Raw genomic sequence first — 56,334 nt, forward strand, 5'->3', positions numbered from 1 at the left:
GACGGCTCTTCAAGTCACGTATGATGAAGAACTTGGCCGTATTCTTGAATTAACGATATGTGATAACTTTTCTTTTTCACAACCGTTAAAAAATAAAATTGTGATTCCTCGTGAAGTCAAGTATGTCTATTTAAAAGTGAATATTGAAAACGAAAAATATTATTATTTCTATTCATTTAACAAAGAAGATTGGCACAAAATCGACATTGCATTAGAATCGAAAAAATTATCAGATGATTACATCCGCGGCGGGGGATTCTTTACAGGAGCTTTTGTTGGGATGCAGTGCCAAGATACGAGCGGAAATCATATTCCGGCCGACTTCAGATATTTTCGTTATAAAGAAAAATAATTAGCACATGAAAAAGGAGATTTCTATTTTAGAACTCCTTTTTCATATTAGAAGGTGCCTATGTCAGTATTGATTCAGAAATACGCCTAGAATAAAAAAACCCATCTTTAAAGATGAGCGTAAAACATAGAAGTATGTACATTTCAGTTATGAACCATGTCGAGAAAATGATCAATAACAATAGAGGACATTCCTAGAGCAGGGGCAGTTTTTCCTAAGATAGATGGTAATAATTCATAGCTATTGTCTAGTTGGGAATAAACCCTGGATGACACTTCACTTTTAATTGAATGTAAAACCATAGGATGCGATTCAATGATGCTGTTTCTTAAAATGATGGCTTGCGGATTAAATGTATTTAAAATATTGGTCAGGCCTATTCCTAAATAGAAACCAAAATTCTGTAATGCCTGTAAAGTTCCAACATCATTCAGATGGGCGAGGTCTATGATATCTTGGCTGGACACTTTTTTCTCTTTCGTCTGAAGAGATGTTACTAAAGCTTTCTCTGAAGCATACAATTCCCAGCATCCTCGGTTTCCGCAGCTGCATTTAGGACCCTTAAAGTCTATTGTCATATGTCCCATTTCTCCAGAGAATCCGCCAACCCCTCTATATAAATGATTGTTGATCATAACACCGATCCCTATTCCTGTACCGATACTTGCATAAATAATGTTATCGTGATTTTTTGCCGCACCAAATACTTTTTCTCCATATGCGCCGGCATTTGCCTCATTTTCAATAAAAACGGGCACATTGAACTTCTTTTGGATGAAAGATTTTAGGTCAATATCTCTCCAGTTGGCGTTCGGAGCGAAAACAATTTTTTGATTTTTGTCAATCAGCCCGGGCGCGCATATCCCTATACCAATAAGACCGTATGGAGATTGCGGCATAATTGCAATAAAGTGATGAATCATCTCAATTAAAATATCTTTAGTGATTTCTGGAGAATTGCATTCCAAATGGTGGTGTTGATCAAGGACGATCGTCCCTTCAAGATCTGTTAAAATGCCATTAACATAATCCACGCCAACATCTATTCCTACGGAGTATCCTGCTTTTTTATTAAAAACAAGCATGACAGGTCTTCTGCCGCCGCTTGATTGTCCCTGTCCTATTTCAAATACGAGGTTTTCTTTCATTAATGTGTTTACCTGTGACGAAACAGTTGATTTATTTAATCCGGTCATTTCAGATAATTTTGCTCTTGAAATAGGTGAATTTTTAAGTATTTCGTTTAGTAATAACTTTTGGTTAACTTTTTTGACAAAGGCTTGATCAGCGATATCCACTTCATCCACTCCATTTGTATAATCTTTAAATTAAGTTGAACGTTCTGTGTTATCGTGCGAAACGCAGTACATAGCGAATCCAACCTTTATTATATCTAATGTGTTCGTAAAAAACTAAAAAAAATATTGAAAATACTGATGAGGTTATATAAGATGAAAATAAATTAGTTTGTTTAGGCAACAAACTAATGTGCAACATGACATAAAAGCATTTGTATTTGAATGATCATGTTTACAATTTATTTTTAAGGGGGAAATCACACATGGCTCACTCTCATTCCGGTTCAGTTAACTATTTTGAAAGCGTAAACAAAGTGATTTACGAAGGGAAAGAATCCACGAATCCTTTAGCATTTAAATACTATAATTCTCAAGAAGTAATTGGCGGAAAAACGATGAAAGAGCATTTGCGATTTTCTATTGCCTATTGGCATACATTTACCGCTGACGGCACAGACATGTTTGGTGCAGCTACGATGCAGAGACCGTGGGATCACTATAAAGGCATGGATCTGGCGAGAGCGAGGGTAGATGCAGCGTTTGAGCTGTTTGAAAAACTGGATGCGCCATTTTTTGCTTTTCATGACCGGGATATCGCACCGGAAGGAAGTACGTTAAAAGAGACAAATCAAAATCTGGATATAATCGTGGACATGATAAAAGACTACATGAGAACCAGCGGCGTTAAGCTATTATGGAATACTGCAAACATGTTTACGAATCCCCGTTTCGTCCATGGTGCGGCGACTTCTTGTAATGCAGATGTATTTGCGTATGCCGCAGCCCAAGTAAAAAAAGGATTAGAAACAGCAAAAGAGCTTGGCGCCGAGAACTATGTATTTTGGGGCGGACGTGAAGGGTACGAAACTTTGTTAAATACCGATTTAAAATTTGAGCTTGATAATATGGCCAGATTTATGCATATGGCAGTGGATTATGCGAAGGAAATCGGGTATACAGGGCAGTTTTTGATTGAACCAAAACCAAAAGAACCGGCCACCCATCAATATGATACGGACGCAGCAACAACCATTGCCTTTTTAAAGCAATATGGGTTAGACAATCATTTTAAATTAAATCTCGAAGCCAATCATGCCACATTAGCCGGGCATACATTCGAACATGAATTACGCATGGCGAGAGTGCATGGCTTGCTTGGCTCTGTTGACGCGAATCAGGGTGATCCGCTTTTAGGCTGGGACACAGATGAATTTCCGACAGATTTATATTCTGCGACATTAGCAATGTACGAAATCCTGCAAAATGGCGGTCTTGGAAGCGGAGGATTAAACTTTGACGCAAAGGTCAGGAGATCTTCTTTTGAGCCTGATGATTTACTATATGCCCATGTTGCAGGGATGGATACATTTGCAAGAGGGTTGAAAGCCGCCCACAAATTAATCGAAGATCGTGTGTTTGAAGATGTGATTCAACACCGTTACCGCAGCTTTACTGAAGGGATTGGTCTTGAAATTGCAGAAGGAAGAGCTAATTTTAAGACACTTGAGCAATATGCGCTGAACAATCAGCCAATTAAAAATGAATCAGGGAGACAGGAGCGGTTAAAAGCGATATTAAATCAATACATTTTAGAGGTATAACAAATGAAAAAAGAAGCTCCAGATCCCGCTGTAAAAATATGCAGGCAGCCAAGTTCCCGGAATTGCCCGTCATGAAGTTACTGTTATGGCGGGCCATTCCAATGGGGATCTATTTAGAGAGGAAGGAGTGAAAAAATGAAGTATGTCATTGGAATAGACCTTGGAACAAGTGCCGTTAAAACCATTTTAGTCAATCAAAACGGCAAGGTTTGTGCAGAAACGTCCAAATGTTACCCGCTCATCCAAGAGAAGGCGGGATATAGTGAGCAAAATCCTGAAGACTGGGTGCAGCAAACAATTGAAGCATTGGCTGAATTGATTTCGATATCCAACGTTCAAGCCGGGGATATTGACGGGATTAGCTATTCAGGACAAATGCATGGGTTAGTACTGCTTGATCAAGATCGGCAGGTGCTGCGTCATGCGATTCTTTGGAATGATACCAGAACGACGCCTCAATGTAGCAGGATAACCGAGACATTTGGCGATCGTCTGCTTGATATCACAAAAAACCGTGTCCTTGAAGGGTTTACATTACCTAAAATGTTATGGGTGAAGGAACATGAGCCTGAACTTTTTCACAAAACCGCTGTTTTTTTGCTCCCGAAAGACTACGTGAGATTCCGCATGACTGGCGCCATTCACACTGAATACTCCGATGCGGCGGGAACGTTACTTTTACATATGACCCGCAAAGAGTGGAGCGATGAGATTTGCAATCAATTTGGTATTTCAGCGGAAGTTTGTCCTCCGCTTGTTGAATCCCATGACTGTGTAGGATCGCTGCTTCCGAGCGTTGCGGCGAAGACTGGGCTGTTGGAAAAAACAAAAGTGTACGCCGGGGGAGCAGATAATGCTTGCGGTGCTGTCGGAGCCGGTATTCTTTCTTCCGGAAAAACATTATGCAGTATCGGGACGTCAGGAGTCATACTTTCCTGTGAAGAAGACAAAGAAAGGGACTTTAAAGGGAAAGTGCACTTTTTTAATCATGGAAAGAAGGATTCTTTTTATACGATGGGAGTCACGCTCGCTGCAGGGTACAGCTTGGACTGGTTTAAAAGAACGTTTGCGCCAAACGAATCGTTTGAACAATTATTACGGGGGGTGGAATCTGTTCCGATAGGAGCAAATGGACTGCTGTACACTCCTTACTTAGTCGGTGAAAGAACCCCGCATGCTGATTCATCTATTCGGGGAAGCTTGATCGGAATGGACGGAGCCCATAAAAGAGAGCACTTTTTGAGGGCGATAATGGAAGGCATCACATTCTCTTTATATGAATCAATTGAGCTATTCCGCGAAGCGGGAAAATCAGTTGATACGGTTGTCTCTATTGGCGGGGGAGCTAAAAATGAAACGTGGCTTCAAATGCAGGCTGATATTTTCAATACGAGGGTTGTTAAGTTAGAGAATGAACAAGGTCCCGCCATGGGGGCTGCGATGTTAGCTGCCTTCGGAAGCGGGTGGTTTGACTCTCTTGAAGAATGTGCAGAGCAGTTCATTCATGAAGCAGCTGCATTTTATCCAAAAGAACAAAATGTTCAAAAATATAAAAAACTATTCGAGTTGTATAAGAACATTTACGTTCACACAAAAGATCTCAATACAGCTTTAAAGAGCTTTCGACAAAAATGAAGAAAGAACCTCGCCAAATTGGCCAGGTTCTTTTTATATTGCACAAAAACAGACACGGTGATATAATCAGAACACGCGCGTTTTTTGTGTGAAAAGTCATAGTTATCCATCTTATATTATGATTATATCATGCTGGAAAGCTCTTGTCAAATTTTTTTGAAGGGGAGATATAGAATGAGTTCTTTGGTTCTCGGCATTCACGAAATTGAAAAAACACAGCCTTTGCTCGTTGGAGGAAAAGGGTTACATTTAGGGGAATTATCAAAAATTCAAGGAATACAAGTACCGGAAGGATTTTGTGTCACAACCGCAGGATATCAAAAAGCCATTGAACAAAACGAAACGTTACAAGCGCTGTTGGATCAACTGACCATGCTGAAAGTGGAGAATCGGGATCAAATTGGTGAAGTCAGCAAAAAAATCCGGCAAACCATTATGGAAACAGAAATTCCTTCAGATGTAGTCAAAGCAGTTGCTTATCAACTCTCCCGGTTCGGCGAAGAACATGCCTATGCCGTACGTTCCAGTGCGACAGCTGAGGATTTACCGCATGCCTCTTTTGCCGGTCAACAAGACACCTATTTAAATATTACCGGCGTCGATGCGATCTTGCAGCATATCAGTAAATGTTGGGCGTCCCTATTTACGGATCGCGCGGTCATTTACCGTATGCAAAATGGATTTGATCACAGCCAAGTTTATTTATCCGTTATCATCCAAAGGATGGTGTTCCCACAGGCTTCGGGAATTTTATTTACCGCTGATCCGATGACCGGAAACCGAAAGCTGCTATCCATCGATGCCGGTTTTGGACTTGGTGAAGCACTGGTCTCCGGCTTAGTCTCTGCCGATTGTTATAAAGTACAGGACGGGCAAATCGTCGATAAGAGAATAGAAACTAAAAAATTGGCTATCTATGGACGAAAAGAAGGCGGAACAGAAACACAGGAGATCGCTCTTGATCAGCAAAAGATTCAAACACTGACTGATGAACAAATTTTACAGCTGGCACGTATCGGGAGACAGATCGAAGCTCATTTCGGCCAGCCGCAAGATATCGAATGGTGTTTGGACCGCGATACTTTTTATATTGTCCAAAGCCGGCCGATCACAACGTTATACCCCGTTCCTGAAGCGAACGATCAAGAAAATCACGTCTATATCTCTGTTGGTCATCAGCAAATGATGACGGATCCCATAAAACCCCTTGGATTGTCTTTTTTTCTGTTGACGACTGCTGCACCTATGCGTAAAGCCGGCGGAAGGCTATTCGTTGATGTCACACATCAACTGGCATCCCCTACTGTCAGAGAAGTTTTCTTAAAAGGCATGGGGCAGCACGATCCGCTCTTAAAAGACGCACTTATGACCATAATAGAGCGAGATGATTTCATTAAGCCGATACCTGATAAAACGGCACCGATTCCCGGCAAAGGCAATGCAGATATGCCGGAACAAGCTGAAAACGATCCGGCAATTGTTTCTGATTTGATTAAGAGCAGTCAAGCATCGATAGAAGAGTTAAAACAAAACATCCAGACGAAATCAGGATATGATTTATTTCGTTTTATTTTGGAAGATATCCAGGAATTAAAGAAGATTCTATTTAACCCAAAAAGTTCGGTGTTGATTCGAACTGCAATGGATGCTTCATCATGGATTAACGAAAAAATGAACGAGTGGTTAGGTGAAAAAAACGCAGCAGATACGCTTTCTCAATCTGTACCCCATAATATTACTTCAGAAATGGGGCTTGCGCTATTGGACGTCGCCGATGTGATCCGCCCTTACCCAGAAGTCATTGCCTATTTAGAGAATGTAAAAGATGATCACTTTTTGGATGGGCTGGTGACGTTTGAAGGCGGGCAGGAAACCCGTGACGCTATCTATGCTTATCTCAACAAGTACGGAATGCGATGTGCCGGAGAAATTGATATGACAAGAACTCGATGGAGCGAAAAACCAACTGCACTTGTCCCTATGATTCTTAATAATCTCAAAAACTTTGAGCCAAATGCCAGCCAGCGGAAATTTGAGCAAGGGCGGCAGGAGGCATTGAAGAAAGAACAAGAGTTATTAGACCGATTGAAGCAATTACCGGATGGTGAACAAAAAGCCAAAGAAACTAAACGAATGATCCGCATCATCCGGAACTTCAGCGGGTTCAGGGAATATCCAAAATACGGCATGATCAGCCGCTACTTCGTTTATAAGCAGGCTTTACTGAAAGAAGCCGAACAACTCGCAGAAGCGGGCGTTATTCATGAAAAAGAAGACATATACTATCTCACTTTTGAAGAACTTCAGGAAGTCGTACGCACACATAAATTGGATTACCAAATCATCAGCACACGAAAAGGCGAGTATAAAGTATATGAAAAACTAGCTCCGCCGCGTGTTATCACGTCTGACGGTGAAATCGTTACAGGCGAGTACAAACGAGAAAATCTCCCGGCCGGAGCGATTGCAGGGCTGCCTGTTTCCTCGGGAGTCATAGAGGGGCGGGCACGGGTTATTTTAAACATGGAAGATGCCGATTTGGAAGATGGGGATATATTAGTTACCTCCTATACTGATCCCAGCTGGACACCATTGTTTGTATCCATAAAAGGCCTGGTCACTGAAGTTGGCGGACTGATGACCCACGGAGCGGTTATCGCGCGTGAATACGGCTTACCTGCAGTTGTCGGAGTTGAAAATGCAACCCAATTGATAAAAGATGGGCAGCGAATACGCGTTCATGGAACAGAAGGCTCTGTTGAAATATTATAATAGCGGGTGTGTGCAGCACGTCACCAGATATTTCCCGCATTTTAACTAAAAAAGACCGGAACCTCTTAAAGGAGGAATTCGGTTTTTTTATGTGAAAATGACTTAATGTGTGAACACCGTATTTTGTGGGCGGACCCTTTTTAAATGAGTGTGGAAGGCCGCTAAGATACCAAACAACAAAAAAGATTCAGTGACTAAATCTAACGAATGACAATTTTATAAAGGAGGTGAGTAATATCCTTTTTAAGTTCACAACATCTGTAATCCTGATGAATTAATAACAACTATTTAGGGGCTATGTTCATGAACAAGTCTTTATTCAAAACAAAATGACATTTTGGGTTGGCGTTAAAGATGAAGATAAGTCTGGTGTCTTTGAAAGAGAAAAGTCTGCAGAAGATACAACGGGCTCATCATCAAACATGCTGAGTGCTAAGTGTTGGACTGGATATGTATCAGATTGTTTAGGCGATAAGAATATTAGCCAATGGGCAATCACTGGTGTAGCTATTTTATATAGAACTGCTTGCGAATTGTTGATTTTCGGAATCGATTTTAAAGAATGGGTCACAACACCTTTTGGATTGTTCGCCTCATTCTTCATAGCGGCAATATTTGCGCAGGCAGGGGTGGAAACTCTCCCGCTTACCAGATTACCAGAGTGAAAATAAAAAATGTTTATCTCAGATTGGTTTTTTTAAAAAGTAAAAACGCCATAAAACTTCTTATGGCGTCTGTCCGAACTAAGGGATGCAATGTTTGGGAGACGAATATAAATCGTCAATGTGCTAGAAAAGGAATGCAGCACCTACAATGATTAACAAAATGAACAGCACAACGATCAATACGAAAGAGTTTCCGCCATAATTTCCACCGTAGTTCCCCATATTATTGCCACCTCCTGTTGTTAGGATAGTACATAATATGCCGGACGATAAAATTCGACATAGATTTAAGTCTAAATAAGAAAAAATGGATGTTATGTCTAAAATGAAGAGCTTCTAAAACAATAAAATAATGGGAGGTTAACTGAAAGAGAGAAATGGATGGGACGGTTTGCTGTTTAAAGAGGAGGGATATGGCTAAACATGCAATAAAACTGTGTATGAAAGTGGTGAGCATGAAGTTACTTCATCATGCAAAGTCACATACGTGAGGTACAGGGAAATTATAGTTAACGAAAATATTCATCATTTCCCGGGCAAGCGCAGTATACGACAAATCAAAACAAATCACAAAGGGACGGAAGGTACGATACAAGGAGGCTGCTTGCGGGTTTGTGGTGCAGATAAAGTTTCCGTTTCAAAAAGGTCGTATGTTTATTCGGAACTTTACGTTTATTCCTGCAGAATGCTTGTAAAAGAAAGTCGGCAAAACTGCCGACTTTCCTAACGGAATTTAGATCTTAACAGATCTCTAAAGAAACCATCGACACTATCACCGGTGCCGCTATCATATTTCAGGATGTATTCTCCTTTTTGGTTAACGCTGAATTCCTGAATGAACGTTTTCCCCGCATTTAATGTCGTGGAGGATATAAGGAAGAAGCTTCCTGATTGAGCGAGGGTATAACGATGCCGGGGCGGCTGCGGATCAACTGAAACGAAGTATATTCCCAGGCAAGGAGTATTTCTTTAACCTGAAACTTTTATAAAGCATTAACGTATTACTTTATAAAGGTAAATAAGGAGGCTTCTGAATGGGATTAAAAAATTTCTTTAATAATGAGTTAAAATGCTCTATCTGCGGAAAAACATTAAAATCAGGGGATGAGATAACAGCTTATCTTACACTTCCGAGTGAGAAGAAGATGCCTGTGGGGAGAATGGATAAAGTGTTAAGCAAACACTCTGATAAGGTCTGCTGTAAAAAGTGCAGTGAGTAGGTTTTTAGTGTTATGAGGAACCTCTGGCGGGTTTCCTCATAACAAATATCAACCAATTAAATTAGAAAAAAGCGAAATTGTGATGATTAAAGTAGATAAAGAACTGAGGGATACCAAAGGGATCATTTTTCGTTTACTTTGTTTTTTTGAAGGTTTGTTTAGCTCGTGGATCACTGCACCCCATAAAAGCATGGATGCTAAAATGATAAGACTCATATGTAACAACACTCCTTTGTTTCTATAAATTTTACCATATTTATCACAAGGATGTCGATAGAACGAACATCTCTATAAAAAGAAGATGTTTATCTAAAATTGTTGAGAGATTCAGTGAACTATTATGTAGATTAAATTGGGCCTCAAATTACTAGTGAAGATGAAGCTGTATACATAAGAAAAGGTTCAACAGCCGTTTTATTGAATATCAGATGAAGCAATAGAAGGGCTTATCGGTGTCGCAAAGTAAAAAGCATATGGTAATTCGACGGTTAGGTGGAAAAATTAAGCTTTCTGCGTGGTGTCTTGAAGTGACAGGAGGTGAGCGGCATAAATGTGTCAGAGCCAAAAGAGCACTTCCAACCCTAATAAGGAAAGGAATTGAGAATTGAAATTAGAACGTTTGTTATCAATCATATTCAAGCTCTTACATAATGAAATTTTATCTGCTTCCAGTTTAGCTGATGAATTTCAAGTATCAACGCGGACAATTTATAGAGACATCGAAGCGATTTGTGCAGCTGGAATACCAGTCGTTTCATATCAAGGGGCTAACGGCGGTTTTGGGATAATGAGAGGATACAAATTTGATAAAAGTTTAATCGGTTCTCATGATGTATTGAATTTAATTACAGTATTAAGCAGTTTGTCGAGTGTTTTTGAAGATAAGGAAGTTGAACACACGATAGATAGATTAAAATCTCTGGATACAAGCGAAAACAGCAGGACTTTGTATGTTAACTTGGAAAGCCTTAGAACAGAACCGAATTCATTAATCCGGCTGCGAAAAGCTATACAGGAAAAAAAGGTAGTACGCTTTGATTATGTCAGTAATAAAAATGAATTTACATCACGTGAAGCAGAACCTATCCACCTTCATTATAAGTTTCGTAATTGGTATGTATATGGCTTCTGCAGAGAACGTCAAGATGATAGAGAATTTAGAGTATCACGTATGATGAATATAACGCTTTCTCAAGAAGAGTTTTTGCGCAGTCACAAAGTGAAAGATGAACCATCTTATTCAGAATCCGACCTGGAAGGGTTTGCGAATGTAGTCATTTGGGTTAATCCTAATTCCATAGCTAAAGTATTAGATCAATTTCAGAACGCTTCAAAAGTCATGAACAGAGATGGAAGTATGACGTTTACAATCTCTGTGTATCGGCCTCAGCATGCCGGATGGCTTAAATCAATTCTTTTGAGCTTTGGCAGTGGCGCTAAAATTATAAAACCGGTGGAACTGCAATCAATTTTAATGGATGAAGCCGAAAAAATAATGAAAATTTATAAAGATGTATGACAATGTGCTGTCATATATCTTTTTTTATAATCACAAGTATCAACTTTAAAGGAGAGATGTTAAATGAACCATGCGAAAAACATGTATCAGTACCATGTTTGGGCGAATAAAGCGTTATTAGAAAGAATAAAGGAATTACCAAGTAATGTCCTTTATGAAGAGGTTCACAGTTCATATCCTACAATTGCTCAAACGTTCAGTCACATCTGCGCGGTGGATGTTATGTGGCTGCAAGTACTTAAAGGAATAGACATGCAGGAAGCATTGGAAGGTTCTATGGCTTATGCGGAAAGGGCTCATTTATATTCTGCAGATGAATTTGCGGCGTCTTATGAAGAACTGGCTTCACAGTTTGAAGAATGGATGAATAGCCAAACAGATGTAGAACAAAAAATGAACTTAAATAATCCTTGGTTAGGTTACAGAGAAACTGCTTACTCAGAAATTTTATTCCATGTTGCCAATCACGGAACTTATCATCGGGGCAGCATAACAACTATGTTAAGACAGCAGGGCTACGCTTCGGCAATGAATGACCTTGCATTATATTGGTTTCAGGATTAGTTCAGAGAATACTTGCAAAATGAATAACCGCCGAATGATCTGTAGAGCTTCTTTTCTGAACTAAATGACAAAGTCTCATTCAGTCTGGGTGGGGCGCCGAGCAAGAATCGAGATCAAAGGCTGCCGTATCATTCCCGGCAGCCTTAATGATTAGGAAGTAAAATCGATAACCATGCGGCCGGTCACTTTACCTTGCTCCATTTCTTCAAAAATATCATTCACATCTTCGATCGAGCGTTTTGTCACTTTAGGTACAACTTTACCGTCTGCAGCAAATTGAAAAGCTTCCTTCAGGTCTTCTCTGGTACCTACTAATGAACCTACTACCTGAATTCCATCTAACACGAGACGGGGAATATCTAAATCCATTTTGTCCACCGGTAAACCGACAGCGACTACGCGGGCTCCTGCTTTTACAACATCAATCGCTTGATTGAAAGGGGTTTTAGAGACAGCCGTGATGACCACAGCATCAAGCCCTAAATCGTTAGTCACTTCTTTTGCTTTAGCGACGGGGTCTTCGTTTAAACTGTTTACAACCGCATCAGCGCCTAAGCTCTTAGCAAAATTCAATTTTTCATCGCTAATGTCGAAAGCAATTACTTTAGCGTTAAAGACATTTTTTGCATATTGAACAGCCAAGTTGCCTAAACCGCCGACTCCAAATACACCGATCCATTGACCTGGCTTAATTTCACTGACTTTAACGGCTTTATAAGTTGTTACACCTGCACAAGTAATGCTGCTTGCTGCTGCAGGATCTAAATTTTCCGGCACCTTTATTGCATAATCAACCGCTACGATTGCTTCTTCAGCCATTGCGCCGTCAACTGTATAGCCGGCATTTTTTACATCGCGGCACAAGGTTTCACGGCCAGTTAGGCAATATTCACAGCAGCCGCAGCTTTCAAACATCCAGGCAATAGAGACGCGGTCGCCCTTTTTCAGACTTGTTACACCTTCACCGATCTCAGTTACAATGCCTATTCCCTCATGACCTAGAGTGACGCCAGTAACATCCCCGAAATCAGCATTTTTAACATGTAAGTCAGTATGACATACACCACAGTATTCCATCTTAACTTTGGCTTCACCATGTCGCAAAGGACGTAATTCTTTTTGTACGATCGCTATACTTTTGTCTTTTGTTGCTACTACTGCTTTCAAATCATGCACCCCTTTCGAATATTAGCAGAAATTTTTTACTTATCTTACAATTTATCACACTGCTCTCCTTTTGAAAACCCTTACATTTTTTTGCGGACAAGTGTCTCTACAAAAGTTGAGGGAGCCATGCAGGGAGGAATCTATGGATGATTTGTCATCCGAATGGTGTTTAAATGGGGGTTTGTCGTCTCCAAATGCACAGAATGCTTTGAATTTGTGGTCGTAATCTTTCTGCCGATATTTGAGCTTAAACTGCAGAGAATTACACTGGCAGGATATGATTTTACCCTTAGTGAAAAGAATTTCACGGGTAATCATTTGAACTTGAGCCCGGCTGATAAGGTGAATGGTGATGCAAACAGAAATCATTACTTATTGATCACAAAAGGAGCCGGCTGCGGAGATGTGTGGATTAAAGGCTTTTACGGATTCGAACACGATGAGCCGGATGCAGATTGGTGAGCGATACACAGTCAAGGTATTTCCTTGACCTTTTTTAATGGCAATTAAAATTTCTGGATATTAAGATAGTGAATTGATGATCTGTCAAAAAAACATAGATCTTTTAAAGTGATGGATATATACTGATTTTAAACAATAGGAAAAGTATGAGAAATGTATTCTTATAAAAAGCAGGTGAAATATATGGGAGCGGCGACTTGGAGAAAAAGGCAAAGCTATACCTACACATTGGTTTTTTCAAGTTTGTCGTATGGTTTGATCTTCGGACTATATATGTTTGTATACTCGGGTTTTGTGCCATTTGCATTGGTTACTGTAGTTATCATTGCTTTTTATGCATTTATTACTTACTTTTTGTTTGCTGTTCCTGTTCAACTATGGCTAAGAAAGAAGCCTAAAAAGTTTAGTTTGGTTCATCTTTTCATTTATACAGCAGTCGCTTTTTTAGCTGTGTTCTTGTTCTGGCACATAGATAATCCGTCAATTGATTTCACAGTTTTCAGAAGTTTCATTTATTACATAATGAGCATTGTTGCTGCGTTCATATATTGGTTCTGGGACTCTATATTTCTGAGAAATTACAATGTTCACTGCAAGTAAAGCTGATGTTTCCAAAAGAAAGCGGGTGAGGAAAAATGGAGTACATTGAGTTGACTAGGGACAATATTGATGACAATCATATTTGCTGTGCATTAGGTACGAAACAATATGAGGATGCGGTAAATGAAAAGAAGAGCTGGCTCAAAGATCGGATGATTGATGGCTTTGTGTTCTATCGCCTAAACGAACGGGCAAAAGTTTTTATTGAATATTTACCTGCAGAAGAAGCGTGGGTTCCGATAAGAGCACCTCATTTTATGTTTATTAATTGTCTTTGGGTCTCAGGTAAATATAAGAATAACGGACATGCGAAACACTTGTTAGAAAAATGTGTGTCAGATGCAAAATCCCGCGGTATGGATGGGATAGTTCATATAGTGGGGAAGAAAAAGCTCCCTTATTTAAGTGATAAGCATTTCTTTGAACATATGGGATTTGCTGTGCAAGATGAAGCAGAACCCTATTTTCAGTTGATGTCACTGACGTGGAATGAACATGCACATCCTCCTGTATTTAAAAAACAGGTGAAAAGTAATTTCGTTAATGATGAGGGAATCACAATATTTTATACAGCCCAATGCCCATTTGCAGTCGGATTGTTAAAGGATTTAAAGGAACTGACTGAAAAGAAAGGACTTCATTTTCAGGCCCGGCGAATAACGTCAAAAGATATGGCGCAAAAATCCCCGGCAGTTTGGACGACTTTCAGCGTGTTTTATAATGGGACATTTCTCACTCATGAGATGATGAGCGTGAATAAGTTTGAAAAAAAACTCAATAAGCTTGTAATGGCTTAACTTTGTTTTATTACTATTCCTCGTTTCTATATTCGATACTGAGGGTTTTTCACGAAAATTGTTCAGTACTTTACATCGCGGGCGGCAAATGAATGATTATTGTTTTTGACAAAGATGATAACGTCCATCATTATAGTAAAAATAGATTGAGATAAGTTCTTCAACAAACGAAGAAGTTCTTTTCAAAGATCGATAACAATGAAACAGGAGACTGCAAATGCAAAAAATTGAAACCCTTCGCTTAATTTTAAGAAATTTTACCGAGAGAGATGCGCAAGGTCTGTTGGAATATTCGGCACATCCGAGAGTGAATTGCTTTCTTGATGACAGAATATCTACGTTAGAAGAAGCTGCAGCAAACGTTCAAAAAAGAAGCCGAGATGACTCTTATATTGCAGTTTGTTTAAAAGACAGTAATGATCTAGTCGGAGAACTATTTTATTTAAAAGAAGAGCCAGATACCTATTCCGTTTGTTGGAATTTCAATGCCCGTTTTGAAGGGAAGGGATACGCAAGTGAAAGTGCGAAGGCTTTCCTTGAGTATCTCTTTATGCTAAAAGAAGCAAGAAGGCTTTATGCATATGTTGAAGATGATAACTGCAGGTCACAAAAATTATGTGAAAGATTAGGAATGCGTAAAGAAGGTTATTTTCTTGAATTTATTTCATTTACAGCACACGAGGATGGAACACCTAAATATGAAAACACCTACCAATACGCATTGCTAAAGAAAGAATGGTTAAAACAAAAACATAGTTAATAGAATTTGTGGGGAAATAATTTCCCCTTTGTCGAAAAAACCTTGCTGAAAGCAGGTTTTTTTGTATTTAAGTAAAATACTTCATTAGGTTACCGATCATACCAATGGATTATGGAATTGAAAAAAGTACTTAGATTAGTAACGATCAAAAAGATTAAGCTTGAAGGCTGGGAAAATCATGAAATTCATTATAGCAACGTTGTAAAATTGGAGAGAGGATGAATGTGATGGACATTTTGCAGTTTAACGACAGAAGGAGCGGGAAGTAATCGAATCAGCAATGATGCGCTCGAGAATGGAAAAGTGGTTGATAATCAAAATGTTAAAAGCTGTTCAGAATGAAATCACCAGTTTGATTATTGGAAATCCAGAATAACTGGTGGACGAGCTGTAACTGAAACCGATAATCAAGTGCTGGATATCATCAAACAAGCATACAATCTTGGAATGGTTGCGAAAGATAATATGCTTTTGAGAAATCAAGCAATTAACGCTTATAAAACATCTATTTAATTTTAAATCGGCGTTTCAGGTGAACTTTATATGATTTCTTTTTTCGTAAACATATTTAAAAACGAAATAAGAATTAAAATATGCAGACAAAGCGGCGAAGCATATCGCATAAAAGGTGTTATCAGATGTATGACCGTTCCTAAAAATAAAACTTATGAAGAAAGGAACTCTAACGTGAAATCAAATTTAGTTTCGTTTCTATTAGCATTGTCAGGATTTATATTCAGTATTTATATGCAGTCAATGGCTTACTGGAGCAATGACTCTATGCTGTGGTATTGGGTCGGTGCGGTTTTGTCGTATCTATTTGCTGCAGGATCAATGGTTACTCTGATTCTTCACAAAAACAAAGACTCAATTCTAACAATAAAGTTGTCTCATTTTAATGATTGTAACCGTTATGCTTATTTTAGTCACAACTTTTTGGACGACTTTTATCATTATTGCATGGCAGTCTGGGATGTGAAGCTAAGGGGAATATGATCTTCTTAGTATTTTTTTTATTCCTGGAATTAGAATCCCTTTTTATTATTCTTTCAAATTAAATGTAACAATTTTAATATTCATACGTTCTAAATGATAAAGGCGGGATGTCATGAAAAAACATAAAGTCATTAAAACATTGCTGGGTATTATCACTGTTCTCATAATAGCAGCCGGATTTGCACTGTTTTCTTTAATTTCAGGAGAAAAAGTTAAATATATCGGCTATAGCCAAAGCAAGACGTGGGAAGCGTCAATCGAAAAATCAGGCAAGACCTCTATCGGCCCTAACTATTTCTTGAATTTGTATTACAGAGGTAATAAAGTGAATGAAAAGAACACGGTGATTAAGAGATTAACATTATTTGTTGACGGCCGGAAATATGGTGAAGATAAAGACTATCATCTTTCAGAATACACCGGAGAGAAATTAGAAGGCGGCGGAACGGGAGAAGACCATATTCAGACGTTTGAATATATGCCGGAACATGAAGTAATCGGTCATGAAATCACTGTTGAAGCAGCATGGAAAACCGATCATGAGTCCTATTCAGAAAAATTCAATCTGAAAAGAACGCATTGGTATGACTGAAAGAATAAAAAGAGGGCGGTATAACCCTCTTTTTGACGCAGAGCCTTTATTTTTGTCTGTTTTTCCTCGATGTGCTGAAGTCGATAAAAGAGGCATTGGAGCCGATAAAATTACTTACTAAGACATACATAAAGAAACCATTAACAGCTCCCTGCCGGCATCCGTAAAAAAGAATGGATAATGAGATAAGCAATACAGCCGTAAGCAAGTCTGCAGCCAGACCTATTTTACGGTGAGACTGAAAATATGCTCTTAATCTTCTGATGTTGTTCAAAGCGGACACCTCTTGATGCTTATGCATGAGAAAATAATACCATTGAAATATATGTAATATCAATGAATAAGGTTGGAAACGGAGGGGTTCAAAGTTGGGTGATCTTATGTAAAAGAAAGGATCAGGATGAATGTGACCAGCATCCACCCTGATCAATGGGGTTCACAGTGTTCTATTTCATTGTATTCCAATCGGAATAATATTACAAGGGTGAAAAAGAAATAAGCGGAATGTTTTCGGCTTCTTCTGCCTCTGGAGCGGGAAAAGGAAAGTGAGATGTTTGAATGAAAATAAATGATTATCTGAAGGAAAGGTTTCCGACTTTAAAATTAGTGCCCGGCATTTATCATCAATGGGACGTGGGAATTCATTTTTCTCTCGGCGGCAATATATATCAATTTAATGAAAGCGGTGCTTTGAATCTTGAGTATTTTCAGCTTGTCCATCATCAAACCGCCGCACTTTTCAATGAGCTGTTTGAACATAGCGATGACTTATTTCTTGTTGCCAACGTGTATAAGCACAAATCTCAAGGTAATCATGCGAGAAAATTAAAGGTTTATCAGCCGTTTCTGAAGTGTAAGGATGACTTATATCGGATTCAAGTGAAGACCTGTTCATGCCCGGTCGAAGAAGAATATGAAATGCAGCAGTTTTCTTTATTATGTAAACGGAAAGATCTGCGTATCCCCCAATTACTTAAGGCAGCCGTCCACGAAGATTTTCCGCTGAAGCCAAGGTTCGGGGGCTGTTCCGTTGGGTATCCCGATGTTTTCTTTGTGAATATGACAAAAGATATTATTTTCTTTCTGTATGATGACAGAGGGTGTGAAGTCATTGCTCTTGATGCCGGAAGAATACGAAAGCTTTATGATCAATATCACGATTGGATTGAATTGGACTGAAAATGAACACATGAATTCGAATCCGCTTGTGCCGGCTTTGTTCTTGCCTAGTCCGGCTGCATGAGTATAATGGGCAGAATTGAAGGACGCCAGAAACTTTTTTTCTCTCATACCACCTTCTGCATGTTAAGCTTCTGTATTTATTTTGAACGAATTCCTATTTGTAAAACGGCTGAATAGAATAACATAAAAGCTTTTTTACACAGTGCAGGAGGAGAGAAATGTGAGGGCTGAACACCGTGATTGTATGGAAATTGGAATTTATTCATTTGCAGAATTATATCCCGATCCTCTGACAGGGAAAACAGTCAGCGCAAAGCAGCGGATAGATGAATTGATGAAGCTGGCGAAACTGGCAGACGACGCAGGGCTTGATGTATTCGGTGTAGGCGAGCATCATCGTCTTGATTATGCGGTATCTTCGCCGTCGGCCATCTTATCAGCGATTTCACAGATCACTGAAAATATTAAGCTGACCAGTGCCACGACTGTATTATCCACCGCAGATCCCGTCCGTTTATTTGAGGATTTTGCAACGCTTGATCTGATTTCAGACGGCCGGGCGGAAATCATTGCGGGACGGGGCGCATTTTTAGACTCGTTTCCTCTTTTCGGTTATGACGTAGGCCATTATAAAGAACTGTTTGAAGAACACATTGACCTTTTTTTAAAATTAAATTCCGGGGAAGAATCGGTTACCTGGAAAGGACGTTACCGGCCGCCGCTGCGCGAGGCAGAAATTTCTCCTCGGCCTTTTCGCGGAAGCATTCCGCTATGGTTAGGTGTTTCGGGGACTCCGGAAAGCGCAGAACGGGCCGGGCGTGCAGGTGCGGGGTTGGCATTAGCTGTACTGAGCGGTGATCCGGTGTCATCTAAGCCGCTTGTTGACAAATACCGGGAAGCGGCTTCTAAAGCCGGTCATCCTCCGGAAAATGTGAAGGTTGCCGTAACCGGACATATGTTCATTTCAAAAACGAATGAACAGGCAATACAAGAATTTTATCCGTATCATTCAAATTACTGGTCTCACGTTCATTCATATCACGGGATCGATGAGCCTTTAACGAAGGAAGATTTTGAGCGGGCGTCCGGAAAAGAAACAGCTTTATTTGTGGGAAGCTCACAGCAGATCATTGAAAAAATCATGCATCAATACGAGTTATTCGGACATCAGCGATTTCTCGCGCAAATCGATATAGGAGGTATGCCGTTTAAAAAAGCCGCGGAAAACATCGAACGATTAGCAGCGGAAGTAGCACCGGTTATCCGAAAAGAAACCGGCAAATCCAGCGAATGAAGTTCTGAGCAAAAGGGGCGGCCGGTCAATCGCGGATTCGACAACAGAATCGGCCCGGCTTTTTCTTTATGATTATAAAAAACAAAGGGAAAAGCGCCAACCTCATTGCTTTTTCCTATCAAGAAAAGGAAGGTCATTTCATCCTCTATCGTGAAGTGTATATACCGAAAGGTTTTTATTAACAAAAGAGGGAGGATGATGCAGTAATGAAGGGTTTAGTCAAAGCTGCAGTTTTAACTGTTACTCTTGGTATTGGAGGCGCTTTCTATTCAAGTGGTGCATCTGCGCACGGGTATATAAAAGAGCCCGTCAGCAGAGCGTACATGGGAGCATTAGAGAAACAAACATTGGGCTGGACGGCCGCTGCGCAGAAATATGGCTCCGTCATTGATAATCCTCAGTCTGTAGAAGGGCCGAAAGGATTTCCGGCTGCAGGTCCGCCGGATGGAAGAATCGCGTCTGCAAATGGGGGATCGGGACAAATTGACTTCGGTTTAGACAAGCAGACTGCAGATTATTGGGTGAAACAAAACATCCGCGGCGGTTTTAACACCTTTACTTGGTACTACACGGCCCCTCATGCGACATCAAAGTGGCACTATTATATCACCAAGAAAAACTGGAATCCGAATAAACCTTTGTCAAGAGATGAATTCGAATTAATCGGAACGGTAAACCACGACGGTTCCAAGGCAGATACGAATCTGACTCATAAGATTTTTGTGCCGACTGATCGAAGCGGGTATCATGTCATTTTAGGGGTATGGGACGTTGCGGATACTTCCAATGCCTTCTATAACGTCATCGATGTAAACCTTACACAATAATCTATGAATTACTGATCGGCTGCATGTTGATACATCGGCCGATCTTTTTAGTTTTAATGTTTGAATGAAAAGGGGAAAAACAGCAGAGCGCCATAAACATTTCATTTATGGCGCCGTACGATCATGGAGGTGCTGCTGACATGGATGCGGAGGTAAGAGGATTCTTAATAACCGCCGAGGAAAGAAGCCCCAACGATGATTAATAAAATGAATAGCACCACGATTAACGCAAAGGAGCTACCATAACCACCTGAGAATCCCATATAATCTCACCTCCTAAAGAGGATTAATACATATTATGCCGAAATGAAAAGTTTGATAGGGATGTTAGTTTACTTTTTGAAAAAAAAGTTTTTTTAGTCTGCATATATTTTATTCTCACATTTCTTTTAAAGGGGGACCGTAAATGCTTCCTGTAATAGAAACGGACAGACTTATTCTTAGAGAAGTTGAAAAGAAAGATGCAAAGCAAATATTTGCTTGTTTTTCAAATGCAAATGTAACACGCTATTATGGTTTGGAACCTTTTGATTCAATGGAACAGGCTGAAAAAATGATTGGCTGGTTTAAAGATCAGTATCATGATAAAAAGGGAATGCGATGGGGAATCGAGAGAAAAGATGCGAAGGGAATAATCGGAACTATTGGTTTTAATTCTTGGGTGCCCAAGCATAAGCGGGCGGAGGTCGGTTATGAGATTCATCCGAATTATTGGAGGAATGGCTATGCTTTTGAAGCGTTGGAGAATGTTCTTTCTTTTGGGTTTGAAAAGCTTGGGCTGCATCGTATAGGCGCTGTTGTTTTCATTGAGAATGCAGCGTCTCATCAATTACTGATAAAGGCGGGATTTCAATCTGAAGGAATTTTGAGAAGATATATGTATCAAAACGGACTGCCCCATGATACACGTGTATATTCTATACTGAATGAGATCGTTAACGAATAAATTGAAAATTCGTCGTTTTGTCAGGTGTTCTGTGGTATAAAAAGCCGGTGAAGACTTATTGCAGAACCTTAAAATTGATTCGAAGCCATAAAGCATTTTTTTGCTGCGCTTTCTGCAGACGGAGTTTGATTGTAAGAAACGATTCCGATAATCACTAACAAGATGATGAACACCAATATGCTCCACAATACTATTTTTAAAGACTTTGACATGGTATACCCTCACTTTGAAAGACTTTACCGGGGCTGCGATCGGAGCCCGCACTTCAAGTATAGTCGTTATAACGGTGAAAAATGTGCAGTCCAGTTAAAAAAACTTGCGGGCGCTGCCGCAAGTTTTCTCCGTATTAAGGTCTGTGGAATTCAATATGCTGATTATCACGATCGAACCACCCTCTGAATGCCCAATTGATCCAGCCCCCGTCTCCTTTGTTATCGAAGGACCCGTCTTCGAAGACCCAGATTCCGTAAGTAATACCGTCATAAACGGCTGATCCGTAAAATTGAACGCCGTTAAACCGGTCTTCATATTCTTGATTTAAATTGAACACCATGACGTTGTACTTCTGTCCTGATGCGTAAAATGTTGTTTCCATGACATTTTTTACCCAGCCGGTTCGGTTTTGATCTGACTTAACCGCTTCAGCAATGCGATCTGAGATTCCGAGAACATCTACGTTTACGTTCAGCCCGGCATCAACACCTGCTGCTTTTACGTTTTGGTCTGCTGTTTGGGATAATTTACTTTCTAACGGATTTGCAACGGGTGAAACGTGAGGCGCGTTTGCGTGTTTAGACTGACTGGCTGCTGAGGCACTGGCTGTGAAAGGAATTGTTAGAGATAAAGCTAAGCATGATCCGACTATCGTTCTGGCGATTTTCATGGCTATGACCTCCTGAGGAAATTTTTAAAAATTGTTGCAAATTCATGGTATCGCAGAAAAATTGAGCAAGCAAAGAGTAGATTTTCTCAAAAGTCATGTCATTCTATTTGTGTTGTTTTCTGTAAATGAAATACTTTTAATTAAGCGAAAAGGGAAGAAAATAATAGAGTCTTTTTATGTATTGTGATAGGATGACCGGATTTTGGGTGAAAATAGCCCGGAGAAACGCCATAATAAGAAAAACACCCGGAGTTTACCGGGTGTAAAAAGTGTTGATATGTCAAGTTAGCAACATTTTTTACATTTTTTGCATTTTCTTTTATAAACAACGATGTAATCATAATCAAGATGCTTTTTATCTTGTTTCTTCTTTTTTTGTTTAGGCTGTTTTGGGTGGTGATCATAATGTCCGTTCATATCCATATCCATTCCCATACCCATATCCATACTCATATTCCTCCTTTTTTCATCTGACGGTAGTATTCTATGACAGAAAGCATGGATGGCTTGGACAAATGAAACGGTATGCTGAAAAAGAGGCATCTCATTCGGTATAAAAAACAGGATCATACCCGCCCGATAGAAAAGAGAGGAGATGATCCTGATATTGAGACCCTATTTGATAACCGCAATTGCAATGCCGTACCCTTTTTCAGAACTGTATAAGGCTGTCAGTTTCAATACCTTCCAGCCTTCCGCGGCTTTAGTCCCGATTCCGTTATGAGCCGTGATATAATCTCCCGGGCTGACCGTACTGTCGACCCGTACGTAATGCCGGCCGTTGAGTCCGACAATGTGCCATTCGTCTCTGGCCGCGCGTGCTTCATAGTCAGCTTCAAGAGTCGGACTGCAGTCTGGGTTTTGTTTCGGCACGCGTACCGTTTCTCCTGTTTCCTCGTCAGTCACATTTTCGTATATGAAACCGCCGAACTCGTTTGTCAAAAAGCGGCTTTGCCATCCGAAGCTTGCGGCTCCTGAGATAAAAGCGGCTGTTTCTGAAATGACGCCGAGCATGTAATCTCCGACGTGAGCCGATTCAATTTTTTCGCCTTTCACTGTGACGATTGTCCCGGCGGGAATTGTCTGGCCGGTTACACTTTCAAAATATTCTCCGTACCCTGACAGGGAAGAGGTGACAGCTCCGGCGAACGTACCGTGGCCGCCCGCTGAATCCAATTTCCATTTGATGGACTGATGCCCTCCGGCAACCGTGTATGGTTCTTCCAATGTAATGCTTTCTGATGACAGAATCGTTCTGGAGACTTTGCTGCCCGTAATATGGGCATTGTTTGAAGCGGCGATAAATGCCCTTGAACCTTCAGAACTTGAACCTCCGGAAGAGCTGATGATCGCATTTCTGTCACCTCTGGCCGTAATATCGCCTGTTCCCGCAATAACGGCGCTTGTCGGGTTGAATGCAAAACCGGAGCTGGTCGCGAGCTGTGCGCCTCCCTTTAAATTGACGGGGATCTGCTCATAAGTCTGTCCTTTTATAGATGCGGCCGCGCTGTAACCTTCCGCTTGCACCCCGAGAATGACAGCCTGACTGTTAGGGGACGTAATTCCGACGGAACCGCCGTCTCCGATCATCGTACCGTTCATAATATTTACGTTATATTGGCCTCCGCCGATTGAGATGCCTTTAGGAGAAGACTTGTATATATCAAAATTTAAAATTTTAACATAATCGGTTTTATTTGATCCGCCGGATATATTGATGTCAACACCGGCTTGTGTAAAGCCGCGTATTTTAATGCCGTTAATCGTAATATTTTGACTGCGGTATTGAAGAGCCACGACTGGATTCCCGCCATAGTCGTATGAGGGATCACCAATAGCTGTGAATCCGTTTACATTAACGTTTTTATAGGCAGAGATGACCAGCGCCCTCGGGGTCACACCGTCATAGAGAGCATTGAATACCGGTTCAATCGCGGTGCAATCGGTTAAAGTAACATCATAAGCCGTCGTGCTTTCGGGATCTGAGGCCTGATGATGGCCGATATGACGAATATCAAATGAACGTACATCACGATACGAAACATGACCGATAATATGAACATTTTGAGAAGCCGGCCACAGGCTGTGCGCCTTTACCTCAATCCCGCGGATATTACCGCTCGTATAGTTATTTAAAAGCCAAACATGTTTAGAGCCGTCGTCAATTTCAATGCCGTTCGAGTTTGCGCTGCCCTCAGCATGCTCTGTGCCGCGGGGGTTTCCGGAATGGCAGTTGGAAATGAAAATATACTCGCTGTAATGGGTGGTAATGCCGTCGTCTCCGGCGCCGTATGCCACACAGTTATCAATCCATATATATCGGCAGCCGTCTTTCGTCCATTCTGTTTCAGGCAAATGATCGTAAGTCGGAGATGTAATATCAATACCATGGAGACCCGCGTTAACCGTTTCAACATTCTTAATCCAGCCGTATTGCACATTAGCAAACGTTAAACAGCTGGAAAACTGTCCTCCGGGGTTCCTGACTCCGCATTGACGATCAGGATTCCAGTCTAAAGTCATGTTCTGGACAAAAATATTACGGTTTCCATTTTCGTAATCATCGTTAGTAATGACCCATTCGTATGCGGGAGTGTCCTCATGAAGCTTAAGCACGGTAATCCCTTGTCCCTCACCGGAAATGGTAGTCCATGAGGGGAGTTTTATCCCTTGAACCAAAAATTCTCCTGCGGGAACATTTACTTTGACCCGGCCGTTCCCGATCGCTCTCCGAAAGGCTTCCGTATTGTCCCGGCCGTCAGGGATCGCTCCGTAGTCCTCCACATTCACTTCCCGGGTGATTTTATTCTTAAGCATTTCGTATTCGGTATCAAGCCGTTCTTTTAAAAGTGAGGTGACCATTCCTTCCGCCGTCACCCGGGCATCTGCGATCTCAAGATTATCATCCGTTGCGGAATGCTTAATAAAATTCTGCATCCTTGCTTTGAGATGCTCCAATTCAGAGGGCTGTGCAGGGTGAGACTGCAATGGGGCGTTTAAAGACGGATCAGGAAAGTTTTTAAATTGAACCATTCTAAAGACACCTCTTTCTTTTGATATAAGCGCCTGAGGCAGGGGACAGAAAAGAGTCGCGCGCCCTTTAAGCGCTTATTCTTCAAATTCTTTATTCAGAACGAAATTCCTTTTGAAACCAAGGTGAAATTTTAAAAACTCTGTTGAAAGAACGGATATAAAGCTTTGCATTATTGTAATTGAAGCTGTCATGTGAAAATGGAGGAAAAAACTGATAGGAGGGGCCCTCATTTTAGGTTTATTCTCATTGGCTTCGCAGTGCTTCCTCTTCGGCTGCATATACACCAAAATCAACATTCTTATCAGTTAAATGGTATAATGGGGCACGGATTGGTCATCAATACGACTGAAATAGGGAAGCAAAAGGAGCAGCGAAAATGACTTTACAAATCAAAATTAAATATTCAGATGATACGCAAACGAGAATCAGTAAAATTGAACAGGGCGATTGGATTGATCTGCGGGCAGCTGAAGATATAACAATCAAAAAAGGTGAATTCAAACTTATCCCGCTTGGAGTTGCGATGGAACTGCCGGAAGGATATGAGGCCCATGTCGTTCCGCGTTCAAGTACATATAAGCATTTCGGTATCATTCAGACAAATTCAATGGGAGTCATTGATGAATCATATAAAGGCGACAATGACTTCTGGTTTTTTCCTGCATTCGCGCTTCGGGATACTGACATTTCCAAGGGGGAGCGGATCTGCCAATTCAGAATCATGAAGAAAATGCCTGAAGTGGAGCTGATCGAAGTAGACAAGCTCGGGAACAATGACCGCGGCGGACTGGGATCAACAGGCACGAAATAAAACGAAAAAAGACTGCTTAACAGCAGTCTTTTTTTATGGAGACAGCAGTTACATTCAATTTGTTTCGGGATTCTTGAATTGGGAAATCATACGTCACGTTCGAATTTGACTTCGAAATAAGCGGCCGCTCCGTAACCGTCTATGCCGGGAGCAAATATTTGAGCCGGACGCCAGTCCAGCTCAGCATATTGATAAAATGATTTCCCAGCAGTCCTCACTCTCCTCCAAAACTAAGAAGAAGGTTTTCATTTTTATCATTTAAGCTTTCCGTCTCTTTGACAGAAAGACTTTTTTAGGTTAAAGGATAGAGGTTGTTTTGATGTTTTTATTCTTCAAGATGAACGGAGGTTTTGTCCAACGTATATAATATTGTGACAAAAGTGTAAACAAAAGAAAGGATGATGTTATGGCAAAAAGGGTTAGAAGAGTAGACCGTAAAGCAGCTGGCAAAGAGGCAGAGCAGAAGAAACCGTCCAAAGTCACCCTGTTCTGCCGTTCGCTTCAAAGGCTGAAGCATTTGTATTGTAACATAAACATACAAATGCCATCAATAACCAAAAAAGGAATTTTAGTTTTAATTTTACCGTTTTTGCTTCTGCCGTTCTTTCGGGCTGATGCCGCTTCAGATATTTACGGCAGTTTCGAGGAATTAAAGCTGAATGAAGATCCTTCCGATTTTTCCATTTCAACGCGAGAGCATGACCCTGCTGTCCTCATATTAGCTATACACGGAGGAGGCATAGAGCCGGGGACCAGTGAGTTAGCCAGAGAAATTGCCGAAAACCGGAGTTTATATTTATTTGAAGGGTTAAAATCAGCCGGTAATGCGGCTCTGCATTTGACAAGTTCGCATTTCGATGAACCTAAGGCCGTGCAAATGGTGAAAGAGCACTCTCATGTCATTTCATTGCACGGTTACGGCAGTGACGATAAAAAGATAAAAATCGGCGGTACAGACAGAGAACGGGCCGAACTTTTGACCGATGTGCTGAAACGACACGGGTATCCTGCCGTTCTTCTTGGCATAAATGATAAATATGCAGGCGTCAGTCCGAACAACCTTGCCAATCAATCTTCATCCGGATTGAGTATTCAAATTGAAATGAGCACCGGCTTCAGAAAATCACTGTTTGACACTTTTACGCTGAAAAGCAGAGCATCCACACAAAACGGGACCTTTTACCAATTCACAAAAACGATTTCTGATTTTATCAGTGACAAATATTAATAAGCACGCCTATTTTGTCGGCGGGGCTTTTTCTTTTGAAATTTATGAAACTTTAAGTTCTTAAGATCGTATACATAATTGACAGGATGAAAGAAAAGAGGTGGGCAAATGAAAGTGATGATCGGGTCTATCATTCTTCTTGTCATCATCGGATTCGGTTTATGGCTGATGCTTAGTCCAATCTTTAAACAAGTGGGAAGCGGAGCCAAAAAATTCAAAAAGTCATGGGAGGAAGAAGATCAGCATGAGCGAAAATAAGCGCGGAAACACAAAAAAAATTATCGGCGGTGTGATTATAGGTGCAGCCCTTTTAATTGCGGGCGTTACAGCGTCACTATTCATTGAAAAAATACCGAACGGTTATGTCGGGGTTGTATACTCACCGAATGGCGGGGTAAAATCCGACACATTGGACCAAGGCTGGCACTTAGTCGGATTATTTAATAAAGTAACGGAATATCCGGTGCGTATGCAGACAGTGAATAATGAAAATATAAAAGTGGCAACCTCAGACGGTAAAAATATAGAAATGGATATCGCTTATAACTATGTCGTGCAGCCTGATAAAGTAGTCGATCTGTTTAACAAATTCGGAGCGGTAGACGTTGAAACGATTGAAAATACATATTTAAAAACAAGGCTGTGGGATGCGGCGCGAAAATCAATCAGCAAATACTCGGTTATTGACACATACGGGCAAAAATCTGCAGAAGCCGCTGCCGATGTTCAAAAGAGATTTGCTGATGATATGAAGAGTCTTGGATTTTTAATTGATGATCTGACGCTTGGCGTACCGAAGCCGGATAAAGCCACACAGGAAGCTATCGATGCAAGGGTGAAGTCTTCACAGGAACTTGAACGGACACAAACTGAAATTAAAATAGCCGAAGCCGAAGCGAAAAAGAAAAAAATTGAAGCGGAAGGGATCGCTGATTATAACGAAATCATAAAGAAATCAATGTCCGATGAGATGATCAAATATAAATGGATTGAAAAATGGGACGGAAAAACGCCGAAAGCGACAGGCACAGACTCACTGCTGCAGCTGCCGCTGGACGATCAGAAGCAAAAATAAAATGAGAAGGAGGCGATTGCCTCCTTTTTATGTTTTTTCCTGAGGGTCTTTTTCCGGCACTAATTCTTCAGACGCCTCGGTTTGATAGCTCCATAGCGTGCTATCCGTCTCTGTTGTGTCCTGATAATCTTCGGGAAGTACATATTGCTGCAAATACCGGTGAAAAAATGCCTCAAAAACAGAAATGCAAAGTGCAGAGATAACCGATGCCGCGGCAGGAGAGACATTAAATCCGCCAATGTTCATAAGGAATATCCATAATATAATGAATGAAATCCCGAAATCAGCTGCAACGGCTGTGAAATTGCTTGTTCTCGGCAGAATCATGCAATCACCCGCAAAATAAGTGATTAAACTTAAGATCACTGTAATAAACAGAACGTTTAAAAAGGTTACTTGGTACATAAGATCCAGAACAATGTACAGTAAAGCAAGTGTGAGCGCCGTTTTAGAAGCGAAAGCAATTACGTGTTTCATTTGCACCACCTTCGTTATTTCGTTTAGTCTTCATTGTAAGCAATCCGCAAATTTTTAAACTGGTATATAGTGGTTATAAAGCATACGTTTTAATAAAATGTGAATAGACATCACAGGATTCACAAGTTAAAATATGTAAAAAGGGGGATGCAAATGAAAAAATACTGGATATGTATTGCTGTTTTTTTATTATGTTTTAGCGGCATACACTCAGCTAAAGCGGCTACCACTGAATTCGGATCAAAAACAAGCTTCACTTTAGAGGGAAATGCAAAAGAGTTTCATATTGAAAATCCGGGGGCTGTAGCTGCCGACGATTACTTTTTAGGATATAAGTTCACCATAATGAACAACTCTTCATGCGGTTTAAGCATGAAACTCCAGCGGATGGCGCTGAACGGGAATTTTTATACATTAAGTTCTAAAAACTACAGCGGCAGCTGGTTAAACCTCAGTGCCCAGGATAAAAAATCAATTGATCCGTATCACAAATACAGAATTCTGGTTGAAAGTTCTTCAAACGTCTGTGGCCCCGTCTATATTAAAGGGTTTTACGGTGTAGAGTATTATCATTTTGATTGAAAATAGATACTCGCTAAAGGCAGCGGGTTTTTTTATATTTAAATATAACTTATTGTACTATGTACTAAATATTCATATATAAATTTTAATGCACCCGTCCAAAGAAAACATAAACAAAAGTAAATTCATCACGCACAAATATACAAAGTTAAAAAATGAATGAAAAGTTTCTCTAAGGAAACATTATTAGTTGACTTCAAAAGTGTGATGTCGGATAATAAGAATGTAAGTTTTTCCTCCTTAGCAGATTCGTTTCTTAAGCCAGGGCGAATCTGCTTTTTTTATGCAAAAAAAACCCCTCTTTAAGGGGTTTTTTACAATAAATGAAGTTTAATAGAATTAATGTACGGCTCTGAATACGCCGATAACTTTCCCCAAAATGCTTACGTTTTGCAGGATAATCGGCTCCATCGTCGGATTTTCCGGTTGCAGCCGCACATAATTGTCTTCTTTATAGAAGCGCTTGACCGTCGCTTCATCATCTTCGGTCATAGCTACGACGATTTCTCCGTTATTGGCCGTGTTCTGCTGTTTGACAATGACGTAATCTTTGTCAAAAATACCGGCGTCGATCATACTTTCTCCCATGATTTCTAACATAAAGACATGTTCGCCCGGAGGAACCATCCGGTCAGGAAGCGGAAAATACTCGTCGATATTTTCAACAGCCGTAATCGGAATACCCGCCGTCACTTTCCCGATGACCGGAACGTTTACGACCTGGCTTTTCGGAATGTGGACTTCTTCTTCATCCAATACCTCAATCGCCCTCGGTTTAGTTGGGTCCCGTCTGATCAGGCCTTTTGTCTCCAGCCGCGCCAAATGGCCGTGCACGGTTGAACTGGAAGCCAGTCCTACTGCTTCTCCTATCTCTCTTACAGAAGGCGGATATCCTTTCGTTTTTACCTCTTCTTTAATAAAACGCAGGATATCAAGCTGCCTTTTTGATAGCTTCGTCATATTTCGCACCTCAAAACGTCGATTTTAAGTAGATTATAGCATGATTTTCCTGACAGTACAAACATAGGTTCGAAAAAAACGATTGACAGAAACGTTTGTTCGTATATACTGAAAGGTATAAAAAGCGAACAAACATTCTTATCGGAGGTTGTTTACATGGCGAAAGAATCTATTATATTTGTCGGGCTGTTTACTGCGATTTTAAGTGCCGCTATTTTACTTGTCTCATGTGCGGGAAATGATCAGTCCCTCAGCCAATATGTTAAAATAAAGGTTCAGGACGGGGATACACTCTGGTCACTTGCGGATCATGTAGCAGAAAAGAAACACATTAATAAAGAAGATTTCATTGAGTGGGTGACGGAGAATAATCATCTCCAAACTGCTGATATAAAGCCCGGAGACGAACTTATTCTTCCGGTTAAGAAAAAGCATCCGGCCGTATATCAGCTGGCCATTGTCAATTAGAGAGGAAAGAGAGAAATGAAGGCGCTCATTTATGCCCGAGTAAGCACAAACAAAGAACAGCAGCAAACGTCATTAAAAAGACAGGAAGAGGAGCTCAGTGAGATCGCTGCTGCAAACGGCATGGAAGTCGTGAAAGTCATTTCTGAGAAAGCCAGCGGTTACGAAATGGACCGCGACGGAGTATTTGAAATGCTTGATGAAATTAAAAAATCACATATTGACGCGATATTGGTGCAGGACGAAACGAGATTAGGAAGAGGAAACGCCAAGATTGCGCTTTTGCATTGCATTTACAGGGAGAACGTAAAAATATATACGACGGCTCATAAAGGTGAACTGGCGCTTTCCGAAGCTGATTCGATGGTACTCGAAATCGTCAGTATTGTTGAGGAATATCAAAGGAAAATTCACAATATGAAAATCCGGCGGGGAATGAAAAGAGCCGTGAAAAACGGCTACAAACCTGAACGGAATCTGAAAAACAGACATGAAAACAGCGGAAAAGAAAAAAAAGAGGTTCCGGTTTCGGAAATTATCAGGCTGAGAGCCAACAAGCTTACCTTTGCAGAAATCGCAGCGACCTTAAGGGGATTCGGCTACGATGTGTCCAAAGCCACGGTTCACCGGCGGTTTCAGGAATATACCGCAGACACAGAAGGCAGCTGACGCGCATCAGTTGTAAAAAAGACTGCGTTTTAGTAGTATATAATCAACACGCACCAAAGGAGCTTATTATGATTTCTAAAGAAAAAATCGCAAGAATTAACGAATTGGCTCAAAAAGCTAAATCAAACACGATAACGGATGAGGAAAAAGCTGAACAGCAAAAGCTTCGCCAGGAGTATTTGAAAGGATTCCGCTCCTCAATGAAAAATACGTTAAAGAGCGTAAAAGTGATTGATCCGGAAGGCAACGATGTCACCCCTGAAAAATTAAAAAGAGAACAACAGAAAAATAATCTTCATTAAACAGAAAGAATACGGCAATACGTATTCTTTTTTCGTATATACTAATATCAGGATGTGCTTTACGACAATTTTCAACAAGTTTATCTCAAATTTAAGCTGAAAGAGTTGAGAAAAAGTCAGCATCGCTTTATGATGAAAAGGTACAACAATAAGGAAGGGGATTATAATGGATACAATTGAAAAGAAATCAGTTGCCACCATTCGTACACTATCTATAGACGCAATTGAAAAAGCGAATTCAGGACATCCGGGCATGCCGATGGGAGCCGCTCCGATGGCATACACGCTGTGGACGAAATTTATGAATGTAAATCCGCAGAATCCAGGCTGGTTTAACCGCGACCGCTTTGTTTTATCAGCAGGCCACGGTTCAATGCTTTTATACAGCATGCTGCATTTAAGCGGATATGACCTCAGCATTGAAGACTTGAAACAGTTCCGTCAATGGGGAAGCAAAACACCGGGACATCCGGAGTTCGGGCACACAGCCGGAGTAGACGCAACTACCGGGCCGCTTGGACAGGGTATTGCAATGGCAGTGGGAATGGCAATTGCAGAACGCCATCTGGCTGAGACATATAACCGTGATTCATTCAACGTAGTTGATCATTATACATACAGTATTTGCGGAGACGGTGATTTAATGGAAGGCATTTCTTCCGAAGCCGCTTCTCTTGCAGGCCATCTTGAATTAGGCCGCCTGATCGTATTATACGATTCTAATGACATTTCCTTAGACGGCGATTTAGACCGTTCTTTCTCTGAAAATGTAAAGCAGCGTTTTGAAGCAATGAACTGGGAAGTTCTTTATGTTGAGGACGGAAACAACATCGCTGAATTGACGGCTGCAATTGAAAAAGCGCGCCAGAATGATAAAAAACCGACTTTGATTGAAGTGAAAACCACGATCGGTTTCGGCTCTCCAAACCGTGCGGGCACATCCGGCGTTCACGGCGCTCCGTTAGGACTAGAAGAGAGCAAGCTGACAAAAGAAGCGTATGCTTGGACGTTTGAAGAAGATTTTTATGTTCCGGAAGAAGTATACGGGCATTTCAATCAAGCGGTAAAAGAAGCCGGCTCGAAAAAAGAACAGGAATGGAATGAACTGTTCGCGGCTTATAAAGAAAAATATCCTGAGCTTGCTGAACAGCTGTCACTCGGCATGAAAGGCGAGCTTCCTAAAGACTGGGATCAGGAAGTTCCCGTTTATGAAAAAGGCAGCAGCCTTGCTTCCCGCGCATCTTCAGGTGAGGTGCTGAACGGGATCGCCAAGAAAATTCCTTTCTTTGTCGGGGGATCTGCTGACCTTGCGGGTTCAAATAAAACGACAATCAAAAATGGAGGAGACTTCACGGCCAAAGACTACGCCGGGAAAAACTTCTGGTTCGGTGTCCGTGAATTTGCGATGGGCGCTGCATTAAACGGAATGGCGCTTCACGGCGGCCTCCGCGTATTCGGCGGCACATTCTTTGTGTTCTCTGATTATTTAAGACCTGCCATTCGTCTGGCGTCATTGATGGGTCTTCCCGTCACTTATGTATTCACGCATGACAGTATTGCCGTAGGAGAGGACGGGCCGACTCACGAACCGATTGAGCAGCTTGCTTCTTTACGCGCACTTCCTAACCTTTCTGTGATCAGACCTGCTGACGGAAATGAAACCGCAGCTGCATGGAAGGTTGCCGTTCAAAGCCAAGATCATCCGACAGCTCTTGTATTGACACGCCAAAACCTGCCGACGATTGATCAGCAGGCTGAAGAAGCGTATGCGGGCGTGGAAAAAGGGGCTTATATCGTTTCCAAAGCCCAAACGGAATCACCGGCCGCTCTTCTTTTAGCGACAGGTTCTGAAGTCGGACTTGCGATCGAAGCTCAAGCGAAACTGGCTGAAGAAAACATTCACGTATCTGTAGTCAGCATGCCGAGCTGGGACCGCTTTGAAAAACAATCGGCCGAGTACAAAAACAGCGTGCTTCCTCCGAATGTGACGAAACGTCTTGCGATCGAAATGGGTTCAAGCTTCGGATGGGGCAAATTTACCGGTCTTGAAGGAGACGTTCTCGCAATTGACCGTTTCGGTGCTTCAGCTCCGGGAGAAACAATTATGAAAGAATACGGGTTTACTGCAGAAAACGTGGTTGACCGCGTGAAAAAACTTTTAAACAAATAACGAGACAAAAGAGGATGAGTCAAATCATCCTCTTTTTCCTGTTTATGCGACAAAAATAGAAGGGGCGGCGTAACAGTAATAGACAATTCTTTCTTTTCTCCTTTTGTATAATAGAAAGCAATAACGAAGCGCTGTAAAAGGGGATGAGGAAATGGAACGTCATTACTATACGTACCTGATAAAGGATGAGTTTGCGAACCACTACTTCGGGCGGGAAACGGCTATGTTTGAGTTGTTTCGAGACTATCATTGGACAGACCTGACACCTCAGGAATATCAAATGACAGAAAAGCAAGTTCAATATATAACGGAACCGATTCCGGTGATACATATGCATCAGCGTCTCCAGCTGCATTTAAACCGAATGAGTTACAGCCGTTTGGATTCCATTTACCGGCTTACACTGCCCGGAGAAAAGGGCCGCGCCACCTTCATGATGAAAGACAGTTTAATTGAGATTGCGGCTTCGGGAGATTATGAGGCGGAAACGATTTTCTTTGAGATTCTGCGTAAAATCAGCCCCTGTTTTCTTGCAATGGATTTCAAGACACGGCGCTATGGGTGGTTAAATCCGGTCAGAGAAAGAAATTTTGTCTAAAAACGAGGAAAAAGAGATGTAAATGTTGTATAATAGCCTTTGGTTTAGTACACTTTAAACTAGACAACATGAAGGAGGAAATAAAATGACTTTATGGGTTGGCATCCTAGTGGGCGTTGTCGCATTGCTCATAGGTGTTGCACTCGGGTTTTTTATTGCTCGTAAATATATGATGAGCTATTTGAAAAAGAATCCGCCTATTAATGAACAAATGCTACGCATGATGATGATGCAAATGGGAATGAAACCTTCTCAAAAGAAAATTAATCAAATGATGAAAGCCATGAATAATCAAGCGAAATAATACGTACAGATTATGATATAGAGATACATGGTTATAAAAATAAAAAACCCGGAGAGGGTTTTTTATTTTGGCGTCATGTTTCACCCCAACTGCCGGTGTGCAGTTCTTTTTGATATTGTATGAGAAGGTGGTCAAGCTCCTGGCTGAGTTCTATCGTAATGTTTGATGTCATTCCGTTTGTCATGACGATTTTAAGCAGCTCTGCCCGTTTTTTTTCAATTTCATTTAATAGATGCTCTCTAATCACAGGGATATATCCTTTCATACATAAATCTTTCACCTGAGTCGCTATTATTATATCCACATTTATACTGTTTTTCAAATAAGAAGGAGTATAATATCTCGATGTCAAATTAAATTATATAAGCTTTTTCTATAAAAAGTAATCCTTCTCGGGAAAGTGTTAAAAAAATGAAATGATTTTGTCATAACTCGAAGGGAGTGTGTCATCGTGAGTTTTAATTACTTTTTGACGTTTGGGGCCGGATTTTTGTCTTTCATTTCTCCATGCTGTCTGCCGTTGTACCCCGCCTTTTTATCTTACATAACTGGTGTCAGTATGGACGAGGTGAAAACAGAAAAGGTGATGCTGCAAAAGCGCGGCCTCGTGCATACACTTTGTTTTTTGCTTGGTTTCTCCGTGATTTTTATCGCATTGGGATATGGAACTTCGTTTATCGGCAGTTTTTTTACCCAATATCATGAAGCGATCCGCCAGTTTGGCGCTATCATGCTGATCCTTTTCGGGTTGATTACTGCCGGTGTGTTTCAGCCGAAATTCATGATGAAAGAGCGGCGCATTCACTTTAAACGCCGTCCGGAGGGGTTTATCGGTTCGGTTCTGATCGGTCTTGCATTTGCAGCCGGCTGGTCGCCGTGCAGCGGGCCTATTTTAGGAGCCGTGTTTTCGCTGGCCAATACAAATCCTTCTTCAGCAGTGCCGTATATGTTTTTATATGTTCTCGGGTTTGCGATTCCTTTTCTTGTTCTTTCATTTTTTATTACCAGAATGAATTGGATTCGCAAGCATCAGCTGCTTATCATGAAAATCGGCGGCATTCTTATGATTCTGATCGGAGTTATGCTGTTTTTTAACTGGATGAGCTACATTCTGATCGTTCTGTCAAATCTTTTCGGAGGATTTACCGGTCTGTAACGGATTAATAACTTTTGAACTATTATATACCCTTTTGTTTTTGGTACAATAAGACTAGTTAATGTTAAATATGTGGAGGGGAATATGACACGAGTTTTAGTTGTAGATGACGCCAAGTTCATGAGGGTGAAAATCAGAGAGATTCTGGAATCGGCGAATTACACAGTGGCCGGGGAAGCGGCTGACGGTGAGGAAGCCCTGTCAGTATATCAAAAAATCCGTCCCGACCTGGTGACAATGGATATTACCATGCCGGTTAAAAACGGTATACAGGCTCTGCAGGATATTTTAGCTTTTGACCCGAAAGCCCGGATCATCATGTGCACCGCCATGCGGCAGCAGCGGATCGTTCTGGAAGCGATTGAATTAGGCGCTAAAGACTTTATCGTTAAACCGTTTGAAGCATCTAAAGTGCTGGAGGCCGTTGGCCGGGTAACGGGAACGTAAACGTGTTCTCTTTTCAAATTGGTTTTTTTTATGTTTTTGGAGTATAGTATATAGTATCAAACTCCGTGCAAGCAAAGGAATGATAAAGATGATGATTATAATTTCATCCGTTATTGCAGCGGCCATGGCAATTTCCGTGATGATCGTCAGGATTAAATCCTCCGACAAGCCCGCTTCACCTAAAAAAATAATTCTCCCGCCGATTTTCATGAGTACGGGAGCGCTTATGTTCCTTTTTCCGATTTTCAGAGTGACGGGCGAAGAATTTTTGGAGGCCATTACGCTGGGTGTGATCTTCTCTATTTTTCTGATTAAAACATCTAAATTTGAGATTAAAAATAATGAAATCTATTTAAAACGGTCAAAAGCGTTTGTGTTTATCCTGATTGGTCTCTTGGTTATCAGAATCGCTATGAAATCCATTTTGAGCACGACGATTGATTACGGAGCTTTAAGCGGAATGTTTTGGATTCTGGCTTTCGGAATGATTGTCCCGTGGCGCATCGCGATGTTTTTGTCTTACCGCAAACTTTCGAATGAACTGAAGACCGCTGATATTCAGATGAATTAAAACCTTTCCGTCCGCCGGAAAGGTTTTTTATTTGAGCAGAGCTTGATAAGGAGTAAGATCAATCTGTTTTTCACGGAGATGCTTTTTTAAAAATTGATGATCACGCTTAGGAGTGGCCAGTATGTAACCCCTGATGATTAAATCACGGTTTATTTGTTCAGCTTCCTCCGCTAAGGAAAGTTCACCGATTTTTCCGGCGATTTTCGCTTTGGCTACATCCCGAAAGAGCTCCGGCACGGGGGCGACCAATTCATCCAAAAACGCCTTGTCACCCTCATTCCATAAGTGCCTGCTTTTTTCAATATAATAGTCCTGCCAATCCAGTTCTGACCGGCCGTCTTCTTTCGGTAAGCGTTTTAAAAATTTTCGAAACATAAAAAAACCGCCGATAGACAGCAATCCGATCATCACGATGACCCAAAATAAAATAAACCACATAAACCAGCCTTCCAGCATTGTTCTATCTCCTCCTTACTTTAACCATATTGTAAACGAAGACAGAATAGAAGAACACATGAAAAAAAGAATAGAAAAAAATGATAGATGTCCAGTCATTCCGGTTGCTAGAACATATTCTATCGTATAGTGATTCTGCTATTTGGCCATGGGAGATTCACTTTGAGGGTATATGACTGATATGACCGGACAAAAAAGCCGCTTCCATTGAGGGATGAAAGCGGCTTTTTTATGTTATAGAGGAAATTGAAAGGAAAAAGAGGCAGGAGTCTCATTTGGCTCCTTGTTCATGGAGACGGTCAGAATATGGTTGGTGAAATCAGTGAAAATATGTTTGTCATTCAGATAAAAAGGAAGCATCATTTGTTTGTTTAACGTCCGTTCAAGCGTTTTAACAGAGAGCATAAATTCATTCCCCGAAAGAGTGACGGTTATCGCTTGCACCTGCTTCAACGCCGTCAGGTCGGCTTCAATGATATATTGACGGCTTGTTTCATATAGATCGATCGGCAGCGTCTCGTCATACCAAGCATACGGGTCCTCGTAAAACTGCCGCAGCCATTCTTCCGTATCATCAAATTCTTCAGCGTTTTTTGAGTGATTCATGGAAGCATTCCTCCATATTAAAAAGCCTTGCTATAACGTATGCAGAAGCTTTGAATGGGTGAATGGCACAAAAAAAACAGACACGGAGTCTGTTTTACATATCGTGGCTTGTATTATGTTTTTGTCTTGTATGGTTGCGGTTTTTCACTTTTTTGCTTCCGCTCAGCGGTTCCGGCTGGCCGGGGTTATGGCCCTTCGGAGCATTTTTATGCATATCTTTACTCGTATTTTTATTTGTCATGTTAAAGCCTCCTTTTTAAGGTGTTCCGGCTATTGGTTTGTTTTTCTTTTTTTATTGTTCTGCCGTTCTTCTTCCGTCAGGACGAGCTGGTCATTTTCTATATAACCCGCGCCTTTGCCTTGGCTTTTCGCATCATTCATGCCGTTAATGACATGATTGGCTTTCCGTTTTACCATGATCATCACCTCAACATTAATATGGCTCTTTACAGCCCGTTGTATGAGGCGGAAAATCGGACAAAATTTACCGAAAATCACGCTGATAAGACGATCTTATTGTATTTAATAAAAACATTGATATTTACTTATGTATGATTTTATACTAAGATGAAATTGTGAGAAAATTGTGATGGAATGTGAACATTCATCTAAAGAACGATCTTGATCATTGAAGGGGGATTTTGGAGAATGACAAATCAGCAAAAAGTCGCAACACAAGACGTTTTCCAAGCAAGAAAAACATTTTCTTCAAATGGGAAAACATACAACTACTATTCATTAAAAGCATTGGAAGACGCAGGGGTCGGCAATGTTTCAAAACTTCCTTATTCTATTAAGGTTCTTTTGGAATCCGTTTTGCGTCAGGTAGACGGACGCGTCATTACAAAAGAACATGTTGAAAATTTAGCAAGATGGGGTACTGCTGAATTAAAAGATATCGATGTGCCGTTTAAACCGTCACGGGTTATTCTACAGGACTTTACCGGCGTTCCGGCCGTAGTTGACCTGGCATCTTTAAGAAAAGCCATGGCCTCTGTCGGCGGAGACCCTGATAAAATCAATCCTGAAATTCCGGTTGACCTGGTCATTGACCACTCCGTACAAGTCGACAAAGCCGGTACGGAAGACGCGTTAGCCATTAATATGGACTTAGAATTCGAAAGAAATGCAGAACGTTATAAATTTTTAAGCTGGGCAAAGAAAGCGTTTAACAATTATCAGGCCGTTCCGCCTGCAACAGGTATCGTTCACCAGGTAAACCTTGAGTTTTTGGCAAGTGTCGTTCATACGAAAGAGGAAGACGGAGAACTTGTGACATATCCTGATACATTGGTGGGAACAGATTCCCATACAACAATGATTAACGGAATCGGCGTCCTCGGCTGGGGTGTCGGCGGTATTGAGGCGGAAGCGGGAATGCTCGGCCAGCCTTCATATTTCCCTGTTCCTGAGGTCATCGGCGCGAAACTTGTCGGAAAATTGCCTAACGGAACGACGGCGACTGACTTGGCGCTGAAAGTCACTCAAGTGCTGCGCGAAAAAGGCGTAGTCAATAAATTTGTTGAATTCTTCGGTCCTGGTGTTGCTGAGCTTCCGCTTGCGGATCGTGCGACTATTGCCAATATGGCGCCGGAATACGGAGCGACTTGCGGATTCTTCCCGGTTGACGAGGAAGCACTTTCTTACCTGCGTCTGACCGGCCGTGAAGAAGAGCAGATCGATATTGTGGAAGCATACTGCCGCAACAACGGTTTATTCTATACGCCTGACGCGGAAGAGCCGATTTTTACAGACGTTGTGGAAATTGATCTGTCAAAAATTGAAGCGAACCTATCAGGACCGAAACGTCCGCAGGATTTAATCCCGCTTTCCGTTATGCAGGAAACGTTTAAAAAACATCTTGTCAGCCCGGCCGGCAACCAAGGATTCGGAGCGGATGCTGCTGAAGAGAACAAAGAAATTTCATTTAAACTTAACAGCGGCGAAGATGCGGTTATGAAAACAGGGGCGATTGCAATCGCCGCTATTACAAGCTGTACGAATACATCAAACCCTTATGTATTAATCGGTGCCGGATTGGTAGCCAAAAAAGCGGTAGAATTAGGCTTGAAAGTGCCGAATTATGTTAAAACATCACTTGCACCGGGGTCTAAGGTTGTTACTGGATACTTAGTCAACTCAGGCCTGCTTCCTTACATGAAGGAGCTCGGCTTTAACCTCGTAGGGTATGGCTGTACGACATGTATCGGGAACTCCGGCCCGCTTTCTCCAGAGATTGAAGAAGCGGTTGCTAAAAATGATCTCTTGATCACTTCTGTCTTGTCAGGTAACAGAAACTTTGAAGGCCGGATCCATCCGCTTGTCAAAGGAAACTACCTTGCATCACCTCCGCTTGTTGTCGCATACGCATTAGCAGGCACTGTGAATATCAACCTGAAAACGGATCCGATCGGTGTCGGAAATGACGGACAAAATGTTTATTTTGATGACATCTGGCCGTCCATGGATGAAATCAATTCTCTCGTCAAACAGACTGTTACTCCGGAATTATTCCGCAAAGAGTATGAAACGGTATTTGACGACAACCAGCGCTGGAACGAAATCGAAACGACGGATGAAGCGCTGTACAAGTGGGATCAGGATTCCACTTACATTCAAAACCCGCCGTTCTTTGAGGAAATGTCTGTAGAGCCGGGAAAAGTTGAGCCTTTAAGAGGACTTCGCGTTGTCGGCAAATTCGGCGATTCTGTGACGACTGACCACATTTCTCCGGCCGGAGCGATCGGAAAAGACACACCGGCGGGCAAATACCTGCAGGAAAAAGGCGTTTCTCCTCGTGACTTTAACTCTTACGGCTCACGCCGCGGAAACCATGAAGTCATGATGAGAGGAACATTCGCCAATATCCGCATTAAAAACCAAATCGCACCGGGTACAGAAGGCGGATACACAACACATTGGCCTACCGGGGAAGTGACATCTATTTATGATGCCTGCATGCGGTATAAAGATGATAAAACGGGTCTTGTCGTCCTGGCCGGAAAAGATTACGGAATGGGCTCTTCACGTGACTGGGCTGCAAAAGGAACAAACCTGCTCGGCATCAGAACAGTCATTGCCGAAAGCTTTGAAAGAATTCACAGAAGCAACCTCGTCTTCATGGGTGTGCTGCCGCTTCAGTTCAAACAGGGTGAAAACGCGGATACACTCGGCTTAACCGGTAAGGAAGTCATCGAGGTGGATGTTGATGAATCTGTACGTCCGCGCGACTTGCTGACTGTCAGAGCAATCAGTGAAGACGGTACGGTAAAAACATTTGAAGTTGTTGTCCGTTTTGACAGTGAAGTGGAAATTGATTACTATCGCCACGGCGGCATTTTACAAATGGTGCTTCGCGATAAAATGAAACAGTAGCAGAATGAACAAAGGAGAGAAAGCAGTCTGCTTTCTCTCTTTTTATGCGGGAGGCCTTGAGATGCTTGCGAAATGGCTGGGCGGAATGTTACTTATCGGGTTGTTAGTGTATGCGGGCTGGAACATTTATTCTGTACAAAAAAGTCCGAAAGAAGGGACAGAAGAAGGGATGAAAGCCCCTGACTTTACACTTGATACATTGTCAGGAAAAAGTATCTCCCTTTCTGATTATAAAGGAAAAAAAGTGCTCCTCAATTTCTGGGCGACGTGGTGTAAGCCGTGCCGAATGGAAATGCCTGATATGCAGGAGCTGCAGAAAGAATATCCTGATATTGCGGTAGCAGCCGTTAATTTTACGTCCTCTGAAAAAAATATACAGGCTGTGAAATCATTTGCTGATCATTATCAGCTGACCTTTCCTATTCTGATTGACAAAAGCGGAATTAACGGAGATTTCAACGTGCTTTCTTATCCGACAACATACATATTAGACGAAAAAGGAACCATTCAGCACATTCGCGTAGGCACGATGACAAAAAAAGAAATGAAAGAAAAACTGGATCTCAAATAGAGGTTCAGTTTTTTTATTGTGAAGGACTTAGGTTTTGAAAAATTGGAAAAAATGAATGAAAACACGGAGGTGAGAAGATTGAAAAAAATGCGAAAACGTTCTTTTCATGAATTGGTTATGGAAAATAAACGTGAGCTGATGACCAATACGGATTATTTGAATCAGCTTGAAGAAAAGCTGGAGCAGCGGTTCAAACAAAAATAACCTTTAATTTGCAGTCATGTTTGCACCTCCTTTTGCAAAATATACTCTTAAGGAGGGATGAACATGGGCATAAACAAGAAAGACGGCCAGCCGCAATACGCTCCGAGCCACTTAGGGACAAAACCCGTTAAATATAAACGCAACAAAGGGGAAAAGTTTCATGACAAGTCAAACGGACATCCGATTGTCATGCAGACGAAAGGCGAATAACATCAACAAAGGAGAGCAGACATTATGACAAACAATGATCAAAAACCAAATCCGGATGACCGTTCCGATAACGTTGAAAAGCTGCAGGATATGGTCCAGAATACAATTGAAAATATAGAAGAAGCCAAAGAATCAATGGAATTTGCGACAGATGAGGAAAAACAGCGCATTCAAGAGAAGAATGCCAGACGCAATGAAAGCATTGAATCGTTCCGCAGTGAAATCCAGGATGAATCGGCTGCAAGAGAAAACGGCTATCAATCATAATAAAAACCAGGGAAACCTGGTTTTTTTCTCTTTCCGGCTCGTTGTGATAAAATGGGGCTAATCTGATAATAAGGGAGCAGAGAACGTTGCATGTGTCAAAAAAAGAAATAGAAGTGCGTTATGCGGAAACAGATCAAATGGGCATCGTCTATCATGCCAATTACTTAGTCTGGATGGAGGTCGGCAGAACGGCGCTGATTAAGGAACTCGGATTCCTTTACAAGGATATGGAAGACAGAGGAGTGCTGTCCCCTGTATTGGATATCAGCATTTCTTATAAAAAGCCGCTCCGCTACGGAGAAACGGCTGTCGTACATACTTGGATTGAAGAATATAACGGATTTAAAACCGTTTACGGCTACCACATCTATAATCCGGATCAAGAACTTGCCATCAAAGCGACATCCTCTCATATATGCGTTGATAAAGAGAGCTTCAAACCGATTCAGTTTCGCAAGGCTTTTCCTGATTGGCATGCCGCTTACGAAAAGGCAAAAAAATAAGGAGCGGCTGCAGTTATGGCATTTGGAATTACGCGTAAGGAACTGGAAAGATGGAAGCGGGATGTATCGGAAGGGAAAATCGCTTTTTTAACGCATTACTGGCTGGACGACCGCTTTCCGGAGGCTAAGACCGTGACGAAGGCCGGTTCAAGCGATCTCAATAAACTGATCAGATGGGGAGCGGAGTACGGGCTGAAGCCGGAGTGGATTCACCATAAAAATGAATTTCCCCACTTTGACCTGCTCGGTGATACGCAAAGAAGCATATTAGAAAAAGAACATCTGACTGATCATCTCAAAAGGTTCAGGCTGTAAAAAAAAGAACGCATCCGCTGCGTTCTTTTTTTCTTACACGTAATCAAATACCGGCTCTTCTGCCTGATCTGAATATGTGACTGACAAATCGTGATTATCAAAGTACCATAAGTCGCTTTCTTCAATAAAAAAGGTAATGCCTTCAACTTCCGTGCTGGTGCCGATGTTCATCGGCCGATCTTTTAAAATGCCGAGAGAAAAGCCTTTCTGAACGTTGCTGCATCCCCCGTAACGGACAAAGAAACGGACATGGTCGCCTGTTTCCAGATCGAGCTCTTCTTTGTACCAATCCAGCGCGCCTTTCGTTACTTTCATGTTCATCCGGAACACTCCCTTTTTGTTTCTCATATAAAGAAATTATCTCTATTATAAACGCATATGGCATTTTGATGTCAAAATTGAAGTTTCATCAAAACCATTTGATCTTCGGTTCTGTTTTGTTTATAATCCGTTTGATGTTTGCCCTGTGTCTGTAGATAACAAACGCGGTCAAGAGCGTCACTACGACTAATAAATAAGGGTCTTTTACAAACAGACAGTAAATAATCGTATAAATCCCTGTTAACATTGAAGACAGAGAAACAAATTTCGTAAGGAATAAAAATACGAAAAATACTGCAACCATCGTAACGAATAACAGCGGAGCATAAAACAGCAGGACGCCCCCTGATGTGGCTACGGCTTTGCCTCCCTTAAACTTTGCGAACACGGGGAATACATGGCCGATTACTGCTGCCACCCCTGCGAGAAGAGGATGAATGGGGACGTGCAGTAAATATGGGAGCGCCGCGGCCAAGGTGCCTTTTAAAATATCGGCTGCGATGACAACAGATCCCGCTTTAACGCCAAGCGTGCGAAAAGCATTTGTAGCGCCCAAATTGCCGCTTCCGTGTTCTCTAATATCGATCCCTTTCGCAAGTTTGCCTACGATTAAACCTGACGGGATGCTGCCTATTACATAGGCCAAAATAATCAATAAAGCAATCAACATCTACATTTCTCCTTTTCAATGTCCCTTCACTCTATTTTAACACGAGTTGTTACCGTCTGATGACAAGTTTTTTGAGAATTAAGCTGACAAAGCGCTTTTTTTGATTCCGGCGAAGCGGTCATGTACAATATATCAAAAGGAGATGGTAAAGATGCAAAATCCTTCAAAATCAGAGATTAAAGAAATTCTGGACCGGAGCAAACGGATCGCAGTCGTCGGGCTGTCAGACCGTCCCGACCGGACTTCTTACATGGTTTCCAAAGCGATGCAGGATGAAGGGTATGAAATTATTCCCGTCAATCCAACGATTGATGAAGCGCTTGGCGTTAAAGCCGTCGCTTCATTAAAAGACGTGGAGGGACCGATTGATATCGTGAATGTGTTCAGACGCTCTGAGCAGCTTCCCGGCGTCGCTGAAGAATTTTTACAGACGGACGCTCCCGTTTTTTGGGCGCAGCAGGGCCTTGCAAATGAAGAAGCGTATCGCATGATTACAGACAAAGGACGGACGGCTGTTATGGATTTATGTATAAAAGTCGCCCGCGCTGTTATAAAATAGGAACAAAAAAGGCAAAAATCCTTGGCAAATCAGGGGTTTTTGCTTTTTTATTGAAAGAATACTCTTTGCGTATGATGATGAAACAGATACAATAAAGCATGAACAGCTTTTTTAGAAACCCCTTTATACAGGGGTTTACAGTCTGTTTGCGATGGCCGGCATAAAGCTATATAATAGAAAGCGAACTCATGTTCTTATTCGCCAAAAAGGGCACCAAAAAGATGAAAAGCCGTTCGAATGTATGTCTTGCGGCCTAAAAAACGAGCCATTCGCTTAAATATGTTGCGAAATCAAGCATATTGGTTATAATTGTGAGTCCGAGGAGAATTGGACCGAAGCTTGCGCATACTGAAAAACAAAGACATGAAAACATTTAAAAAAGAAAATGATTAAGAGCAGGTTTTTTGAAAGGGGTTTGTACGTTTGGCTAGAAAACAGCAATTTGATTACAACGAAGATGCCATACAGGTGCTTGAAGGCCTGGAAGCCGTCAGAAAACGACCGGGAATGTACATCGGTTCGACGGACGCACGCGGCCTGCACCATCTGGTATATGAGATCGTCGACAATTCCGTCGATGAAGTTCTTGCCGGCTACGGAGATCATATTATCGTAACGATACATAAGGACAACAGCATCTCTGTACAGGACAGAGGACGCGGAATGCCGACCGGGATGCATAAGCTAGGAAAGCCGACGCCGGAAGTTATTTTCACCGTGCTGCATGCCGGGGGGAAATTCGGACAGGGCGGCTATAAAACAAGCGGCGGTCTGCATGGTGTCGGCGCATCTGTCGTAAACGCATTATCGGAGTGGCTGACGGTTACTATTGAGCGTGACGGATATGTGTATAAACAGCGGTTTGAAAACGGCGGCAAGCCCGTGACTTCACTTGAAAAAATCGGAACGACCAAAAAAACGGGAACGCTTACCCATTTTAAACCTGATCCGTCAATGTTCAGCGCAACGGTTTATAATTTTGACACGCTGTCAGAACGTCTGCGCGAATCGGCTTTCTTGTTAAAAGGTTTGAAAATAGAATTAATTGATGAACGGAACGGCGTAAAGGAAGTATTTTATTATGAGAACGGAATTGAAGCATTTGTCGCTTATTTAAACGAGGAAAAAGACGCTTTATGCGAAGTGGTTTCCTTTGAAGGCGAGCATCATGACATTGAAGTCGATTTCGCGTTTCAGTTTAATGACGGGTATTCAGAAAATATGCTGTCATTCGTTAATAACGTCAGAACAAAGGACGGCGGCACCCACGAATCAGGAGCCAAAACGGCAATGACAAGAGCGTTTAACGAGTATGCGCGAAAGGTCGCCCTTTTAAAAGAGAAAGACAAGAACCTTGAAGGCGCCGATATCAGGGAAGGTTTGTCCGCAATTATTTCCGTGCGTATCCCGGAGGAACTGCTGCAATTTGAAGGACAGACGAAAGGGAAGCTTGGCACAAGTGAGGCGAGATCCGCCGCGGATGCCGTCATTTCCGAGAATCTTGCTTATTTCCTGGAAGAAAACCGCGATACAGCAACCCTGCTTGTCAAAAAAGCGATTAAAGCAAGCCAGGCCCGTGAAGCGGCCCGTAAAGCGAGAGAAGAAGCGAGAAGCGGCAAAAAACGCAAAAAATCAGAAGCGACGCTGAGCGGAAAACTCACACCGGCCGGTTCCAGAAATCCGGCGAAGAATGAATTGTATCTTGTGGAGGGAGACTCTGCGGGAGGTTCTGCAAAACAGGGAAGAGACCGGAAGTTCCAAGCCGTGCTGCCCCTTCGCGGAAAGGTCATCAACACAGAGAAAGCAAAGCTTGCAGACATCTTCAAAAATGAAGAAATCAATACAATTATTCATGCGATCGGAGGCGGTGTCGGCGCAGATTTTGAGATAGACGACATCAATTATGACAAGATCATCATCATGACGGACGCGGATACCGACGGCGCGCACATTCAAGTCTTGCTGTTAACGTTTTTCTACCGCTATATGAAACCTTTAATCGAGCACGGAAAAGTCTTCATCGCCCTTCCGCCTCTTTACAAAGTGAGCAAAGGAAGCGGTAAGAAAGAGATTATTGAATATGCTTGGTCCGACGAAGAAATGGACGGCGTTTTAAAGAAAGTCGGCAAAGGGTATACCATCCAGCGCTATAAAGGTCTGGGAGAAATGAACGCAGACCAGCTCTGGGAAACGACGATGAATCCCGAATCGCGAACGCTCGTCAGAGTCAAGATCGACGATGCGGCACGGGTAGAGCGCCGTGTAACGACATTAATGGGAGACAAAGTAGAACCGAGAAGAAAATGGATTGAAAAAAATGTTGCCTTCGGATTAGATGAGGAAAGCAATATTTTAGAAAATGAAAACTTGTCGGTCGCTGAGGAGGTTTAATAGTGGCACAGCCAGAATTATTTCATGATTTACCGTTAGAAGAAGTAATCGGCGACCGTTTCGGACGCTACAGTAAATACATTATTCAAGACAGGGCGCTGCCCGATGCTCGTGACGGTTTAAAGCCGGTGCAGCGGAGAATTTTATACGCCATGCACGCAGACGGAAATACTTTCGATAAAAATTTCCGTAAAGCGGCGAAAACGGTCGGAAACGTTATCGGTAATTATCATCCGCACGGTGACAGCTCCGTTTATGAAGCGATGGTGCGGATGAGCCAGGATTGGAAAGTGCGGAATGTCCTGATTGAGATGCACGGCAATAATGGAAGCATTGACGGTGATCCGCCGGCTGCCATGCGTTATACGGAAGCGAGATTATCTTCTATCGCATCAGAGCTTTTGCGTGACATCGATAAAAATACGGTTGAATTCGTTCCGAACTTTGATGACACTAGTAAAGAACCGGTTGTTTTGCCCGCCATGTTCCCTAACTTGCTTGTCAACGGATCAACCGGGATTTCAGCGGGCTATGCGACTGATATTCCCCCTCATCATCTGGGTGAGGTCATTGATGCCGTCATTAAACGGATTGAATCTCCGGATTGCACCGTCGATGACTTGATGCAGGTGATTAAAGGGCCTGACTTTCCGACAGGAGGCATTATTCAAGGAGTCGACGGCATTCGGAAGGCTTATGAAACCGGGAAAGGCAAAATTATTATCCGCGGCAAGGCTGAAGTGGAATCCGTAAGAGGCGGACGGGAGCAGATCGTCATTACAGAAATTCCGTTTGAAGTAAACAAAGCCAATCTCGTAAAGAAAATGGATGAATACCGCATAGACAAAAAAGTCGAAGGCATTTCTGAAGTCCGGGATGAAACTGACCGCACGGGGCTTCGGGTGGTCGTTGAGTTAAAGAAAGAAGCCGATGCAAAAGGCATTTTGAATTTCTTATATAAAAACACTGATCTGCAGACAACTTATAACTTTAATATGGTCGCCATACATAACCGCCGGCCGATGCTGATGAGTCTTACGGCCATCCTGGATGCGTATATTTCCCACCAGAAGGAAGTGGTGACAAACCGCTCCGTCTTTGAATTGCAAAAAGCAAAAGAGCGGCACCACATCGTTGAAGGACTGATGAAGGCACTGTCTGTGTTAGATGAGGTCATAGCCGTCATCCGGGCAAGCAGCGACAAGAAAGATGCGAAACAAAACTTAATGTTTAAATTCACATTTACGGAGCCGCAGGCCGAAGCGATCGTATCCTTGCAGCTGTATCGTCTGACAAACACGGATATTACGGCGCTAAAAGAGGAAGCGGAAGAGCTCAGCAAGAAAATTCAGGAGCTCGAAGCCATTTTAAGTCATGATAAAAAGCTGTTAAAAGTCATTACAAGCAGCCTGAAAAAATTGAAAAAGACCTATGCTGACAGCAGACGGTCTGTCATTGAAGAAAAGATTGAGGAAATTAAAATCAATCTTGAAGTGATGGTTGCCTCTGAGGACGTATATGTGACAGTCACAAAAGACGGCTATGTAAAACGAACAAGTCAGCGGTCATTTGCCGCTTCTAACGGCCAGGATTTCGGTATGAAGGATACTGACAGGCTGATTCACCAATTTGAAATGAATACAACGGATGTTCTCCTGCTCTTTACCAATAAGGGAAGCTATGTTTATTGTCCGGTTCACCAGCTTCCCGATATCAGGTGGAAAGACATGGGGCAGCACGTAACGAACATCATCACGATTGACCGTGATGAAACCATCGTGAAAGCTATACCGGTAAAAGAATTTGATCCATCTTCATATTTATTGTTTATGACGAAAAACGGCATGGTGAAGAGAACTGAAATGACGCATTACAAAGCGCAGCGTTACTCGAAAGCGCTTGTTGCCCTTAACCTTAAAGGGGACGACGAGCTGATTGATGTTCATGTCACAGACGGCGGCAGCCAGCTGTTTATCGCCACCCGCCTCGGGTACGGTTTATGGTTCGGTGAAGATGAAGTAAATGTAGTCGGTGCCCGTGCGGCCGGCGTAAAGGGCATAAATGTAAAAGACGGTGATACCGTCGTATCAGGACAAATCCTGCATGAGACAGATTCGCTTGTCCTTGTCACACAGCGGGGAGCAATCAAGCGGATGAACCTATCTGAATTCGAAAAAACATCCAGGGCGAAGCGCGGTGTCATCATGCTGCGTGAGCTTAAAAAGAACCCGCATCGCGCAGTCGGCGTATTCGCGTGCGCTTTAGCCGACATGATCGCTGCGGAAACAGAAAAAGGAGAGAGAATCGAAATCGCCGTGAAGTCCTTGCGGGCGAATGACCGATACAGCAACGGTTCCTTCTTTACCGATGAAGATGAGACAGGGCCGGTAACAGATGTATGGCGTATCCCCGCATCTGATGTTTAAGAGTAAAAATAAAATAAAAAAACCTCCGCTCATTGAGCGGAGGTTTTACTATTTAGCTTTCATGGCTGCCGAATAAGTCAGTGATAGCGTGAATGACTTCGATTCCCTGCCATACAAATAAATTCAATGCAGTGAATGAAAACAACCCTAAAATCACCATTCGTAAGATAAACAACATGTTTAACAACCTCCTCATTTTATGTTACATAGATAGGCGATGTTGAACATGAAGCTCATCGAAATACGAGGACTGATAAAATTTAGCGATTAAAAAGCTTTTCTTTCGCTGTCTTCTCCGGGAAGCGGGGCGTCTCCTGTCTGATATCACGATCAGTGAGACAGAAGCGGCAAAAAGCGCCGTCAAGATATATGAGCCCGTCAGCGATTTTTTCTCATCATCAGCATTTTGGCCGGCCTTCATTTCGTGCATTTCCTGCTGGTCGGCTACCGCTTTAAAATGATGAGCAGTATCAAACGCATGGGGAATGGAGAGCAAATGAAAGCTTGCAATCGCTAAAAATAAAATAGAAGCTTTTAAAAACAAGATTTTTTTCAAATGTTCTCCCCCCTTCATAAGTCTGAATATTTTTATTATAATACCCTAATTTAAATGCAAAGTAAACATATTTATTAAATTTAAAAAATTATTATCCTGGTTAAGTATATACCATTCCATCCATCTTTTCATCTCTTTTTTCTTAAAGACCTATTTGTTATGATATGCACGCATTCCTTATGACGTGACAACATTTTTCGGGCTGTAAGATAAAAAACGGGGCATGACAGCAAAAGACGTGATGAAGAAACCGAAACATTTTCTTAAAAAAACTTCTCAACCACTGTTGTTGTGATATAATAATACTCGTTGTGTTAAAAGATCTAACATATGCAGCAAAAATGACAGTAACAGATATGTAAAAGGGAGGTTAAACATGGAGGCTTTCATCAGTGAAATCATAAATGTTCCAAATGATTTTATTTGGAAGTATCTTGTTTATATTTTAGTCGGAATCGGATTGTACTTTACGTTCCGTTTTCGCTTTATTCAATTCCAATACTTTATTGAAATGTTCAGAATCGTCGGGGAGAAGCCGCAAGGAAATAAAGGAGTGTCTTCAATGCAGGCATTCTTTATCTCAGCCGCTTCTCGTGTCGGAACCGGAAACTTGACCGGCGTCGCGCTGGCGATTGCAACAGGCGGTCCCGGCGCAGTATTTTGGATGTGGATCGTAGCGATTGTCGGTATGGCTTCCAGCTTTGTGGAAAGCACCTTGGCGCAGCTGTATAAAGTGCGTTCCGGTGACGAATTCCGCGGCGGTCCGGCATATTACATGGCTAAGGGACTGGGCGCCCGCTGGCTCGGTATTTTATTCGCCGTATTGATTACCGTTTCTTTCGGACTTATCTTTAACGCCGTGCAGTCAAATACGATTTCTGTGGCGTTTGACGAAGCATTCCATGTGAATAAAACAGTTATCGCAATCATTTTAGCTGTATTAACGGCTTTCATTATATTCGGCGGTCTGAAACGTGTTGTTTCCGTTTCGCAATTAATCGTTCCGGTCATGGCGGGTATGTATATTCTGATCGCGCTGTATGTCGTGATTGTAAATATTACAGCGGTACCTGAGCTGTTTGCTGCGATTGTGAAAAATGCGTTCGGTCTTGAGCAGATCGTCGGCGGAAGCTTAGGAAGCATCATTATTATCGGTGCGCAGCGCGGCCTGTTTTCAAACGAAGCGGGTATGGGAAGCGCGCCGAATGCCGCAGCGGCTGCACATGTTTCGCATCCGGCTAAGCAGGGATTAATTCAGACGCTCGGCGTGTTTTTTGATACATTTATTGTTTGTACATCGACTGCCTTTATCATTTTATTGTACAGCTTTACGCCTAAAGGCGACGGCATCCAAGTGACACAAACCGCATTGCAGCACCACCTCGGCGGATGGGCGCCGACATTTATTGCGATTGCGATGTTTTTATTCGCATTCAGCTCTGTCGTCGGCAACTATTACTATGGTGAAACGAATATTGAATTTATTAAAACAAGCAAAACATGGCTTAATATTTACCGCGTATTCGTTGTAGTGATGGTGGTGTACGGATGTTTGGCTGACTTCCAGATCGTCTGGGACATGGCAAACTTGTTTATGGGACTCTTGGCTCTCATTAACTTAGTGGCAATCTTACTGCTGAGTAATGTAGCCTACAAGATCTATAAGGATTATGCCGCTCAGCGCAAAAAAGGTCTTGATCCCGTATTCAAAGCCGAGAACACCCCGGAGCTCAAGCATATTGAAACATGGGCGGAAGAAGAAGGTACAAGCCCCGAACGTAAGACTGCTAACTGAGGAAACATGCATACAATTTTCAAAAAACCTCTTACATTTTGTTGTGAGGGGTTTTTTATGTGAAAAACCGGGTTTTTTTACCGAAAACAGTTTTTTGAATTTATTGTATTTTTCTCTTGCGTGTGTAAGGGTTTTCATATAAAGTTTTACTAAACCGGTTTACCAAACCGATTTAGTCTTCAAGGAAAGGAGTATTGATGTGGCTTCTGATTATGGCATTTTTACGATCGGTGATGCGATGATCACCTTAAATCCCGCAAGCACAGGACCTTTGCGTTTTGTTACCCATTTTGAACGAAAAGCAGGAGGAGCTGAACTGAATTTTGCGATTGCATGCGCCAGATTGAATCTGCACTCAAAGTGGGTCAGCAGACTGGGGAAGGATGAGTTCGGCAGAGTGATTTATCAGTTTGCCAAAGGAGAAGGAATTGATGTGACTGACGTCTCCTATGTTGAAGACTTTCCTACATCTTTAAATGTCAAAGAGATCAGAAATGACGGTTCAGGCAAGACGTTTTATTATCGTTTCAATTCACCAATTCTGACTCTTGCACCGGAAGATATAACAGAGAATATGTTTGCCGGCATTCACATTGTTCATCTTACCGGTGTGTTCCTCGCGCTTGATAAGAAAAATCTTGAAATTGCTGAAAGGGTGCTTTCCATAGCCAAAGCAAGAGGGATTCCCGTATCTTTTGATCCGAATATCAGGCTGAAGCTGTGGACGATCGAGGAGGCGCGTGCGGCATTTCATCAAATCTTTCCGCATACTGATATTCTTCTGGCGGGCCGGGACGAAATAAAACAGCTGACAGGTATAGGGGAAAATGAAGCATTAGCCTGGTTTGCAGAGACCTATTCAATCAGTCAGCTTGTCATAAAGAACGGTGAAGCAGGTTCTGCGCTGTATCATGATCATAAGTGGGTTCACAAAGAGGCTTTCCCGGTTGCGCCTGTTGACACGGTAGGAGCGGGTGACGGCTTTAATGCCGGCTACCTGTACAGTTATCTGCATGGTTTTGAACCGGAAAAACGTCTGGAGTTTGCCAATGCGGTCGGTGCGCTCGTCACCACAGTTTCCGGTGATAATGAAGGGCTTCCCTATCTAGAAGAGGTTCTGTCATTTGTAAACAAAGAGACTGTGATTGAACGGTAGCAAGCACAACTTAAAAAGCGGGTGAGAAAATGAAAGCGGTTCTAGTACGGAAAGCATTTGATCTGGTGGTGACGGAATGTGAGAAACCGTCTGTTGTCCACGCGGATGATGTTCTTGTCAAGGTGAAGCGGGTCGGAATTTGCGGATCAGATTTGCATATTTATCATGGGACAAATCCGTTAGCGTCTTTGCCGAGAGTAATCGGACATGAAGTCACAGGGGAAGTCGCAAAGACCGGTTCTCATGTCCGGCGTTTCAAGCCGGGTGACCGCGTAGTGGTTGAACCGATATCTTATTGCGGAACATGCTATGCCTGCCGGAAAGGACGTCCGAACGTCTGCAAAGCGCTTTCGGTGTTCGGCGTTCATGAAGATGGCGGGATGCGGGAATATATCGTGGTTCCGGAAAAGCAGCTGCATGCCGTTTCCCCCGATCTGCCCTGGGAGGAAGCGGTCATGGCAGAACCATATACGATCGGCGCCCAGGCCGTTTGGAGAGGCCGTGTCGAGAAGGAAGATACCGTTTTGATTCAGGGAGCGGGACCGATCGGAATCTGCATATTAAAAATGGCAAAGTTCAAAGGCGCTTCCGTCATGATAACCGACTTGAATGATGAACGCTTGGCATTCGCTGAAAAAAACGGTGCGGACGTTACCGTCAACGCGCAAAAAGAAGATCTCGTTTTGCGGGTGAACGAATGGACAAAAAATGAAGGCGCCAATGTCGTCATTGATGCCGTCTGTCTCCCCTCAACGTTTGAAACGTCCATTGACGCGGTGTCTCCGGCCGGTCATGTTGTTGTGCTTGGTTTTGATGAGAGGACTGCCGGCATTTCTCAGCTTCCGATCACAAAAAAGGAAGTCACGATAACCGGTTCAAGATTGCAGACGAATCAGTTTCCGTACATTACAGACTTACTGAATAAAGGCATGTTAACGCACGGCGGTCTTATTACACATACATTTTCAGCAGATGACGTCCATCAAGCATTTCAGTTGATCGAACAGCACCCGGGCAAGGCGGGAAAAGCAATCATTACGTTTGATTAAAGGAGGAGCGAGAATGCTGCCTAAGTACGCCATTTACGAAAAACTTCTGCATGCACAAGTAGTGGCTGTCATAAGGGGACAAAACAGCCAAGAGGCGCTTGAAGTTTCAAGAGCGGCCATTTCAGGAGGTATCAGCGCCATTGAGCTTACATACACAACTCCTGAAGTGGAAGATGTCTTTAAGGAACTCCGGCATCAAGATATTCTTCTTGGAGCCGGCTCTGTAATGGATACAGAAACGGCGAGACACGCCATTTTATCAGGCGCCTCATTTATCGTCAGCTCTCATTTTGTAAAAGAGATAGCATCTCTATGCAACCAGTACAGCGTACCGTATCTTCCGGGATGCATGAGCGTGTCTGATATGGCTTTGGCGCTCGAAGCCGGATGTGATGTGGTAAAGCTGTTCCCCGCTAATTCGTTTGACCCTTCATTTATCAAGTCGGTCAACGGTCCTCTGCCGAATGTCCGCATTATGCCGACCGGGGGTATCTCATTAAACAGCATGAATGACTGGCTCTCTGCCGGAGCGGTCGCGGTCGGTGTGGGAAGCGACTTGACAAAAGCATATCAAAAGGGCGGCTATGAAGCTGCCGTATCCCTCAGCAAAGAATACGTCTGCCGAAAAAACGAATATACGGGGGTGTAACATGAATATCACGTTTCGCTGGTACGGCCAAGGTAATGATACGGCGACTCTTGAACATGTCAGACAAATTCCCGGGGTCAAAGGCATCGTCTGGGCTCTTCACCAGAAGCCCGCGGGCGATGTATGGGAAAAGGAGGACATTGAAGCGGAAGTCAGATTCATTCAATCCTATGGGTTTCATGCAGAGGTCGTGGAAAGCGTGAATGTTCATGAAGCCATTAAACTCGGTCATGAAGAACGCGGACAATATATTGAGCACTATAAACAGACCATTCGCAATCTGTCCGAATTCGGCGTGAAAGTCATCTGTTACAATTTCATGCCGATATTTGACTGGACGCGTACCGATATGTTCCGTGCGCTGGAAGATGGGTCAACCGCTTTGTTTTTTGAAAAAGCGAAAGTGGAAAGTCTCCCTCCGGAGGAACTGATCCGCACGGTTGAAGAATCTTCTGATTTGACGATTCCCGGGTGGGAACCGGAGAAAATGGCCCGGATCAAGGAACTGTTTGAGGCCTATCAAACGGTTGGTGAAAAACAGCTTTGGGCCAATCTAGAATTTTTTTTACATGAAATCCTTCCTGTAGCGGAGGAACACGGCATTCAAATGGCCATTCATCCGGATGATCCGCCCTGGTCAATTTTTGGCCTGCCCCGTATTATCACCGGTGAGAAAAGTTATGAAAAGCTGCGAGAGATTTCAGATTCACCCGCCAACTGTATTACGTTGTGCACGGGTTCGATGGGAGCGGATCCCGCCAATGATATGGTGAAGATCGCCAAACACTATGCGGGAGCTGCGCCGTTTGCCCATATACGAAATGTGAAAATCTGCGATAACGGTGATTTTACGGAAACTTCGCATCTTACCAGTGATGGGTCCATTGATATTACCGGTGTGGTAAAAGAATTGCACGGCCAAGACTATAAAGGATATGTACGGCCTGATCACGGCCGTCATATCTGGGGCGAACAATGCCGGCCGGGTTATGGTTTATATGATCGTGCTTTAGGAATTATGTACTTGAACGGGCTGTGGGATGCGTTCTCGTCTCATGAGAAAGGGGTGAAGAGATGAGACCGATTCATGAACGTTTATCAGGAAGAACCGCTGTCATAACAGGCGGGAGCGGTGTTCTCTGTTCAGCAATGGCAAAGGAGCTTTCACGGCAGGGGATGAAAATTGCGATCGTCAGCCGGAATGCTGATAAAGCAGAGCGTGCGGCGGACGAGATTGCTGATGCTGGAGGAACCGCGGTTTCTGTACCGGCTGA

65 protein-coding genes and 3 pseudogenes (2 of these 68 only partly in view) are annotated in these 56,334 nt (G+C 42.3%); 47 read left to right on the forward strand and 21 right to left on the reverse strand.

The features are described from left to right. On the forward strand, positions 1–352 hold the 3' portion of the coding sequence (gene xynB / locus NYE62_RS09950) for a xylan 1,4-beta-xylosidase (protein WP_342497460.1). 1,250 nt of this gene lie to the left of the window's left edge; only the last 352 of its 1,602 coding nucleotides appear in the window; its start codon lies off the left edge, out of view; the stop codon is at positions 350–352. A gap of 143 nt (positions 353–495) precedes the next feature. On the opposite strand, the gene NYE62_RS09955 is transcribed toward xynB, so the two are convergent. Further along, the gene (locus NYE62_RS09955; protein WP_342497461.1) at positions 496–1,650 is read right to left on the reverse strand and encodes a xylose repressor; all 1,155 of its coding nucleotides are present in this window, start codon (positions 1,648–1,650) and stop codon (positions 496–498) included. A gap of 263 nt (positions 1,651–1,913) precedes the next feature. Here NYE62_RS09955 and xylA point away from each other — a divergent pair, with 263 nt between their 5' ends. The 3 genes from xylA (at position 1,914) to ppsA (ending at position 7,658) form a co-directional block, all read left to right on the forward strand. Then, positions 1,914–3,251: a xylose isomerase gene (gene xylA, locus NYE62_RS09960; protein ID WP_342497462.1), complete on the forward strand. Its 1,338-nt coding sequence runs from the start codon at positions 1,914–1,916 to the stop codon at positions 3,249–3,251. 135 nt (positions 3,252–3,386) lie between these two features. Continuing rightward, positions 3,387–4,886, forward strand: coding sequence for a xylulokinase (gene xylB / locus NYE62_RS09965; protein ID WP_342497463.1), 1,500 nt, complete (start codon positions 3,387–3,389; stop codon positions 4,884–4,886). Positions 4,887–5,060: 174 nt separating this feature from the next. Beyond that, on the forward strand, positions 5,061–7,658 hold the full coding sequence (gene ppsA / locus NYE62_RS09970) for a phosphoenolpyruvate synthase (protein WP_095352122.1): 2,598 nt from the start codon (positions 5,061–5,063) through the stop codon (positions 7,656–7,658). 788 nt (positions 7,659–8,446) lie between these two features. Here the strand turns inward: ppsA and NYE62_RS09975 are convergent. Further along, on the reverse strand, positions 8,447–8,545 hold the full coding sequence (locus NYE62_RS09975; RefSeq protein WP_072589120.1) for a YjcZ family sporulation protein: 99 nt from the start codon (positions 8,543–8,545) through the stop codon (positions 8,447–8,449). Positions 8,546–9,357: 812 nt separating this feature from the next. On the opposite strand from NYE62_RS09975, the gene NYE62_RS09980 reads away from it, so the two are divergent. Further along, positions 9,358–9,543 (forward strand): hypothetical protein, encoded by a 186-nt coding sequence (locus NYE62_RS09980; protein ID WP_061890627.1) that lies wholly within the window; start codon positions 9,358–9,360, stop codon positions 9,541–9,543. A 48-nt stretch (positions 9,544–9,591) separates the two neighbouring features. Here the strand turns inward: NYE62_RS09980 and NYE62_RS09985 are convergent, their stop codons facing one another. Beyond that, positions 9,592–9,759 carry a hypothetical protein gene (locus NYE62_RS09985; RefSeq protein ID WP_012117628.1) on the reverse strand — a complete coding sequence of 56 codons (168 nt, stop codon included), beginning with the start codon at positions 9,757–9,759 and terminating at the stop codon, positions 9,592–9,594. A 388-nt stretch (positions 9,760–10,147) separates the two neighbouring features. Between NYE62_RS09985 and NYE62_RS09990 the strand changes: the two genes are divergently transcribed. Together NYE62_RS09990 and NYE62_RS09995 are read left to right on the forward strand one after the other, a co-directional pair. Then, a complete protein-coding gene (locus NYE62_RS09990) occupies positions 10,148–11,062 on the forward strand; it encodes a YafY family protein (RefSeq protein WP_043021128.1) in 915 nt (304 codons plus the stop codon). A 63-nt stretch (positions 11,063–11,125) separates the two neighbouring features. After that, positions 11,126–11,626, forward strand: coding sequence for a DinB family protein (locus NYE62_RS09995; RefSeq protein ID WP_144664875.1), 501 nt, complete (start codon positions 11,126–11,128; stop codon positions 11,624–11,626). A gap of 150 nt (positions 11,627–11,776) precedes the next feature. Here NYE62_RS09995 and adhP read toward each other — a convergent pair whose 3' ends face one another. Then, entirely contained in the window at positions 11,777–12,793 is a 1,017-nt protein-coding gene (gene adhP / locus NYE62_RS10000) for an alcohol dehydrogenase AdhP (protein ID WP_064107773.1), read from the reverse strand. 246 nt (positions 12,794–13,039) lie between these two features. Between adhP and NYE62_RS10005 the strand changes: the two are divergent. The 6 genes and pseudogenes from NYE62_RS10005 to NYE62_RS10030 all read left to right on the forward strand — a co-directional run. Continuing rightward, positions 13,040–13,255, forward strand: a pseudogene (locus tag NYE62_RS10005) (hypothetical protein); the annotation flags it as partial. A gap of 183 nt (positions 13,256–13,438) precedes the next feature. After that, on the forward strand, positions 13,439–13,855 hold the full coding sequence (locus NYE62_RS10010; RefSeq protein ID WP_064107779.1) for a UPF0715 family protein: 417 nt from the start codon (positions 13,439–13,441) through the stop codon (positions 13,853–13,855). A gap of 35 nt (positions 13,856–13,890) precedes the next feature. Next, entirely contained in the window at positions 13,891–14,652 is a 762-nt protein-coding gene (locus tag NYE62_RS10015) for an N-acetyltransferase (protein WP_061860577.1), read from the forward strand. A 217-nt stretch (positions 14,653–14,869) separates the two neighbouring features. Continuing rightward, complete coding sequence (locus tag NYE62_RS10020; RefSeq protein WP_335390053.1) at positions 14,870–15,412, forward strand: GNAT family N-acetyltransferase; 543 nt, start codon at positions 14,870–14,872, stop codon at positions 15,410–15,412. 273 nt (positions 15,413–15,685) lie between these two features. Beyond that, positions 15,686–15,925, forward strand: a pseudogene (locus NYE62_RS10025) (hypothetical protein). Between the two features lie 595 nt (positions 15,926–16,520). Beyond that, positions 16,521–17,000: a DUF4944 domain-containing protein gene (locus NYE62_RS10030; protein ID WP_095352117.1), complete on the forward strand. Its 480-nt coding sequence runs from the start codon at positions 16,521–16,523 to the stop codon at positions 16,998–17,000. Between the two features lie 46 nt (positions 17,001–17,046). On the opposite strand, the gene NYE62_RS10035 is transcribed toward NYE62_RS10030, so the two are convergent. Next, positions 17,047–17,274, reverse strand: a complete 228-nt coding sequence (locus NYE62_RS10035) for a hypothetical protein (protein ID WP_095352116.1) — start codon at positions 17,272–17,274, stop codon at positions 17,047–17,049. Between the two features lie 284 nt (positions 17,275–17,558). Between NYE62_RS10035 and NYE62_RS10040 the strand changes: the two genes are divergently transcribed. From NYE62_RS10040 to NYE62_RS10050, 3 genes are all read left to right on the forward strand, one after another. Next, the gene (locus tag NYE62_RS10040) at positions 17,559–18,179 is read left to right on the forward strand and encodes a DUF3885 domain-containing protein (RefSeq protein WP_144664872.1); all 621 of its coding nucleotides are present in this window, start codon (positions 17,559–17,561) and stop codon (positions 18,177–18,179) included. A gap of 223 nt (positions 18,180–18,402) precedes the next feature. Next, entirely contained in the window at positions 18,403–19,476 is a 1,074-nt protein-coding gene (locus NYE62_RS10045) for an LLM class flavin-dependent oxidoreductase (protein ID WP_326245422.1), read from the forward strand. A gap of 206 nt (positions 19,477–19,682) precedes the next feature. Next, entirely contained in the window at positions 19,683–20,303 is a 621-nt protein-coding gene (locus NYE62_RS10050) for a lytic polysaccharide monooxygenase (protein ID WP_015239922.1), read from the forward strand. 164 nt (positions 20,304–20,467) lie between these two features. Here the strand turns inward: NYE62_RS10050 and NYE62_RS10055 are convergent, their stop codons facing one another. Further along, on the reverse strand, positions 20,468–20,566 hold the full coding sequence (locus NYE62_RS10055) for a YjcZ family sporulation protein (RefSeq protein WP_003154022.1): 99 nt from the start codon (positions 20,564–20,566) through the stop codon (positions 20,468–20,470). 143 nt (positions 20,567–20,709) lie between these two features. Between NYE62_RS10055 and NYE62_RS10060 the strand changes: the two genes are divergently transcribed. Further along, a complete protein-coding gene (locus NYE62_RS10060) occupies positions 20,710–21,249 on the forward strand; it encodes a GNAT family protein (protein ID WP_033574803.1) in 540 nt (179 codons plus the stop codon). A gap of 346 nt (positions 21,250–21,595) precedes the next feature. On the opposite strand, the gene NYE62_RS10065 is transcribed toward NYE62_RS10060, so the two are convergent. From NYE62_RS10065 to NYE62_RS10075, 3 genes are all read right to left on the reverse strand, one after another. Beyond that, positions 21,596–22,132, reverse strand: coding sequence for a stress protein (locus tag NYE62_RS10065; protein ID WP_095352114.1), 537 nt, complete (start codon positions 22,130–22,132; stop codon positions 21,596–21,598). Positions 22,133–22,417: 285 nt separating this feature from the next. Next, positions 22,418–22,579: a hypothetical protein gene (locus NYE62_RS10070; RefSeq protein ID WP_162492831.1), complete on the reverse strand. Its 162-nt coding sequence runs from the start codon at positions 22,577–22,579 to the stop codon at positions 22,418–22,420. A 168-nt stretch (positions 22,580–22,747) separates the two neighbouring features. After that, complete coding sequence (locus tag NYE62_RS10075; RefSeq protein ID WP_144664870.1) at positions 22,748–25,165, reverse strand: peptidase G2 autoproteolytic cleavage domain-containing protein; 2,418 nt, start codon at positions 25,163–25,165, stop codon at positions 22,748–22,750. Positions 25,166–25,542: 377 nt separating this feature from the next. Here NYE62_RS10075 and NYE62_RS10080 point away from each other — a divergent pair, with 377 nt between their 5' ends. Continuing rightward, on the forward strand, positions 25,543–25,977 hold the full coding sequence (locus tag NYE62_RS10080; RefSeq protein ID WP_003154017.1) for a dUTP diphosphatase: 435 nt from the start codon (positions 25,543–25,545) through the stop codon (positions 25,975–25,977). A gap of 86 nt (positions 25,978–26,063) precedes the next feature. Here the strand turns inward: NYE62_RS10080 and NYE62_RS10085 are convergent. Then, a pseudogene (locus NYE62_RS10085) lies at positions 26,064–26,165 on the reverse strand (DUF4177 domain-containing protein); the annotation flags it as partial. A 218-nt stretch (positions 26,166–26,383) separates the two neighbouring features. Here NYE62_RS10085 and NYE62_RS10090 point away from each other — a divergent pair. The 3 genes from NYE62_RS10090 to NYE62_RS10100 all read left to right on the forward strand — a co-directional run bounded on the left by NYE62_RS10090 (position 26,384) and on the right by NYE62_RS10100 (position 28,280). Beyond that, positions 26,384–27,205: a poly-gamma-glutamate hydrolase family protein gene (locus NYE62_RS10090; protein WP_095352112.1), complete on the forward strand. Its 822-nt coding sequence runs from the start codon at positions 26,384–26,386 to the stop codon at positions 27,203–27,205. Positions 27,206–27,313: 108 nt separating this feature from the next. Continuing rightward, positions 27,314–27,463 (forward strand): hypothetical protein, encoded by a 150-nt coding sequence (locus NYE62_RS10095; RefSeq protein WP_007410334.1) that lies wholly within the window; start codon positions 27,314–27,316, stop codon positions 27,461–27,463. Continuing rightward, on the forward strand, positions 27,450–28,280 hold the full coding sequence (locus NYE62_RS10100; protein ID WP_007410333.1) for a prohibitin family protein: 831 nt from the start codon (positions 27,450–27,452) through the stop codon (positions 28,278–28,280). Before NYE62_RS10095 ends, NYE62_RS10100 begins: the two co-directional genes overlap by 14 nt. Positions 28,281–28,307: 27 nt before the next feature. Here NYE62_RS10100 and NYE62_RS10105 read toward each other — a convergent pair whose 3' ends face one another. After that, the gene (locus NYE62_RS10105) at positions 28,308–28,757 is read right to left on the reverse strand and encodes a YndM family protein (RefSeq protein WP_003154009.1); all 450 of its coding nucleotides are present in this window, start codon (positions 28,755–28,757) and stop codon (positions 28,308–28,310) included. 153 nt (positions 28,758–28,910) lie between these two features. Between NYE62_RS10105 and NYE62_RS10110 the strand changes: the two genes are divergently transcribed. Next, a complete protein-coding gene (locus tag NYE62_RS10110) occupies positions 28,911–29,339 on the forward strand; it encodes a hypothetical protein (protein WP_003154006.1) in 429 nt (142 codons plus the stop codon). 339 nt (positions 29,340–29,678) lie between these two features. Here the strand turns inward: NYE62_RS10110 and lexA are convergent, their stop codons facing one another. Further along, positions 29,679–30,299, reverse strand: a complete 621-nt coding sequence (gene lexA, locus NYE62_RS10115) for a transcriptional repressor LexA (RefSeq protein ID WP_003154004.1) — start codon at positions 30,297–30,299, stop codon at positions 29,679–29,681. 156 nt (positions 30,300–30,455) lie between these two features. Here lexA and yneA point away from each other — a divergent pair, with 156 nt between their 5' ends. From yneA to NYE62_RS10145, 6 genes are all read left to right on the forward strand, one after another. Further along, a complete protein-coding gene (gene yneA, locus NYE62_RS10120) occupies positions 30,456–30,767 on the forward strand; it encodes a cell division suppressor protein YneA (protein ID WP_003154001.1) in 312 nt (103 codons plus the stop codon). A gap of 15 nt (positions 30,768–30,782) precedes the next feature. Then, positions 30,783–31,433 (forward strand): recombinase family protein, encoded by a 651-nt coding sequence (locus NYE62_RS10125; protein WP_015417547.1) that lies wholly within the window; start codon positions 30,783–30,785, stop codon positions 31,431–31,433. Positions 31,434–31,501: 68 nt separating this feature from the next. Next, positions 31,502–31,735, forward strand: coding sequence for a DUF896 domain-containing protein (locus NYE62_RS10130; protein ID WP_003153997.1), 234 nt, complete (start codon positions 31,502–31,504; stop codon positions 31,733–31,735). Positions 31,736–31,901: 166 nt separating this feature from the next. Then, positions 31,902–33,905 carry a transketolase gene (gene tkt, locus NYE62_RS10135; RefSeq protein ID WP_007611727.1) on the forward strand — a complete coding sequence of 668 codons (2,004 nt, stop codon included), beginning with the start codon at positions 31,902–31,904 and terminating at the stop codon, positions 33,903–33,905. Between the two features lie 151 nt (positions 33,906–34,056). Next, positions 34,057–34,503 (forward strand): sporulation inhibitor of replication protein SirA, encoded by a 447-nt coding sequence (gene sirA / locus NYE62_RS10140; protein WP_064107360.1) that lies wholly within the window; start codon positions 34,057–34,059, stop codon positions 34,501–34,503. Positions 34,504–34,588: 85 nt separating this feature from the next. Continuing rightward, complete coding sequence (locus NYE62_RS10145) at positions 34,589–34,807, forward strand: YneF family protein (RefSeq protein ID WP_003153994.1); 219 nt, start codon at positions 34,589–34,591, stop codon at positions 34,805–34,807. Between the two features lie 73 nt (positions 34,808–34,880). Here NYE62_RS10145 and NYE62_RS10150 read toward each other — a convergent pair whose 3' ends face one another. Further along, entirely contained in the window at positions 34,881–35,054 is a 174-nt protein-coding gene (locus tag NYE62_RS10150; RefSeq protein WP_012117647.1) for an aspartyl-phosphate phosphatase Spo0E family protein, read from the reverse strand. 201 nt (positions 35,055–35,255) lie between these two features. On the opposite strand from NYE62_RS10150, the gene NYE62_RS10155 reads away from it, so the two are divergent. From NYE62_RS10155 to NYE62_RS10165, 3 genes are all read left to right on the forward strand, one after another. Further along, positions 35,256–35,963: a cytochrome c biogenesis protein CcdA gene (locus NYE62_RS10155; RefSeq protein ID WP_088056486.1), complete on the forward strand. Its 708-nt coding sequence runs from the start codon at positions 35,256–35,258 to the stop codon at positions 35,961–35,963. Between the two features lie 84 nt (positions 35,964–36,047). Continuing rightward, complete coding sequence (locus NYE62_RS10160; RefSeq protein WP_033574804.1) at positions 36,048–36,410, forward strand: response regulator; 363 nt, start codon at positions 36,048–36,050, stop codon at positions 36,408–36,410. 79 nt (positions 36,411–36,489) lie between these two features. Then, positions 36,490–36,981 carry a CcdC protein domain-containing protein gene (locus NYE62_RS10165; RefSeq protein WP_007611735.1) on the forward strand — a complete coding sequence of 164 codons (492 nt, stop codon included), beginning with the start codon at positions 36,490–36,492 and terminating at the stop codon, positions 36,979–36,981. A 27-nt stretch (positions 36,982–37,008) separates the two neighbouring features. Here the strand turns inward: NYE62_RS10165 and NYE62_RS10170 are convergent, their stop codons facing one another. The 4 genes from NYE62_RS10170 to sspO form a co-directional block, all read right to left on the reverse strand. Continuing rightward, entirely contained in the window at positions 37,009–37,437 is a 429-nt protein-coding gene (locus NYE62_RS10170) for a DUF2621 domain-containing protein (protein WP_007410325.1), read from the reverse strand. Between the two features lie 234 nt (positions 37,438–37,671). Next, positions 37,672–38,043 (reverse strand): Hsp20/alpha crystallin family protein, encoded by a 372-nt coding sequence (locus tag NYE62_RS10175; RefSeq protein ID WP_007410324.1) that lies wholly within the window; start codon positions 38,041–38,043, stop codon positions 37,672–37,674. A 94-nt stretch (positions 38,044–38,137) separates the two neighbouring features. Further along, positions 38,138–38,284, reverse strand: coding sequence for a small acid-soluble spore protein P (locus NYE62_RS10180; protein ID WP_003153984.1), 147 nt, complete (start codon positions 38,282–38,284; stop codon positions 38,138–38,140). Between the two features lie 29 nt (positions 38,285–38,313). Continuing rightward, positions 38,314–38,460, reverse strand: a complete 147-nt coding sequence (sspO, locus tag NYE62_RS10185; RefSeq protein WP_003153982.1) for an acid-soluble spore protein SspO — start codon at positions 38,458–38,460, stop codon at positions 38,314–38,316. A gap of 231 nt (positions 38,461–38,691) precedes the next feature. On the opposite strand from sspO, the gene acnA reads away from it, so the two are divergent. The 7 genes from acnA (at position 38,692) to NYE62_RS10220 (ending at position 43,488) form a co-directional block, all read left to right on the forward strand. Further along, positions 38,692–41,418 (forward strand): aconitate hydratase AcnA, encoded by a 2,727-nt coding sequence (acnA, locus tag NYE62_RS10190; protein ID WP_015417550.1) that lies wholly within the window; start codon positions 38,692–38,694, stop codon positions 41,416–41,418. Between the two features lie 61 nt (positions 41,419–41,479). Continuing rightward, positions 41,480–41,989, forward strand: coding sequence for a redoxin domain-containing protein (locus NYE62_RS10195; RefSeq protein WP_003153980.1), 510 nt, complete (start codon positions 41,480–41,482; stop codon positions 41,987–41,989). 78 nt (positions 41,990–42,067) lie between these two features. After that, positions 42,068–42,193 (forward strand): FbpB family small basic protein, encoded by a 126-nt coding sequence (locus NYE62_RS10200; RefSeq protein WP_327954146.1) that lies wholly within the window; start codon positions 42,068–42,070, stop codon positions 42,191–42,193. A gap of 63 nt (positions 42,194–42,256) precedes the next feature. Next, positions 42,257–42,403: an acid-soluble spore protein N gene (locus NYE62_RS10205; RefSeq protein ID WP_003153977.1), complete on the forward strand. Its 147-nt coding sequence runs from the start codon at positions 42,257–42,259 to the stop codon at positions 42,401–42,403. A gap of 24 nt (positions 42,404–42,427) precedes the next feature. Further along, on the forward strand, positions 42,428–42,670 hold the full coding sequence (gene tlp / locus NYE62_RS10210; protein WP_003153975.1) for a small acid-soluble spore protein Tlp: 243 nt from the start codon (positions 42,428–42,430) through the stop codon (positions 42,668–42,670). A gap of 86 nt (positions 42,671–42,756) precedes the next feature. After that, a complete protein-coding gene (locus tag NYE62_RS10215) occupies positions 42,757–43,173 on the forward strand; it encodes a YbgC/FadM family acyl-CoA thioesterase (RefSeq protein WP_003153973.1) in 417 nt (138 codons plus the stop codon). Positions 43,174–43,188: 15 nt separating this feature from the next. Beyond that, entirely contained in the window at positions 43,189–43,488 is a 300-nt protein-coding gene (locus NYE62_RS10220; RefSeq protein ID WP_007410319.1) for a hypothetical protein, read from the forward strand. Between the two features lie 33 nt (positions 43,489–43,521). Here the strand turns inward: NYE62_RS10220 and NYE62_RS10225 are convergent, their stop codons facing one another. Together NYE62_RS10225 and plsY are read right to left on the reverse strand one after the other, a co-directional pair. After that, positions 43,522–43,809: a HesB/YadR/YfhF family protein gene (locus tag NYE62_RS10225; RefSeq protein ID WP_007410318.1), complete on the reverse strand. Its 288-nt coding sequence runs from the start codon at positions 43,807–43,809 to the stop codon at positions 43,522–43,524. A gap of 88 nt (positions 43,810–43,897) precedes the next feature. Then, on the reverse strand, positions 43,898–44,479 hold the full coding sequence (gene plsY / locus NYE62_RS10230; protein WP_007410317.1) for a glycerol-3-phosphate 1-O-acyltransferase PlsY: 582 nt from the start codon (positions 44,477–44,479) through the stop codon (positions 43,898–43,900). Positions 44,480–44,630: 151 nt separating this feature from the next. Here plsY and NYE62_RS10235 point away from each other — a divergent pair, with 151 nt between their 5' ends. The 3 genes from NYE62_RS10235 to parC all read left to right on the forward strand — a co-directional run bounded on the left by NYE62_RS10235 (position 44,631) and on the right by parC (position 49,855). Then, entirely contained in the window at positions 44,631–45,038 is a 408-nt protein-coding gene (locus NYE62_RS10235) for a CoA-binding protein (protein WP_007410316.1), read from the forward strand. A 423-nt stretch (positions 45,039–45,461) separates the two neighbouring features. After that, positions 45,462–47,429: a DNA topoisomerase IV subunit B gene (parE, locus tag NYE62_RS10240; protein ID WP_007611767.1), complete on the forward strand. Its 1,968-nt coding sequence runs from the start codon at positions 45,462–45,464 to the stop codon at positions 47,427–47,429. 2 nt (positions 47,430–47,431) lie between these two features. Next, on the forward strand, positions 47,432–49,855 hold the full coding sequence (parC, locus tag NYE62_RS10245) for a DNA topoisomerase IV subunit A (RefSeq protein ID WP_342497464.1): 2,424 nt from the start codon (positions 47,432–47,434) through the stop codon (positions 49,853–49,855). A gap of 52 nt (positions 49,856–49,907) precedes the next feature. On the opposite strand, the gene NYE62_RS10250 is transcribed toward parC, so the two are convergent. Continuing rightward, positions 49,908–50,033 (reverse strand): hypothetical protein, encoded by a 126-nt coding sequence (locus NYE62_RS10250; protein ID WP_003153957.1) that lies wholly within the window; start codon positions 50,031–50,033, stop codon positions 49,908–49,910. Between the two features lie 24 nt (positions 50,034–50,057). Further along, complete coding sequence (locus NYE62_RS10255) at positions 50,058–50,411, reverse strand: hypothetical protein (protein ID WP_003153956.1); 354 nt, start codon at positions 50,409–50,411, stop codon at positions 50,058–50,060. Positions 50,412–50,787: 376 nt separating this feature from the next. Between NYE62_RS10255 and NYE62_RS10260 the strand changes: the two genes are divergently transcribed. From NYE62_RS10260 to NYE62_RS10285, 6 genes are all read left to right on the forward strand, one after another. Next, entirely contained in the window at positions 50,788–52,206 is a 1,419-nt protein-coding gene (locus tag NYE62_RS10260) for an alanine/glycine:cation symporter family protein (RefSeq protein ID WP_053573355.1), read from the forward strand. A 199-nt stretch (positions 52,207–52,405) separates the two neighbouring features. Continuing rightward, positions 52,406–53,362, forward strand: coding sequence for a sugar kinase (locus NYE62_RS10265; RefSeq protein ID WP_342497465.1), 957 nt, complete (start codon positions 52,406–52,408; stop codon positions 53,360–53,362). 29 nt (positions 53,363–53,391) lie between these two features. Beyond that, complete coding sequence (locus NYE62_RS10270; RefSeq protein ID WP_342497466.1) at positions 53,392–54,411, forward strand: zinc-binding alcohol dehydrogenase family protein; 1,020 nt, start codon at positions 53,392–53,394, stop codon at positions 54,409–54,411. Positions 54,412–54,424: 13 nt separating this feature from the next. Further along, on the forward strand, positions 54,425–55,060 hold the full coding sequence (locus tag NYE62_RS10275; protein ID WP_014418028.1) for a bifunctional 2-keto-4-hydroxyglutarate aldolase/2-keto-3-deoxy-6-phosphogluconate aldolase: 636 nt from the start codon (positions 54,425–54,427) through the stop codon (positions 55,058–55,060). 1 nt (position 55,061) lies between these two features. Next, positions 55,062–56,138: a mannonate dehydratase gene (gene uxuA, locus NYE62_RS10280; protein ID WP_342497467.1), complete on the forward strand. Its 1,077-nt coding sequence runs from the start codon at positions 55,062–55,064 to the stop codon at positions 56,136–56,138. Beyond that, positions 56,135–56,334, forward strand: the start of a protein-coding gene (locus NYE62_RS10285; protein WP_342497468.1) for an SDR family oxidoreductase. The gene runs 637 nt beyond the window's last position; 200 of the gene's 837 nt are visible here — the first part of the coding sequence; it begins with the start codon at positions 56,135–56,137; its stop codon lies off the right edge, out of view. Before uxuA ends, NYE62_RS10285 begins: the two co-directional genes overlap by 4 nt.

This window comes from Bacillus sp. FSL K6-2861, assembly GCF_038630725.1.
Classification (GTDB): domain Bacteria; phylum Bacillota; class Bacilli; order Bacillales; family Bacillaceae; genus Bacillus; species Bacillus velezensis.

Bases quoted from the DNA above. Each gene is read 5' to 3' on its own strand.
- xylA (WP_342497462.1), top strand. From the start codon at position 1,914: ATGGCTCACTCTCATTCCGGTTCAGTTAACTATTTTGAAAGCGTAAAC.
- xylB (WP_342497463.1), top strand. From the start codon at position 3,387: ATGAAGTATGTCATTGGAATAGACCTTGGAACAAGTGCCGTTAAAACC.
- ppsA (WP_095352122.1), top strand. From the start codon at position 5,061: ATGAGTTCTTTGGTTCTCGGCATTCACGAAATTGAAAAAACACAGCCT.
- NYE62_RS09975 (WP_072589120.1), bottom strand. From the start codon at position 8,545: ATGGGGAACTACGGTGGAAATTATGGCGGAAACTCTTTCGTATTGATC.
- NYE62_RS09980 (WP_061890627.1), top strand. From the start codon at position 9,358: ATGGGATTAAAAAATTTCTTTAATAATGAGTTAAAATGCTCTATCTGC.
- NYE62_RS09985 (WP_012117628.1), bottom strand. From the start codon at position 9,759: ATGAGTCTTATCATTTTAGCATCCATGCTTTTATGGGGTGCAGTGATC.
- NYE62_RS09995 (WP_144664875.1), top strand. From the start codon at position 11,126: ATGAACCATGCGAAAAACATGTATCAGTACCATGTTTGGGCGAATAAA.
- NYE62_RS10010 (WP_064107779.1), top strand. From the start codon at position 13,439: ATGGGAGCGGCGACTTGGAGAAAAAGGCAAAGCTATACCTACACATTG.
- NYE62_RS10015 (WP_061860577.1), top strand. From the start codon at position 13,891: ATGGAGTACATTGAGTTGACTAGGGACAATATTGATGACAATCATATT.
- NYE62_RS10020 (WP_335390053.1), top strand. From the start codon at position 14,870: ATGCAAAAAATTGAAACCCTTCGCTTAATTTTAAGAAATTTTACCGAG.
- NYE62_RS10030 (WP_095352117.1), top strand. From the start codon at position 16,521: ATGAAAAAACATAAAGTCATTAAAACATTGCTGGGTATTATCACTGTT.
- NYE62_RS10040 (WP_144664872.1), top strand. From the start codon at position 17,559: ATGAAAATAAATGATTATCTGAAGGAAAGGTTTCCGACTTTAAAATTA.
- NYE62_RS10050 (WP_015239922.1), top strand. From the start codon at position 19,683: ATGAAGGGTTTAGTCAAAGCTGCAGTTTTAACTGTTACTCTTGGTATT.
- NYE62_RS10055 (WP_003154022.1), bottom strand. From the start codon at position 20,566: ATGGGATTCTCAGGTGGTTATGGTAGCTCCTTTGCGTTAATCGTGGTG.
- NYE62_RS10060 (WP_033574803.1), top strand. From the start codon at position 20,710: ATGCTTCCTGTAATAGAAACGGACAGACTTATTCTTAGAGAAGTTGAA.
- NYE62_RS10065 (WP_095352114.1), bottom strand. From the start codon at position 22,132: ATGAAAATCGCCAGAACGATAGTCGGATCATGCTTAGCTTTATCTCTA.
- NYE62_RS10070 (WP_162492831.1), bottom strand. From the start codon at position 22,579: ATGGATATGGGTATGGGAATGGATATGGATATGAACGGACATTATGAT.
- NYE62_RS10075 (WP_144664870.1), bottom strand. From the start codon at position 25,165: ATGGTTCAATTTAAAAACTTTCCTGATCCGTCTTTAAACGCCCCATTG.
- NYE62_RS10080 (WP_003154017.1), top strand. From the start codon at position 25,543: ATGACTTTACAAATCAAAATTAAATATTCAGATGATACGCAAACGAGA.
- NYE62_RS10090 (WP_095352112.1), top strand. From the start codon at position 26,384: ATGGCAAAAAGGGTTAGAAGAGTAGACCGTAAAGCAGCTGGCAAAGAG.
- NYE62_RS10095 (WP_007410334.1), top strand. From the start codon at position 27,314: ATGAAAGTGATGATCGGGTCTATCATTCTTCTTGTCATCATCGGATTC.
- NYE62_RS10100 (WP_007410333.1), top strand. From the start codon at position 27,450: ATGAGCGAAAATAAGCGCGGAAACACAAAAAAAATTATCGGCGGTGTG.
- NYE62_RS10105 (WP_003154009.1), bottom strand. From the start codon at position 28,757: ATGAAACACGTAATTGCTTTCGCTTCTAAAACGGCGCTCACACTTGCT.
- NYE62_RS10110 (WP_003154006.1), top strand. From the start codon at position 28,911: ATGAAAAAATACTGGATATGTATTGCTGTTTTTTTATTATGTTTTAGC.
- lexA (WP_003154004.1), bottom strand. From the start codon at position 30,299: ATGACGAAGCTATCAAAAAGGCAGCTTGATATCCTGCGTTTTATTAAA.
- yneA (WP_003154001.1), top strand. From the start codon at position 30,456: ATGGCGAAAGAATCTATTATATTTGTCGGGCTGTTTACTGCGATTTTA.
- NYE62_RS10125 (WP_015417547.1), top strand. From the start codon at position 30,783: ATGAAGGCGCTCATTTATGCCCGAGTAAGCACAAACAAAGAACAGCAG.
- NYE62_RS10130 (WP_003153997.1), top strand. From the start codon at position 31,502: ATGATTTCTAAAGAAAAAATCGCAAGAATTAACGAATTGGCTCAAAAA.
- tkt (WP_007611727.1), top strand. From the start codon at position 31,902: ATGGATACAATTGAAAAGAAATCAGTTGCCACCATTCGTACACTATCT.
- sirA (WP_064107360.1), top strand. From the start codon at position 34,057: ATGGAACGTCATTACTATACGTACCTGATAAAGGATGAGTTTGCGAAC.
- NYE62_RS10145 (WP_003153994.1), top strand. From the start codon at position 34,589: ATGACTTTATGGGTTGGCATCCTAGTGGGCGTTGTCGCATTGCTCATA.
- NYE62_RS10160 (WP_033574804.1), top strand. From the start codon at position 36,048: ATGACACGAGTTTTAGTTGTAGATGACGCCAAGTTCATGAGGGTGAAA.
- NYE62_RS10165 (WP_007611735.1), top strand. From the start codon at position 36,490: ATGATAAAGATGATGATTATAATTTCATCCGTTATTGCAGCGGCCATG.
- NYE62_RS10170 (WP_007410325.1), bottom strand. From the start codon at position 37,437: ATGCTGGAAGGCTGGTTTATGTGGTTTATTTTATTTTGGGTCATCGTG.
- NYE62_RS10175 (WP_007410324.1), bottom strand. From the start codon at position 38,043: ATGAATCACTCAAAAAACGCTGAAGAATTTGATGATACGGAAGAATGG.
- NYE62_RS10180 (WP_003153984.1), bottom strand. From the start codon at position 38,284: ATGACAAATAAAAATACGAGTAAAGATATGCATAAAAATGCTCCGAAG.
- sspO (WP_003153982.1), bottom strand. From the start codon at position 38,460: ATGGTAAAACGGAAAGCCAATCATGTCATTAACGGCATGAATGATGCG.
- acnA (WP_015417550.1), top strand. From the start codon at position 38,692: ATGACAAATCAGCAAAAAGTCGCAACACAAGACGTTTTCCAAGCAAGA.
- NYE62_RS10195 (WP_003153980.1), top strand. From the start codon at position 41,480: ATGCTTGCGAAATGGCTGGGCGGAATGTTACTTATCGGGTTGTTAGTG.
- NYE62_RS10205 (WP_003153977.1), top strand. From the start codon at position 42,257: ATGGGCATAAACAAGAAAGACGGCCAGCCGCAATACGCTCCGAGCCAC.
- tlp (WP_003153975.1), top strand. From the start codon at position 42,428: ATGACAAACAATGATCAAAAACCAAATCCGGATGACCGTTCCGATAAC.
- NYE62_RS10220 (WP_007410319.1), top strand. From the start codon at position 43,189: ATGGCATTTGGAATTACGCGTAAGGAACTGGAAAGATGGAAGCGGGAT.
- NYE62_RS10225 (WP_007410318.1), bottom strand. From the start codon at position 43,809: ATGAACATGAAAGTAACGAAAGGCGCGCTGGATTGGTACAAAGAAGAG.
- plsY (WP_007410317.1), bottom strand. From the start codon at position 44,479: ATGTTGATTGCTTTATTGATTATTTTGGCCTATGTAATAGGCAGCATC.
- NYE62_RS10235 (WP_007410316.1), top strand. From the start codon at position 44,631: ATGCAAAATCCTTCAAAATCAGAGATTAAAGAAATTCTGGACCGGAGC.
- NYE62_RS10250 (WP_003153957.1), bottom strand. From the start codon at position 50,033: ATGTTGTTTATCTTACGAATGGTGATTTTAGGGTTGTTTTCATTCACT.
- NYE62_RS10260 (WP_053573355.1), top strand. From the start codon at position 50,788: ATGGAGGCTTTCATCAGTGAAATCATAAATGTTCCAAATGATTTTATT.
- NYE62_RS10270 (WP_342497466.1), top strand. From the start codon at position 53,392: ATGAAAGCGGTTCTAGTACGGAAAGCATTTGATCTGGTGGTGACGGAA.
- NYE62_RS10275 (WP_014418028.1), top strand. From the start codon at position 54,425: ATGCTGCCTAAGTACGCCATTTACGAAAAACTTCTGCATGCACAAGTA.
- uxuA (WP_342497467.1), top strand. From the start codon at position 55,062: ATGAATATCACGTTTCGCTGGTACGGCCAAGGTAATGATACGGCGACT.